The sequence below is a fragment of the Gordonia sp. NPDC003376 genome (assembly GCF_053589235.1).
The window spans coordinates 242,909-300,579 of the sequence record NZ_JBSFRM010000003.1 but is presented as its reverse complement, the minus strand read 5'-3'; the positions used below and the strand labels follow the sequence as shown (position 1 = coordinate 300,579).

The 57,671-nt window shown below is 68.0% G+C and carries 49 protein-coding genes and 1 CRISPR repeat array (2 of these 50 running past the window's edge); of the genes, 25 read left to right on the top strand and 24 right to left on the bottom strand.

Features of this window, described 5'->3' with window-relative positions:
- Window positions 1-605, top strand: the 3' portion of a protein-coding gene (locus ACWDUA_RS05340) for an endonuclease/exonuclease/phosphatase family protein (RefSeq protein ID WP_449749960.1). The gene continues 337 nt to the left of window position 1, outside the view; 605 of the gene's 942 nt are visible here — the last part of the coding sequence; the start codon falls outside the window, past its left edge; it ends in the stop codon at window positions 603-605.
- Between the two features lie 25 nt (window positions 606-630).
- On the opposite strand, the gene ACWDUA_RS05335 is transcribed toward ACWDUA_RS05340, so the two are convergent.
- The 6 genes from ACWDUA_RS05335 to ACWDUA_RS05310 form a co-directional block, all read right to left on the bottom strand.
- On the bottom strand, window positions 631-1,998 hold the full coding sequence (locus ACWDUA_RS05335; protein ID WP_449749959.1) for an FAD-binding oxidoreductase: 1,368 nt from the start codon (window positions 1,996-1,998) through the stop codon (window positions 631-633).
- 30 nt (window positions 1,999-2,028) lie between these two features.
- Complete coding sequence (locus tag ACWDUA_RS05330; protein ID WP_449749958.1) at window positions 2,029-2,886, bottom strand: sulfurtransferase; 858 nt, start codon at window positions 2,884-2,886, stop codon at window positions 2,029-2,031.
- A gap of 71 nt (window positions 2,887-2,957) precedes the next feature.
- Window positions 2,958-4,007 carry a ketopantoate reductase family protein gene (locus ACWDUA_RS05325; protein WP_449749957.1) on the bottom strand — a complete coding sequence of 350 codons (1,050 nt, stop codon included), beginning with the start codon at window positions 4,005-4,007 and terminating at the stop codon, window positions 2,958-2,960.
- Window positions 4,004-5,089, bottom strand: coding sequence for an ABC transporter substrate-binding protein (locus tag ACWDUA_RS05320; protein ID WP_449749956.1), 1,086 nt, complete (start codon window positions 5,087-5,089; stop codon window positions 4,004-4,006). Before ACWDUA_RS05320 ends, ACWDUA_RS05325 begins: the two co-directional genes overlap by 4 nt.
- 25 nt (window positions 5,090-5,114) lie before the next feature.
- On the bottom strand, window positions 5,115-5,858 hold the full coding sequence (locus tag ACWDUA_RS05315) for an ABC transporter ATP-binding protein (protein ID WP_449749955.1): 744 nt from the start codon (window positions 5,856-5,858) through the stop codon (window positions 5,115-5,117).
- 8 nt (window positions 5,859-5,866) lie between these two features.
- The gene (locus ACWDUA_RS05310; protein ID WP_449749954.1) at window positions 5,867-6,739 is read right to left on the bottom strand and encodes an ABC transporter permease; all 873 of its coding nucleotides are present in this window, start codon (window positions 6,737-6,739) and stop codon (window positions 5,867-5,869) included.
- A 134-nt stretch (window positions 6,740-6,873) separates the two neighbouring features.
- On the opposite strand from ACWDUA_RS05310, the gene ACWDUA_RS05305 reads away from it, so the two are divergent.
- From ACWDUA_RS05305 to ACWDUA_RS05275, 7 genes are all read left to right on the top strand, one after another.
- On the top strand, window positions 6,874-7,518 hold the full coding sequence (locus ACWDUA_RS05305; RefSeq protein ID WP_449749953.1) for a CGNR zinc finger domain-containing protein: 645 nt from the start codon (window positions 6,874-6,876) through the stop codon (window positions 7,516-7,518).
- 115 nt (window positions 7,519-7,633) lie between these two features.
- On the top strand, window positions 7,634-8,812 hold the full coding sequence (locus tag ACWDUA_RS05300; protein WP_449749952.1) for an LLM class flavin-dependent oxidoreductase: 1,179 nt from the start codon (window positions 7,634-7,636) through the stop codon (window positions 8,810-8,812).
- Window positions 8,809-10,023 (top strand): acyl-CoA dehydrogenase family protein, encoded by a 1,215-nt coding sequence (locus ACWDUA_RS05295; RefSeq protein WP_449749951.1) that lies wholly within the window; start codon window positions 8,809-8,811, stop codon window positions 10,021-10,023. The genes ACWDUA_RS05300 and ACWDUA_RS05295 overlap by 4 nt, the downstream gene beginning before the upstream one ends.
- The gene (locus ACWDUA_RS05290) at window positions 10,020-11,168 is read left to right on the top strand and encodes an LLM class flavin-dependent oxidoreductase (protein ID WP_449749950.1); all 1,149 of its coding nucleotides are present in this window, start codon (window positions 10,020-10,022) and stop codon (window positions 11,166-11,168) included. The genes ACWDUA_RS05295 and ACWDUA_RS05290 overlap by 4 nt, the downstream gene beginning before the upstream one ends.
- Window positions 11,165-11,926 (top strand): DUF1684 domain-containing protein, encoded by a 762-nt coding sequence (locus ACWDUA_RS05285; protein ID WP_449749949.1) that lies wholly within the window; start codon window positions 11,165-11,167, stop codon window positions 11,924-11,926. Before ACWDUA_RS05290 ends, ACWDUA_RS05285 begins: the two co-directional genes overlap by 4 nt.
- A gap of 64 nt (window positions 11,927-11,990) precedes the next feature.
- Window positions 11,991-12,626 (top strand): biliverdin-producing heme oxygenase, encoded by a 636-nt coding sequence (locus ACWDUA_RS05280; RefSeq protein ID WP_449749948.1) that lies wholly within the window; start codon window positions 11,991-11,993, stop codon window positions 12,624-12,626.
- Between the two features lie 1,038 nt (window positions 12,627-13,664).
- The gene (locus ACWDUA_RS05275; RefSeq protein WP_449749947.1) at window positions 13,665-13,838 is read left to right on the top strand and encodes a hypothetical protein; all 174 of its coding nucleotides are present in this window, start codon (window positions 13,665-13,667) and stop codon (window positions 13,836-13,838) included.
- A gap of 404 nt (window positions 13,839-14,242) precedes the next feature.
- Here the strand turns inward: ACWDUA_RS05275 and ACWDUA_RS05270 are convergent, their stop codons facing one another.
- Window positions 14,243-14,431 (bottom strand): hypothetical protein, encoded by a 189-nt coding sequence (locus tag ACWDUA_RS05270; protein WP_449749946.1) that lies wholly within the window; start codon window positions 14,429-14,431, stop codon window positions 14,243-14,245.
- A gap of 211 nt (window positions 14,432-14,642) precedes the next feature.
- Window positions 14,643-16,076, bottom strand: a complete 1,434-nt coding sequence (glnA, locus tag ACWDUA_RS05265) for a type I glutamate--ammonia ligase (RefSeq protein ID WP_020793444.1) — start codon at window positions 16,074-16,076, stop codon at window positions 14,643-14,645.
- Between the two features lie 398 nt (window positions 16,077-16,474).
- Between glnA and ACWDUA_RS05260 the strand changes: the two genes are divergently transcribed.
- Entirely contained in the window at window positions 16,475-16,972 is a 498-nt protein-coding gene (locus tag ACWDUA_RS05260) for an RDD family protein (protein ID WP_449749945.1), read from the top strand.
- 82 nt (window positions 16,973-17,054) lie between these two features.
- Here the strand turns inward: ACWDUA_RS05260 and ACWDUA_RS05255 are convergent, their stop codons facing one another.
- The 6 genes from ACWDUA_RS05255 to ACWDUA_RS05230 form a co-directional block, all read right to left on the bottom strand.
- The gene (locus tag ACWDUA_RS05255) at window positions 17,055-17,798 is read right to left on the bottom strand and encodes a DUF4191 domain-containing protein (RefSeq protein ID WP_449749944.1); all 744 of its coding nucleotides are present in this window, start codon (window positions 17,796-17,798) and stop codon (window positions 17,055-17,057) included.
- Window positions 17,799-17,880: 82 nt separating this feature from the next.
- Window positions 17,881-18,927, bottom strand: coding sequence for a lipoyl synthase (lipA, locus tag ACWDUA_RS05250; protein ID WP_449749943.1), 1,047 nt, complete (start codon window positions 18,925-18,927; stop codon window positions 17,881-17,883).
- Window positions 18,924-19,676 carry a lipoyl(octanoyl) transferase LipB gene (lipB, locus tag ACWDUA_RS05245; RefSeq protein ID WP_449750045.1) on the bottom strand — a complete coding sequence of 251 codons (753 nt, stop codon included), beginning with the start codon at window positions 19,674-19,676 and terminating at the stop codon, window positions 18,924-18,926. The genes lipA and lipB overlap by 4 nt, the downstream gene beginning before the upstream one ends.
- Before the next feature lie 37 nt (window positions 19,677-19,713).
- The gene (locus ACWDUA_RS05240; protein ID WP_449749942.1) at window positions 19,714-20,601 is read right to left on the bottom strand and encodes a TIGR01777 family oxidoreductase; all 888 of its coding nucleotides are present in this window, start codon (window positions 20,599-20,601) and stop codon (window positions 19,714-19,716) included.
- Window positions 20,602-20,607: 6 nt separating this feature from the next.
- The gene (gene sucB / locus ACWDUA_RS05235; RefSeq protein WP_449749941.1) at window positions 20,608-22,338 is read right to left on the bottom strand and encodes a 2-oxoglutarate dehydrogenase, E2 component, dihydrolipoamide succinyltransferase; all 1,731 of its coding nucleotides are present in this window, start codon (window positions 22,336-22,338) and stop codon (window positions 20,608-20,610) included.
- Between the two features lie 175 nt (window positions 22,339-22,513).
- Window positions 22,514-24,040: a leucyl aminopeptidase gene (locus ACWDUA_RS05230; RefSeq protein ID WP_449749940.1), complete on the bottom strand. Its 1,527-nt coding sequence runs from the start codon at window positions 24,038-24,040 to the stop codon at window positions 22,514-22,516.
- A 935-nt stretch (window positions 24,041-24,975) separates the two neighbouring features.
- Between ACWDUA_RS05230 and gcvT the strand changes: the two genes are divergently transcribed.
- Together gcvT and ACWDUA_RS05220 are read left to right on the top strand one after the other, a co-directional pair.
- Complete coding sequence (gene gcvT, locus ACWDUA_RS05225) at window positions 24,976-26,082, top strand: glycine cleavage system aminomethyltransferase GcvT (RefSeq protein ID WP_449749939.1); 1,107 nt, start codon at window positions 24,976-24,978, stop codon at window positions 26,080-26,082.
- A gap of 61 nt (window positions 26,083-26,143) precedes the next feature.
- Window positions 26,144-27,250, top strand: a complete 1,107-nt coding sequence (locus ACWDUA_RS05220) for a branched-chain amino acid aminotransferase (protein WP_449749938.1) — start codon at window positions 26,144-26,146, stop codon at window positions 27,248-27,250.
- A gap of 333 nt (window positions 27,251-27,583) precedes the next feature.
- Here the strand turns inward: ACWDUA_RS05220 and ACWDUA_RS05215 are convergent, their stop codons facing one another.
- From ACWDUA_RS05215 to ACWDUA_RS05205, 3 genes are read right to left on the bottom strand one after another with little or no spacing between them, the layout of a single operon-like run.
- Window positions 27,584-28,372, bottom strand: a complete 789-nt coding sequence (locus ACWDUA_RS05215) for an adenosylcobinamide-GDP ribazoletransferase (RefSeq protein WP_059039377.1) — start codon at window positions 28,370-28,372, stop codon at window positions 27,584-27,586.
- Between the two features lie 2 nt (window positions 28,373-28,374).
- Window positions 28,375-30,234: a nicotinate-nucleotide--dimethylbenzimidazole phosphoribosyltransferase gene (gene cobT / locus ACWDUA_RS05210; RefSeq protein WP_449749937.1), complete on the bottom strand. Its 1,860-nt coding sequence runs from the start codon at window positions 30,232-30,234 to the stop codon at window positions 28,375-28,377.
- 6 nt (window positions 30,235-30,240) lie between these two features.
- The gene (locus ACWDUA_RS05205; RefSeq protein ID WP_449749936.1) at window positions 30,241-30,924 is read right to left on the bottom strand and encodes a DUF3043 domain-containing protein; all 684 of its coding nucleotides are present in this window, start codon (window positions 30,922-30,924) and stop codon (window positions 30,241-30,243) included.
- 103 nt (window positions 30,925-31,027) lie between these two features.
- On the opposite strand from ACWDUA_RS05205, the gene ACWDUA_RS05200 reads away from it, so the two are divergent.
- The 3 genes from ACWDUA_RS05200 (at window position 31,028) to ACWDUA_RS05190 (ending at window position 33,749) form a co-directional block, all read left to right on the top strand.
- Entirely contained in the window at window positions 31,028-32,092 is a 1,065-nt protein-coding gene (locus ACWDUA_RS05200) for a glycerate kinase family protein (RefSeq protein WP_449749935.1), read from the top strand.
- Window positions 32,093-32,289: 197 nt separating this feature from the next.
- Window positions 32,290-32,649, top strand: a complete 360-nt coding sequence (locus ACWDUA_RS05195; RefSeq protein WP_449749934.1) for a HesB/IscA family protein — start codon at window positions 32,290-32,292, stop codon at window positions 32,647-32,649.
- A gap of 128 nt (window positions 32,650-32,777) precedes the next feature.
- The gene (locus ACWDUA_RS05190) at window positions 32,778-33,749 is read left to right on the top strand and encodes a carbohydrate kinase family protein (protein ID WP_449749933.1); all 972 of its coding nucleotides are present in this window, start codon (window positions 32,778-32,780) and stop codon (window positions 33,747-33,749) included.
- A gap of 99 nt (window positions 33,750-33,848) precedes the next feature.
- On the opposite strand, the gene asnB is transcribed toward ACWDUA_RS05190, so the two are convergent.
- Complete coding sequence (gene asnB / locus ACWDUA_RS05185; RefSeq protein WP_449749932.1) at window positions 33,849-35,774, bottom strand: asparagine synthase (glutamine-hydrolyzing); 1,926 nt, start codon at window positions 35,772-35,774, stop codon at window positions 33,849-33,851.
- Between the two features lie 361 nt (window positions 35,775-36,135).
- On the opposite strand from asnB, the gene ctaC reads away from it, so the two are divergent.
- The 8 genes from ctaC to cas2 all read left to right on the top strand — a co-directional run bounded on the left by ctaC (window position 36,136) and on the right by cas2 (window position 46,903).
- Window positions 36,136-37,260 carry an aa3-type cytochrome oxidase subunit II gene (ctaC, locus tag ACWDUA_RS05180; protein ID WP_449750044.1) on the top strand — a complete coding sequence of 375 codons (1,125 nt, stop codon included), beginning with the start codon at window positions 36,136-36,138 and terminating at the stop codon, window positions 37,258-37,260.
- Window positions 37,257-37,673, top strand: coding sequence for a cytochrome c oxidase subunit 4 (locus ACWDUA_RS05175; protein ID WP_449749931.1), 417 nt, complete (start codon window positions 37,257-37,259; stop codon window positions 37,671-37,673). The genes ctaC and ACWDUA_RS05175 overlap by 4 nt, the downstream gene beginning before the upstream one ends.
- A gap of 826 nt (window positions 37,674-38,499) precedes the next feature.
- Complete coding sequence (cas7g, locus tag ACWDUA_RS05170; RefSeq protein ID WP_449749930.1) at window positions 38,500-39,705, top strand: type I-G CRISPR-associated RAMP protein Csb1/Cas7g; 1,206 nt, start codon at window positions 38,500-38,502, stop codon at window positions 39,703-39,705.
- Window position 39,706: 1 nt separating this feature from the next.
- Window positions 39,707-41,278, top strand: coding sequence for a type I-G CRISPR-associated protein Csb2 (csb2, locus tag ACWDUA_RS05165; RefSeq protein ID WP_449749929.1), 1,572 nt, complete (start codon window positions 39,707-39,709; stop codon window positions 41,276-41,278).
- Window positions 41,275-43,974 carry a type I-G CRISPR-associated helicase/endonuclease Cas3g gene (gene cas3g / locus ACWDUA_RS05160; protein WP_449749928.1) on the top strand — a complete coding sequence of 900 codons (2,700 nt, stop codon included), beginning with the start codon at window positions 41,275-41,277 and terminating at the stop codon, window positions 43,972-43,974. The genes csb2 and cas3g overlap by 4 nt, the downstream gene beginning before the upstream one ends.
- A 131-nt stretch (window positions 43,975-44,105) precedes the next feature.
- On the top strand, window positions 44,106-44,990 hold the full coding sequence (locus tag ACWDUA_RS05155; protein WP_449749927.1) for a hypothetical protein: 885 nt from the start codon (window positions 44,106-44,108) through the stop codon (window positions 44,988-44,990).
- Between the two features lie 9 nt (window positions 44,991-44,999).
- A complete protein-coding gene (cas1, locus tag ACWDUA_RS05150) occupies window positions 45,000-46,607 on the top strand; it encodes a CRISPR-associated endonuclease Cas1 (protein WP_449749926.1) in 1,608 nt (535 codons plus the stop codon).
- Window positions 46,604-46,903: a CRISPR-associated endonuclease Cas2 gene (gene cas2, locus ACWDUA_RS05145; RefSeq protein ID WP_449749925.1), complete on the top strand. Its 300-nt coding sequence runs from the start codon at window positions 46,604-46,606 to the stop codon at window positions 46,901-46,903. Before cas1 ends, cas2 begins: the two co-directional genes overlap by 4 nt.
- A gap of 178 nt (window positions 46,904-47,081) precedes the next feature.
- Window positions 47,082-48,695: a CRISPR direct-repeat array (repeat unit 37 nt; unit sequence CCGTCCGCGACTTCGGTTGCGGACCCTTCGTTGAGGC).
- 129 nt (window positions 48,696-48,824) lie between these two features.
- Here cas2 and ACWDUA_RS05140 read toward each other — a convergent pair.
- Window positions 48,825-49,748, bottom strand: a complete 924-nt coding sequence (locus ACWDUA_RS05140; protein WP_449749924.1) for a LysR family transcriptional regulator — start codon at window positions 49,746-49,748, stop codon at window positions 48,825-48,827.
- A 104-nt stretch (window positions 49,749-49,852) separates the two neighbouring features.
- On the opposite strand from ACWDUA_RS05140, the gene ACWDUA_RS05135 reads away from it, so the two are divergent.
- Entirely contained in the window at window positions 49,853-50,167 is a 315-nt protein-coding gene (locus tag ACWDUA_RS05135; RefSeq protein WP_449749923.1) for a hypothetical protein, read from the top strand.
- A 28-nt stretch (window positions 50,168-50,195) separates the two neighbouring features.
- Here ACWDUA_RS05135 and ACWDUA_RS05130 read toward each other — a convergent pair whose 3' ends face one another.
- From ACWDUA_RS05130 to ctaE, 5 genes are all read right to left on the bottom strand, one after another.
- Window positions 50,196-51,725, bottom strand: a complete 1,530-nt coding sequence (locus tag ACWDUA_RS05130; RefSeq protein ID WP_449749922.1) for a diacylglycerol kinase family protein — start codon at window positions 51,723-51,725, stop codon at window positions 50,196-50,198.
- Between the two features lie 200 nt (window positions 51,726-51,925).
- Window positions 51,926-53,545, bottom strand: coding sequence for a cytochrome bc1 complex cytochrome b subunit (gene qcrB, locus ACWDUA_RS05125; protein ID WP_449749921.1), 1,620 nt, complete (start codon window positions 53,543-53,545; stop codon window positions 51,926-51,928).
- Window positions 53,542-54,717 (bottom strand): cytochrome bc1 complex Rieske iron-sulfur subunit, encoded by a 1,176-nt coding sequence (gene qcrA / locus ACWDUA_RS05120; protein ID WP_449749920.1) that lies wholly within the window; start codon window positions 54,715-54,717, stop codon window positions 53,542-53,544. Before qcrA ends, qcrB begins: the two co-directional genes overlap by 4 nt.
- Window positions 54,714-55,640, bottom strand: a complete 927-nt coding sequence (qcrC, locus tag ACWDUA_RS05115; RefSeq protein WP_449749919.1) for a cytochrome bc1 complex diheme cytochrome c subunit — start codon at window positions 55,638-55,640, stop codon at window positions 54,714-54,716. The genes qcrA and qcrC overlap by 4 nt, the downstream gene beginning before the upstream one ends.
- A gap of 94 nt (window positions 55,641-55,734) precedes the next feature.
- On the bottom strand, window positions 55,735-56,352 hold the full coding sequence (gene ctaE, locus ACWDUA_RS05110; protein ID WP_449749918.1) for an aa3-type cytochrome oxidase subunit III: 618 nt from the start codon (window positions 56,350-56,352) through the stop codon (window positions 55,735-55,737).
- Window positions 56,353-56,618: 266 nt separating this feature from the next.
- Here ctaE and ACWDUA_RS05105 point away from each other — a divergent pair, with 266 nt between their 5' ends.
- Together ACWDUA_RS05105 and trpD are read left to right on the top strand one after the other, a co-directional pair.
- Window positions 56,619-57,059 (top strand): hypothetical protein, encoded by a 441-nt coding sequence (locus ACWDUA_RS05105; RefSeq protein WP_449749917.1) that lies wholly within the window; start codon window positions 56,619-56,621, stop codon window positions 57,057-57,059.
- Window positions 57,060-57,083: 24 nt separating this feature from the next.
- Window positions 57,084-57,671, top strand: the 5' portion of a protein-coding gene (gene trpD / locus ACWDUA_RS05100; protein ID WP_449749916.1) for an anthranilate phosphoribosyltransferase. It continues 480 nt past the right edge of the window; 588 of the gene's 1,068 nt are visible here — the first part of the coding sequence; it begins with the start codon at window positions 57,084-57,086; its stop codon lies beyond the right edge, outside the window.

Sequence of the window (57,671 nt, the reverse complement as noted above, 5' to 3'; positions counted from 1 at the left end):
CCGACGCCGTCGCCGGGGCCGATCTGGTGTCGTTGCAGGAGGTCACGCCCGCGGCGGCCGAACGGATCCGGTCCAGTGCCCTCGCGACGCGGCTCCCGCACGAGTACCTGATCGCCGGGAACGCGGCCACCGGCACCATGTTGCGCAGTCGGCAGCCATTCACCGACACCTCCCGGATACCGAACATGGCACTGGCGAATCTGTCGGCGACCACCGCGCTGCCCGGGGCGGCGGACACGCGGGTGCTCGCCGTGCATCCGGGTGCGCCGCTGCAGGGCTCTGCCGGCGTGTGGACCACCGACATGCAGATCCTGGCCGGGTATCTGGGCGCACTGCCCGACGGACCGGTGATCGTCGCGGGCGACTTCAACGCCACCTGGGACCACGCCCAGTTCCGGGCGATGCTGACCGACGGATTCGCCGACGCGGGACTCCAGTCCGGGTCGGCGTGGGTGCCCACCTATCCGACCGACCGCTGGGGCGGCCGTCCGCTCGTCGCCATCGACCATGTGGTGGTGCGGGGCTTCGTCGCGACCCGGGTGACGACCTTCGCGATTCCGGGGTCCGACCACCGTGGTGTGCTGGTGGACCTGGTGGCCGGCTGACGGTCGGCGCCCGCAGGCCGGACGGTCAGATCGCCCGGCCGGGATTGAGGATGCCGGCCGGGTCGAACGCCCGCTTGATGTCGGTCATGAGGCGTCGTTGGCCCGCGCCGAGTTCACGGTCGAGCCATTGTCGCTTCAACGTGCCCACCCCGTGTTCGCCGGTCAGCGTGCCACCGAGATGCAGTGCCGTGGAGAAGATCTCGTCGGCCGCATCCCATGCCGCCGGTCCGACGGTGTCCGACTCGCAGACGATGATCGGGTGGAGGTTGCCGTCGCCGGCGTGCGCCATGGTCGCGATGGTGACGCCGTGGCGTCCGGCGATCTCCCCGATCCGCTCGACCATCGTGCCCAACGCGGAGACGGGCACCGCGACGTCCTCGATCAGGACACGACCGAGGCGTTCGAGTGCCGGAAGCGCGTTCCGGCGGGCATCCACGAGTGCACCGCCGGCCGCGGGATCGTCGACGACGGTCACCGAGGTGGCGTCGTCGGTCAGCGCGGCCGCACAGACCCGGGCCTCCGCGGCCGCTGCCCACCCGTCCGTCCGGACCATCAGGAGTGCGGCACCCCGGTCCCGCAGGTCGGTGCCCAGCATCGCATCGAGCGCCGAAAGGCAAGTGGCATCGAGCAATTCGAGTGCAGCCGGGGTGACACCGCGGGTCTGCACGCGCTGGGCCGCGCGCGCTGCGGCGTGGGCGGAGGCGTAGGTGGCCACCACGGTGACGGTTTCCGGTGGGATCGGGCGCAGCCGCACGGTGGCCTCGGTGATCACCGCCAGCGTCCCCTCCGAACCGACCAGGAGCGAGGTGAGATCCAGCCCGGTCACGCTCTTGACGGTTCGGGACCCGGTCTCGATGACCTCCCCGCCGGCCAGCACCGCCTGCAGGCCGAGGACCGAGTCGCCGGTGACGCCGTATTTGACGCAGCGCAGACCGCCGGCGTTGGTGGCGATGTTCCCGCCGATGGTGGAGATCGTCACGCTGCCGGGATCCGGGGCGTAGGACAGCCCCACCGCGGCCGCGGCCGCATCCACCTCGGCGGTGAGGACCCCGGCCTGGACACGCGCGAGGCGGTCGGTGGCCGACACCTCGACGATGCGGTTCATCCGTTCGGTGCTCAGCACCACCTCGCCGCGGTGTGCCGTGGCGCCACCGGCCAGCCCGGTCCCCGCGCCGCGCGGCACCACGCGGAGGCCGCGCTCGGCGGCGACGCGGAGCAGCGCCACGACGTGGGCGGTCGACTCGGCGAACACCACCGCGTCCGGGATGCCCGTGGTGGGTGCGCCGGAGCGGTCATGGGCATGTTCCGCGCGGGTCGCCGGATCGGTCGAGGTGACCGCGGTCAGCCCGGCGCCGGCCAGATCGGCGGCCGCGTCGGTGTCGACACTGCTCATCGCAGAAGCCCTTTCACCGCAGAACTCCTCTCACCGCGGTGCCGCACCGGTCGCGGCCGGTCGCGCGGGATCGGCCGACCACTGTGACCACGAACCGGGGTAGAGGGCCGCGGTCCGGCCGGCGATGTGCAGCGCCGCCACCTGGTGTGCGGCGGTCACCCCGGAACCGCAATAGACCACGATCGTCGAGGTGTCGTCGGCGCCATGTGTACTGAAACGCTCGCGGAGCGACCGCTCATCGAGGAACCGCCCGTCGGGTGCCAGGTTGTCGGCGGTCGGGGCGCTGATCGCGCCGGGGATGTGGCCGGCGCGGGGATCGACGGGTTCGACCTCCCCGCGATAGCGTTCGCCGGCGCGGGCGTCGAGGAGCACCGTTGCGGTGTCGTCACCGGATGCGATGCGGATGACGTCGTCGGCGGTGACGGTCGGGAGCGAGTCCGCGGTGAGGACGGCGTGCCCGGGTGCTGGGGCCGGCTCGTCGCCGATCGCCTGCCCGGCGCCGAGGTCTCGCCAGGCGGCCAGTCCGCCGTCGAGGAGGCGGACGTCGTCGAGGCCGGCCCAGCGCAGCAGCCACCAGGCCCGTGCCGCCGACTGATTGCCGTTGTCGTCGTAGATCACCACGGCGGTGTCGTCGTCGATCCCCCAGGCGCGCACCGTGTTCTGGAGTTCGTCGATGTCGGGCAGCGGGTGACGCCCGTCCGTGGTGGTGGCCGGTGCGGCCAGTTCGCCGGACAGGTCCACGTAGTGTGCGCCCGGGATGTGCCCGGCGCGGTACTGCTCGCGCCCGTCGTCCTCGCCGAGCTTCCACCGGACATCGAGCACCGTCGGTGGACGGTCCGTGGCGAGGGCGGCGGACAACGCGCGCGCGTCGATCAGTGTCCGGGTCATGAGTCGAGGATCTGTGTCATGGAGAGTCTTTCTCGCAGTGTGTCTTTCACGAAGGGTCGGTGGCGTGACCGTCAGGCCGGTGCCCGCAGTGCGCCGACGTCGACGATCTCGTGCAGCGGTATCGTGCCCGGTGCGGCGCCGTCGGTCGCCGCACGGGCCAGTGCCGTGGTGACCGCCTCGTTGATCGGGGTGCCGATTCCGTGCAGCCGACCGAGGAGCACGATCTCGCCGTTGAGGTAGTCGGTCTCGACGCTGCCTGCGCCGCGTTGCAGGCTCTGCCAGGTGGATCGCCGGCTCGGTTGTTCGCCGGGGATGGGGCGATGCCCGAAACCCACGATGTCGAGAGTGGATTCGGTCCCGTAGTCGGCGGGGTCGAGGCCGGCCACCGCCAGGACCTGGCGGGCCTCCGCGTCGATCGCACGGGTGAGCGCGGCGCGCTCGTCGTCGGTCGCGTCGAACACGTCCACCGCGTTCCCGAGGTTGCCGAGCAGTTTGGCGGTCTTCCACCGGGTGATGTCGTCGACGAGCTGGGTCCGGATGCCGGCGGCGTCGAGATCGTGGGCGATCGCCGCGTCGAGGGCATCGGCAGCGGTCGGATGCGGGTAGCGGCCCAGCCACAGCAGGCCGATCGGGTCGGCGGCATAGACGGTCACCGCGCCCGGTCGGACGTAGGTCGCCGGAATCCAGATCGATGCGCCGATGACCGTGGCGAAGTACCGCAGGGCGGCCCGTTCGGCGGCGATCCCGTTCTGCAGGGTGACGATCGGGATGACCGCTCCGGCCGGCCGGCCGATGTCCCCCGCGTCTCCCACCGGCCGCGACGCCCACTGGGCCACGGCTGCGTCGACCTGCTGGGCCTTGACCGCGAGGATCAACACATCACCGATACGCAGATCGACGTCCTCCGGTCCGGCCGCCGGGGTCACCGGGATGCGATCCACCCCGTCGGGGGTGGTGAAGGTGAGCGGTGCCGAGGTCAGTGCCACGTGCTGGTCACCGCGGGCGACCAGCACGTGGTCGGTGCCGGTGCGCCGGAATCGTGCGGCGAGGGTGGCGCCGACCGCGCCCGCGCCCACGATGACGTACCGCGACGGTCGCGGCAACGCGTCCGGGGTGCTCATGAGCCGGCCGGAGTGGTCGCGGGCGTGGACTGCAATGCTGCCGTCAGGGCTGCGGCCAGCTGATCCGACCACAGGTCGGTGACGTCGATCTTCTTCGGCAACGCCTTGATCTCGGTGAGCGAGTCGGCGACCTGCTGCTGGCTGTCGATCACGGTCTGCGTCGGCGGGCCGATCTTGGTGGGTCGCTGTGCCTCGCCGTCGGTGAACTGCTGCAGGGCAGAGGACACCGGCTGCTTGGTGGCGGCGGCGAACGCCTCGGCGTACTGCTGCTGGTGTCCGTCGCGGAGGTAGGCGTAGGCGCGGTTGATGCGGGTGAGGAGGTCGACCACCGCGGCCTGCTGCTTCGCGTCGGTGAGCACATCGGTGCTCACACTCCACGGGAAGTTCCCGGACAGGATGTCGCGGCCCGATCCGATGGTCTTCGCGCCGTGCTGGTGGGCGTTGATGATGGTGTTGCCGTAGCTGGCGAATGCGTCGATCGATCCGCCGTTGAGCGCTGCGAGACCGTCATTGGGCAGCAGCGGGCGCGGTTTGATGTCGTTCCAGGTCAGGCCGTTCTGCTTGAGCAGCTCGTTGAGGAAGTAGGCGGCGGTGGTGTTCTTGACGTAGCCGACCTCCTTGCCCTTGAGCTCCTTGATCGAGGTGATCGACGAGTCCGCGGGGACGATCACCTCCTGCAGCAGGGTGGTGCCGGTCTGGACGGCGACCTGCTTGAACTTGACGGTGCCGCCGGCGGCGGCGAAGACCGGCGGGATCTCGCTGGACTGTGCGACGTCGATGGCGCCGGACTGCAGGGCCTGCAGTTGCTGGTCGCCACCGGAGAACACGGAGTACTCGACGTGATACGGCGTGTTGTTCTCACCGGCGATCTTCAGCACGTTCTCGGTTGTGGCCCAGCCGGTCTGGCCGACTCGCAGGGTGACCGAGCCGAGGTCGACGTCACCGCTCGCCGGCGCGGGATTGCCGGCGGAGGAGTCCGCCGATCCGGAATCCGACGAGCAGCCGGCGAGGGCCAGGAGCGACACGGTGGCCAGGGCGAGGACGCCGAGCAGGCCGGCGCGTCGCCGGTGGGATGTGAACATCACGAATCTCCGTTTCAGGGGTGTTTCAGGTGGTGGGGGCGCCGAGCCAGGTGAGGATCTGGCGGCGGGTGGCGACGAAGTCGGGGGCGCCGATGTCGCGGGGGCGGGGAAGATCGAGTCGGACCTCGTGGGCGATGACGCCGCCGTCCATGACCAGGATTCGGTCGGCCAGCAGGAGGGCCTCCTCCACGTCGTGGGTGACCAGGAGGGCGGCACAGCCGTGCCGTTCCCAGAGGTCGACGACGAGGCGTTGTGCCTGTGATCGGGTCAGGGCGTCGAGCGCGCCGAACGGTTCGTCGAGGAGCAGCAGATCGGGTTCGCGGACGAGGGCACGGGCCAGCGACACGCGCTGTGCCTGACCGCCCGACAGGGTCTTGGGCCATACGTCGGCGTGGTCGGTGAGGCCGACCTCGGCGAGGTACCGTTGCGCGAGGGTCCGGTCCGGTGTGCCGGGCAGCCCCAGGACGACGTTGCGCCACACTCGTTTCCACGGCATCAGACGAGGCGACTGGAAGCCGACGGCACGGCGTCGGGGCACGGTCACCTCCCCGGTGATCTCGGTGTCGAGACCGGCGAGGATACGCAGCAGGGTGCTCTTGCCGCAGCCGCTGGCCCCGAGCAGGACCACGAATTCGCCTGCGGCGATGTCGATGTCGAGATCGGCCAGGACGGTGTTGCCGTCGAATGACTTGGTGAGTCCGGCCACGTGCACGGCGGAATCGGTTGCGGTGCCGGCAGTGGTGGTCACGGCGAGGCCTCCTTCGGTCATGGGTGGGCCTACTTTCCGTCGAAGGACGACGACCAGCCGAGCAGCCCGCGGGAGAGCAGCCGCACCAGTTGATCGCAGAGCAGGCCGAGGATCGCGTAGACGACCAGGCACACGACGATGACGTCGGTCTGGAAGAACTGGCGGCCGGTGTCCATCAGGTAGCCGATGCCGCTGGTCGCGTTGATCTGTTCGGCGAAAACCAGTGCCAGCCAGGCGGTTCCGATGGCGTAGCGGAGCCCGATCAGTGAACTGGGCAGCGCCGACGGCAGGATCACGTGCCGGACCAGCCCGACCCGGGACAGTCCGAGTGTCTCGCCGGCCTCGATGAGTCCCTTGTCCGCCGACCGGATGCCGCCGTAGATGTTGAAGTAGAGCGGGAAGCACACGCCGAGTGCGACGAGCGCGATCTTGGGGGCCTCGTCGATGCCGAACCAGATGATGAACAGCGGGATCAGGCCCACCCAGGGGACCATCCGGAGCATGCCGACGGTGGAGTCGAGCAGGTCTTCGCCCAGACGGAACAGCCCGGCGGCGAGCGCCAGGACCACGGCCACAGCGGCACCGATGACGAACCCGAGGCCGGCACGGATCGACGAGGTGACGATCGCGGACGGCAGATCCCCGGACGACCAGAGCGTGGCCGCGCGGTCCCAGACCGCCGCCGGGGAGGCGAGGACGTCGGGATGCAGGACGCCCGTGGACGAGCCGATCTGCCAGAGGGCGAGCACCAGGAGCGGTCCGATGGCCCGTCGGATCGCCCGCGGTATGCGGAGTCCGCGTCGGGCGGTGGTCGGCACGATCGAGACGAGTTCGGGTGAGCCTGTGGGGGAGGGGGTGGGGGTGGCGGACGAAACGCCGCGCGCATCGACGGCTGCGGTCATCGTCTACTCCTGTCGTGGGTGGGATGGCGGTGTTTCCGGTGAAGAGTCGTCCAATCTGCGTCAGTGGTCAAACCCCTGACGCAGCGTGAGCAAAAGTCGCCGCTGCAATACTTTTGGGGATAGCGTCTGCCGCTATGTTGTCCTTGGTTGCACCAGATGACGTCATCGAGACCCTCGATCAGCGGCGTCAGGGATTCCCGTTCCGGTCCGGCAGTGTCGTCCTCGATCTGGTGGCCACGGTGGCCAAACGCGACCTGGCCGACCGTGAACTGCTCACCGGTCCCGACGCGTTGTCGACGTGGTTCCACGTGGCCGGACTCCCGCACCTTTCCCGACCGGTCACCGCGCGGCACGTCGGCGCGGCGCGGCGTCTGCGCGAGGCGCTCAACGAGGTGGTCCGGGCGCGGGTGGCGGGGCGGGACCCCGAGCCCGACGCCGTCGACATCATCAACGCCGCCGCCAAACCCGGCCCGCCGCTGTTCACCCTGGCGCCCGATGCCTTCGGCAGTATCCCACCCGCCGACGTCGGGGCGCAGGCGCTGCTGTCGCTGGTGGCGCGGGAGGCGATCGACCTGTTCACCGGCGATCACGCCGACCGCATCCGGCTGTGTCGCGGGCATGACTGTTCGCTGTACTTCGTGGACCGATCACGGCTCGGGAACCGGGCCTGGTGCTCGATGTCGGTGTGCGGCATGAAGAACAGTTCCGCCCGCTACCGGGCCCGCCGTGACCCGCACGACACCCGTCCGGGCACCTCGGGTGACTCCGTCACCGCCTGAGGTGGTCGGACGTCCATCCCACGGCCACACCAGGACATCACCACCATCGGACACAGTCGTCCGCACCGTCGATCACCCCGAGCGAATCCCCAGAAAGAGAATCCGAGGAAGACCCATGCCCGATCAGTTCAGTCCCGCCATCCCCGCCACCGCCGCCGCCGACGTGCAGTTCATCAGCCTGACGCACCTCAATCCGTCGACCGAACTCGCCCCGATTCCCACCCGTGGGATCGACGTGGACTACTTCCGCCGATACGTCCGGACGCTGGAGGACTACGGCTACGACTACACGCTGCTGCCGTACGGATCGAACACCGCCGACCCGTTCGTGGTCGCCGGCGCGGTGGGGCAGCTGACCGAGCGTCTGCGTCCGATCGTGGCGTTGCGCCCCAACACGACACACCCGCTGGTCGCGGCCCAGAAGCTGGCCACCCTCGATCAGCTCACCGAGGGGCGTGCGCTGGTCCACATCATCTCCGGTGGCAGCGACGCCGAGCAGGCGCGGCAGGGCGACTTCCTGCCCAAGGACGAGCGGTACGAGCGCTCGTCGGAGTACATCGACCTGCTGCGCCGGGCCTGGAGTGAGCCGCATCCCTTCGACTTCGACGGGAAGTACTATCGCTTCACCGATTTCGGTCCCGGCTTCGCGCCCTACGGGGCGACGATCCCGGTGTCGATCGGCGGGTCGTCGGATGCGGCGTTCGACGTCGGCGGGGCGAAGGCCGACATCTTCAGCTTCTGGGGTGAGCCGCTCGCCGACATCGCCGCCCAGATCCGCCGGGTGAACGACATCGCCGCGGCGGCCGGGCGTGCCGACCGGCCGCGGATCTGGGTCACCTTCCGGCCGATCATCGACCGGACCGACGACCTCGCGTGGGTGAAGGCGCGGACCTACGTCGACACCATCGAGCAGACGTATCGGCGTCACGCCGACAAGCGGTTCACCGGCCGCCCGCAGAACGTCGGATCGCAGCGGGCGCTGGACCAGGCACGGCGCCAGGAGGTCTACGACCGCGCGCTGTGGACGCGTACCGCGGCGGCGACCAACGCCGGTGGCGCGTCGACGGCGCTCGTGGGCAGCCCGGAGACGGTGGCCGCGGCGATCCTCGACTACATCGATCTCGGTGCCGACCTGGTGTCGATCCGCGGGTACGACACGTTCAACGACGTCGTCGACTACGGGCGCCATGTCCTCCCGCTGGTCCGGCAGGAACTCGAGCATCGTCGGCAGACCGGTACGCGGGGCACCCTGCAGGCCGAGCACCTCGGTGCCTTCGCCGGGGCCCGGTCATGAGCGTGCCGGCACTCGCGCCCCGATTCGCGACCCCCGACCTCTCCCGCGCCTCGCTGTCCGCGGTGACCGCCGACGTGGCCCGCACCGCGGAGGAATACGACCGTTCCGGCACCGTGCCCACGGCAGGGCTCGCGGTGGCCCATCGGGCCGGACTGCTCACCGCCGCGGTCGGCACCCGGTACGGCGGACCGGGCCTCGGTCCACTCGAGATCGCGACGATCGTGGCCGCGCTCGGTGAGGGTGATCCGTCGGTGGCGCTGATCGTCGCCAACACCCTCATGACCCACCAGGCGCAGGCGGCGGCCGGGCACTGGCCGGTCGCGCTCTACGACGACGTCCTGGCGCGGTCGGTCGACGAACCGACGCTGATCAACTCGATCCGCGCCGAACCGGAGCTGGGTGCGCCTGCTCGCGGCGGACTGCCGGCGACCACCGCGTCGCGTGTTGGTGACGAGTGGGTGATCAACGGACACAAGGCATTTGCCACTGGCGGTGAGGCCCTCGCCCATCACCTGGTCTGGGTGGTCACCGACGAGGAGCCGTATCGGGTGGGGCATGTGATCGTGCCCGCCGACGTGCCGGGGATCGAGTGGCGGTACACGTGGGACCACCTGGGGCTGCGGGCGTCGAACACCCACGACGTCCTCTACCACGACGTCCGGGTACCGCTCGCGAACTTCGTCGAGATCCCGTTCGTGGACGGGCGCTACCGCGATCCGGCCGCGGCACCCGGCATCGGCGGGCTGGCGCATTCGGCGATCTACGTCGGGGTGGCCCGCGCGGCGCGCACCGCGTTGCGGGACTTCGCCCGTGACCGCGTGCCGACCGCACTCGGGCGACCGATCGCCGAGACCGAACGGATCCAGACCGTCGCCGGCGAGGTCGACCTGCAGATCGCCACCGCCGAGACCCTGCTGGCCGGTGCGGTGGCACGCGCGGGCGCCGAGGGCGCCGACACCGAGGTGGCCGCGCAGCTGTCGCTGGTCAAGGTGGCCATCGCCCGCGCGGCGGTGGGCGCGGTCGAGACCGCCGTCGCCGCGCTGGGCAACGCCGCGCTGACCCGACACAATCCGTTCGAGCGCCATCTGCGGGACGTCCTGTGCGTGCGTGTCCATCCGCCGCAGGAGGACACCGCGCTGGTGGCCGCGGGCCGCCGGGTGCTCCTCGGTGGCGGACAGTCCGGTGGGGGACGGTTCGGGGGCGGACGATGACGTCCGTCGGGATCGAGACGCCCGCGGGCACCGCGGAATCCGGCGGCGTCGCCGGTTCGGTCGGTCACGCGCAGCGGACCCCCGGCGCACGGACACAGCGGTTGGCCCTCGGGTTCAACGCGCGAATCTCGTTCCCCTCCGGACAAGCCGCGCAGGGTCTGCGTGATGGTATCGAATTGTTCCGTGTCGCAGAGGAACTCGGGTTCGACACCGGGTGGGTCTACCAGCGCCACTTCGACAACTACCTGGCCAGTCCGCTGACATTCCTGTCGGCGGTCGGCCAGCACACCTCGCGGATCGGATTGGGGACCGCGGTGATCGCCATGCGATACGAGGATCCGATCCTGCTGGCCGAGGCGGCGGCCACCGCCGACCTGCTCACCGACCGACGCCTCAAACCGGCGATCAGTACCGGACAGGGCGACTACGACCGCGTGTTCGGCAACGACGTCCGCGACGGACGTGCCGAGGCCCAGCGGCGGCTCGCCCGATTCCTGGAGGCGGTCGGCGGGGACGTGGTCGGCCACGTCGACAGCGACCGGGCCGGGGTGCCGGTGGGTACCGAACTCCGGGTCCGGCCGCACAGCGAGACACTCCCGGATCGGATCCACTACGGTGCGGGCTCCATCGAGGCCGCCGAGCGCACCGGCCGACAGGGTCTGAAACTGTTGCTGGGAACGATCATCCACGACGACGCGGGTGTCGGGTTCACCGAGTACCACGCCCGTGCGATCGCCGCCTATCACGCGGCCTACACCGGGACCGGCGCCCCCCGGGCCGGGGTGTCGCGGTCGGTGCTGCCGGCGACCACGCCCGAACTGGCCCGCCGCTACCGCGCCTATGACGAGGAACGTCGGAGCCAGGGGCCGGCGGCATCACGACCGTCGGGTGCCCTGCCGCCGACGGGGACGCTGCCGAACGGGCTGACCATGAGCCCGGTCAATCACGGCGAACCGTCGAGGGTGGTCGACGAGCTGCTCGCGGACCCGGGACTGGCGGCGGCCGACGAGCTCGTCGTCTTCCTGCCCCCGGCGTTCGGTCTGCGCGACAACCTCAGATTGCTCACTGATATCGCTGAAACGGTTGCACCACAATTGGGTTGGGAACCGCCAGCCTCGTCCACGATTGGAGATCGACTCGAATGACATCGGCACAGTGGCTGGCCTGGCACACCGAGCGGGAGCAGGCGGCGACCGCTCCGTTCGGCCTGGCCTCGGTGATCGGCACCGTCTGGCTCGACGACCGGGCAGTGTCGGTCGACGGGTTGCGTGGACGGTGGTCGGTGCGCGACGGCGCGGTCCGGGGTGAGCTGTCGGAGGGCGCGGTGGTCCTCGCCGTCGGTGAGGAACATCGGATCGACGAGGTACGTGTCGTCGCCCTCGGTCGGGCCGGGCGGGTGGGAATCCGCGTCTTCGACCCGTCGGCCCCCGACCGGTCCGACGTCCTCGGTATCGACACCTATCCGGAGGATTCGCGCTGGCGGGTGATCGCGGACTTCACCGCCGCACCTGCGGGTGCGGTGATCGGCATCGATCATGCCGATGGGTGGCGCGGGCCGCTGCCGCTCGCGGGTACCGTCGCGTTCGTGCGTCCCGACGACCCGGACGGCGATCCCGTCGAGCTCCGTGCCTTCGCCCTGCCCGACGGTCGCCTGCAGATCTCCTTCGCCGACACCACGAGAGGACCGGAGACCACCGTCTTCCGCTTCCTGGTGGCCGAGGCACCGGAGGGCGGAACGGTGGTGCTCGACTTCAACCGTGCGTTCCTGCCCCCGTCGTCGTTCACCCCGCACTATCTGTGCCCGTTGCCGCCGGCGGACAACCGCCTGCCGTTCGCGATCGATTCGGGCGAGAGGGCGCTGCGGAGGGTGGCCACGGTCGGTGCGCGGGTCCGGTCGCTATGACCACCGTCACGGAGGTTCGCCAAACCTTCCCCGGGATCGGATGAAGTGGTATCACTGGGACGCCATGACTTCTCTCTCCGATCCCTCGACCACGGTCTCCGCACGACTGCGTGAGGCCACCGCGGTCGCGCACGAACAGGCCGAGCACTCGCCGTTCATCGGTGATCTCCTGTCGGGTCGGCTCGACGTCGCGGCGTACGCCCGGCTGACCGGACAGCTGTTCTTCGTCTACCGGGCGCTCGAGGGTGTCGGCGACGCGCTGGCCGGCGATCCGGTGGTCGACGCGGTCCACGACGAGGTCCTGCGTCGCGTCCCGCGTCTGCGGGCCGACCTCGCCGCCCTGGGCGTCGACGCCGACGCCGGGATCCCACTACCCGCGGTCGCCCGATATGTCGCCGCCATCGAGGCCACCCGCGACGACTCCGCGCGCTACGTCGCCCATCACTACACCCGCTACCTCGGCGACCTCAGCGGTGGCCAGGTGGTCGCCCACAGGATGCGGCAGAACTATGGCGTGGGCGATGAGGCTCTGAGCTTCTACGACTTCGACATCGACAAGCTCAAGCGCTACAAGGACGCCTACCGTGACCGCCTCGATGCATTGCCGATCGACGATGCCGCGGTCGAGCGCCTGTTGGCCGAGGCCGTCGACGCATTCGGCCACAACCAGGCCCTGTTCGGCGACCTCGCCGGCGCGTGAGTTCCGGTCGGGCCTGAGTCTCGTCGGTTCCCGGCGCCGTCGGTATCGAACGGCTGTCGGGCATGTGCACCCGTCATCGGGCAGCCGCGGAGATCAGCCCGGCGAGCCCGTCCAGGATCACCTGCGAGCCGAAAATCCAGCTGCTCACGGTAGAAGTCGTCGTCGGGTCCGTTGGCCATGCCGGCCAGCGCGGCACTGAGCGCGGGGAACTGCTCGGCGTCGATCAGCCCCGCCACCACGGCGTCGTACCCGATGTGGGGCTCGGTCACGGGATCTGTTGCCGCCCCGCTCGTGTCGCCGGTGGGGTGGCCGTCGGGTCGCCACGATGATGCTCTCGACCGTCGCCCTGATCCGGCATGTCTTCGACGACGACACCGATCGCGCCAAGGCCGGGCCTGCAACGCCGTCCTCGCCGGTGGCGTGGCGCTCGGCCCGATCATCTCCGGCCTGGTGCTCGAGCACTTCTGGTGGGGATCGGTCTTCCTGATCAACATCCCGGTCATGCTCGTGCTGCCGGCGGGGGCTCCGATCCTGCTGCCGGGCGACACCGCGGATCCGACGCGCAGGGTGGATCTGCTCAGTGCCGCTCTCGCTCTCGGCGCGGTGTTGCCGACGGTCTACGCGATCAAGGAGTTCGTCGCCGACGGATGGTTGTGGGGGGTCATCGGCCGCGCTGGTCGCGGGAATCGTCGTGGGTGTGGTGTTCGGGCGGCGACAGCGTCACCTCGACGACCCGATGGTCGACCTGGGGCTGTTTCGGGACCGGCGGTTCTCGGTATCGGTGTGGACCAACCTGATCTGCATGTTCGCGCTGCTCGGCAACTCGATCCTGGTCACCGGGTACCTTCAGTCGGTGCTCGGCTACGACCCGTTGGTCGCTGCGCTGTGGAGTGTGTTGCCGTCGGTGATGGCCACGGGCCTGCTGGTGGGCGCCGCAGGATATGTCGTGCTGGCCGGCCTCACCGGGCAGCACTCGTTGGTGGTGGTCCTGGTCGCATCCGGGATGCGGCCGCCGGGATCGTCGCGACGACGTCGGTGGTGGCCGACGACGTCATCGGGGTGGCGCCGACCGACCGGGTCGGGGCCACGTCAGGGCTGCTGGAGACTTCGAGCGAACTCGGCGGGGCGGTGGGCATCGCCGTACTCGCAAGCGTGGTCAACATCGTCTACCGGTCGGTGTACCCGACCGGCCTGGGACCGGCCGAGGCGTGACGCGGTCTGGCCGGTGCGGTCCTCTCGTCGGGGTCGTTGCCCGGTGACGAGGCCGCCGACGTCCTCGACGCCGCGCGGCACGCTTTCGTGACCGGGATGACGGTGTCGGCATGGACCGGTGCGGCGGTCCTGGTGTCGATGGCGATCCTGGTGATCTGGGCGACGCTTATGCCCTCGGGTCACGAAACGCGGGCCGATCACACCGAAGCCAATCCGGCGTCGTCGGTCGCCGAAGACGAAATCCGGGGTCCAGGGTCCGGGGCTCGAGAATCCAGGGGCCGGGAATCCGGGCCTCGGGTTTCACGGCGTCAGGTATCGCGGGACGGCGTATCGAGCGCTCGAAAAGGGCGTCGGGCACGGCTCGGAATGTGCCCGAGATCAATTCCCGGGCCGATTCCTGAGGATCAGAGGACCTCGACCTTGGATCCGGTCTGCAGGATCATCTCGTTGCGGTTGTCCGAGCTGTGCACGAACTCGACGAGGCGCTGATCGGTACCGTGCGGCACCTGCTTACGGACCACACCGTGGAATCCGTCGAGGCTGATGCGGTCGCCGGGGGCAAGATCTTCGACAAAGAGCATTCGAGGGGACATGAAAAGCACAATACGTGCTGACCTGTGAGTAGGTGAGGGGACAAGGTCCCGCGTGGCGCCTTTCACAATCTCTTAACCGAAACCGGCGCCCATTTCGCCCCATTCTCGGGAATCGAATCCGCGGGGGAGTGAGAAGTGGAGGTCCGAACAAAGAAGATCGGCCCACCGGAAATCCGGTGGGCCGATCCTCGTCGATCGCGGGTGCGGATCGTCAGCAGTCGTAGTACAGCGAGAACTCGTACGGATGCGGACGGATCTGGACCGGCTCGATCTCGTTCTCACGCTTCAGCGCGATCCAGGTCTCGATCAGGTCCTCGGTGAACACGCCACCGGCGGTGAGGTAGTCGTGGTCCTCCTCGAGGCGGTCGATGACCGCGGCCAGCGAGGTGGGGGCCTGCGGGATGTTCTTGGCCTCCTCCGGCGGGAGCTCGTAGAGGTCCTTGTCGACCGGCTCGTGCGGCTCGATCTTGTTCTTGATGCCGTCGAGGCCGGCCATCATCATCGCCGCGAACGCCAGGTACGGGTTGCCCGAGCTGTCCGGGCAACGGAACTCGAGGCGCTTGGCCTTCGGGTTGTTGCCGGTGATCGGGATACGCACGCAGGCCGACCGGTTGCGCTGGCTGTAGACCAGGTTGATCGGCGCCTCGTAACCGGGCACCAGACGCTTGTAGGAGTTGATGGTCGGGTTGGTGAACGCCAGCAGCGACGGCGCGTGGTGCAGGATGCCGCCGATGTAGTAGCGCGCCAGGTCCGACAGACCCGCGTAGCCGGCTTCGTCGTGGAACAGCGGCTTGCCGTCCTTCCACAGCGACTGGTGGGCGTGCATGCCCGAGCCGTTGTCACCGAAGAGCGGCTTCGGCATGAAGGTGACGGTCTTGCCGTTCTGGTACGCGGTGTTCTTGATGATGTACTTGAACAGCAGCACATCGTCGGCCGCGTGCAGCAGCGTGTTGAACTTGTAGTTGATCTCGGCCTGACCGCCGGTGCCCACCTCGTGGTGACCACGCTCGAGGATGAAGCCCGCGTTGGTCAGGTTGGTCGACATCTCGTCGCGCAGGTCGACGTAATGGTCGTACGGCGCGACCGGGAAGTAGCCACCCTTCGGGCGGACCTTGTAGCCCAGGTTGGGGCTGCCGTCCGGATCGGTCGGGGAGCCGGTGTTCCACCAGCCCGACTCCGACTCGATCTCGTAGAAGGTGCCGTTCATCTGGGAGTCGAAGGACACCGAGTCGAAGATGTAGAACTCGGCCTCGGCACCGAAGAAGCAGGTGTCGGCGATGCCGGTGGAGGCCAGGTAGTCCTCGGCCTTGCGGGCGACGTTACGCGGGTCGCGGCTGTAGGCCTCGCGGGTGAAGGGGTCGTGGACGAAGAAGCTGATGTTCATCGTCTTGGCCTTGCGGAAGGGATCGATCCGCGCGGTCGCCGGGTCGGGCAGCAGCATCATGTCCGACTCGTCGATCGACTGGAAGCCGCGCACCGACGAACCGTCGAACGCCAGGCCTTCCTCGAACACCGACTCGTCGAATGCCGACGCCGGGATCGAGAAGTGCTGCATGACGCCGGGCAGGTCGCAGAAGCGGATGTCGACGTACTCGACACCCTCCTTCTTGATTCCTTCGAGTAGTTCCTCTTTGCTGCTGTACACCGTCCGGTGACTCCTTTTACTGTTGTCGGGGCCCTGCCTCGCACACCCGGGCGTGAGGCCTGACTCTCCTGGCCCGCCGCGCAAACCCCAGCGGATCTCAGCCTGAACCGTATGGACGTGACGTTGCCCGCGCGTCAAGACAGTGTTTCCCCTGTGTTACACGGCTCCAGATCTTCATCACTCTGGGGATGCTGCCCGCCTCGGTGCGTCGGCCTCGCCACCGCATGTCACTATTCCGCATCCGCCCCCACAGCGCGGCAGAAGTGCCGGGACCGGTCACGGCAGTCCGCCTCGCCTGGTCGATTCGCCCCTTCCCGACCCCGCCCGGCCGCCCTCTACCATGGGTGCATGAGTTTGGTGACGGACACGATCGGGTACGGCCCGGGACGGCGGTACCGATGGGGAAGGTGACCGGCTCCTGGCTGTCGGGTCCACAATCCGGACAGAGCCCGGATATCGAGTACCGGGGCGCCGATCTGGGGCTCACCGAGTTCGGGCCCGGTTCCCTCGCGGGCGGATGGACCCGCACGCTCGCGCTGCTGGTCGACTGGCTGATCGGCGGCGGCATCGCGATGCTCTTCGTCGGCTTCGGATCGCCCAACCTGGGTCTCGCCGTGCTCGCCGTCTGGTTCGTCATCGGTGTGTTCACCGTCAGCCTGTTCGGCTTCACCCCCGGCCAGTTCGCGGTCGGACTGCGTGTCGCGCGCGTCGACCACGGCCCGGAGCGGATGGCCGCCGAGGTTGCCGGTGATGTCCCGATGGCCTCGGTCGGCATCGTCCGCGCCGTCGTGCGGCAGCTGCTGATCGTGTTCCTGGTGCCCGCGCTGATGAACGACTACAACGGCCGCGCCCTCCATGACCGCGCCACCCAGACCGCGATGATCCGCACCCGCTGATCGCCGGCGACCACGACACGAACCGGGCCCGTCTTCTGGTGAAGACGGGCCCGGTTCGTGTGTGCAGATCAGCTTGCCGAGTTCAGCTCTTGCGGCGTGCGGTGCGCTGCATGCTGCGCATCTTGGCGCCTGCGGGCATCGGCCCCTTGGGCATACCCGGACCCGGCTGGCGGCCACCGAGCGCCGACAACCGGCCCTCCAGGGTCTCCATGCGTTTGCGGTCGATGTTCGACGGCAGCTTGTTGAGGTGGCGTTCGAGCTTCGACAGCGGCACCTGATCGTCGGCATCGCCGACGATGATCTCGTAGATCGGGGTGTCGCCGACGACGCGGGCGGCCTTCTTCTTCTCCTGGGAGAGCAGGGTCTTGACGCGGGTGGGAGAACCCTCGCCGACCAGGACGATGCCGGGCTTGCCGATCACGCGGTGTACCGCGTCGAGGTGGGCGTTGCCGCTGACCGCCTGCTGGACCCGCCACTGACCGCGCATGTTGGTCAACGCCCACCCGGCTGCTCCGGGCTGGCCCTCGGCCTTGGAATAGACGTTCTTCTGCACCCGCCGCCCGAACAGGATGAACGCCGCGAGCAGACCGAGTACCACACCGATCGGGATGAACAACCAGATCGATCCGATGAACACACCGAGCAGCACGAACACGGCCACGATCAGCGCGAAGACGCCGACCATGTACGGAATCAGACGTTTGTCTTCTTTCCGCTGCATCTGGAACGCCTGCCAGAGTTGCTGGCGACGTTCCTTGGAAGCCTTCTTGCGGGCCTGTTTCGCGGCCTGCTTGGCCTCTTTGCTCGCCGACTGCGCCTTTGCCATGGTTCCTAGGATACGTGCGGCGCCCGGCCTGCCCGAAATCGTGGGCAGACCGGGCGCCGCAGGTGTGGATCCGGTGGGTGACTCAGCGCGCCAGACGGCTGAGCAGACTCGACGCCTCCTGGCTTGCCGATCCCTCGTCTGCGAGGTGGGCGAGTGCCGGGGCGATGTCACGGCCGTGGTGGGCCATCGCCTGGGCGTAGAGACGGCCGGCCCGGTAGGACGAGCGGACCAGCGGTCCGGCCATCACGCCGGCGAAGCCGATCTCCTGGGCGAACTCGGAGTGCTCGACGAATTCCTCGGGCTTGACCCAGCGCTCCACCGGATGGTGCCGCGGCGACGGCCGCAGGTACTGGGTGATGGTCAGGATGTCGCAGCCGGCCTCGTGCAGGTCGACGATCGCCGACTGCACCTCTTCCGGGGTCTCACCCATCCCGAGGATCAGGTTCGACTTGGTGACCAGGCCGAAGTCGCGGGCCTGGGTCAGCACGTCGAGGGACCGCTCGTACCGGAACGCCGGCCGGATGCGCTTGAAGATGCGCGGCACGGTCTCCAGGTTGTGCGCGAGCACCTCGGGTCGCGCGTCGAACACCTCGGCCAGCAGGTCGGGCTTGGCGTGGAAATCCGGGATGAGATTCTCCACGCCGGTACCGGGGTTGAGCCGGTGGATGGCGCGGACGGTCTCGGCATAGAGCCAGGCACCCTCGTCGGGCAGGTCGTCACGGGCCACACCGGTGATCGTCGAGTACCGCAGGCCCATCGCCTGCACGCTCTCGGCGACGCGACGCGGCTCGTCACGGTCGAGCTCGGCGGGTTTGCCGGTGTCGATCTGGCAGAAGTCGCAGCGTCGGGTGCACTGCTCGCCGCCGATCAGGAAGGTGGCCTCACGGTCTTCCCAGCACTCGTAGATGTTGGGGCAGCCGGCCTCCTCGCACACGGTGTGCAGGCCCTCGCGCTTCACCAGACCCTTGAGTTCGGTGTACTCGGGGCCCATCGTGGCGCGGGTCTTGATCCACTTGGGCTTGCGTTCGATCGGTGTCTGCGCGTTGCGCACCTCCAGACGCAGCAGTTTGCGTCCGTCGGGAGCGGTGGTAGGGGTATCGGTGGTGCGGTTTTCGGGCGACACGGTCACTGCTCCGATGCTACGCCCGGGAGGGTGGCGGTCCCGGGCTGGTCGAGTGCGATCTGATGGTCTGCTGCGGCGGGATGATCGAGCGCGGCGGCGACGGCGGCGGCCACCTCGTCGAGGACGTCGTCGACGGTCAGCTCGACGCCGGCTTCTCGGCTCAGCGACGTCACCCCGGCGTCGGCGATCCCGCACGGCACGATCGCGTCGAACCCCGACATGTCGGGGTTCACATTGAGGGCGAAGCCGTGCAGGGTGACCCCGCGGGCCACGCGGATCCCGATCTGTCCGAGCTTGCGTTCGGCCTGCCCGGACGGGTGGACGGTGCCGGGTTCGTCGACGACCCACACCCCGGAGCGGCCCTCGACCCGGGTGGTGGTGACGCCGTGTGCCGCACACACCGCGATCAGGGCGCCCTCGATGCGGCGGACGTACTCGACGACGTCGAGGGGTTCGGCCAGCGCCACGATCGGGTAGCCGACGAGCTGTCCGGGACCGTGCCAGGTGATCCGGCCACCGCGGTCGACGTCGATCACCTCGGCGCCGTTGGTGGGGCGGTCGGCATCCTCGGTGCGCTTGCCCGCGGTGTAGACCGACGGATGTTCGAGGAGCAGCAGCACGTCGTGGTCGAGGGTGCCGTCGGCACGCTCACCGGCCAGTCGGTGCTGCAGGTCGTAGGTGTCGCGGTAGTCGACGACGCCGATGCGGCGGTTCTCGATCGATTCCGACGACCGGCGCAACGACTCCGACCCCATCGACGTCTCGGTGTCGGCCGACTGAGCGGTGACGGTGTCAGCGGGCATTGGCGTACTCCAATGCCTCCGCGATGGTGGGGTGGGTGAAGGTGAAGTCGTTGTCGGTGAGCACACCGGGTGCAACGCGTTGGGAGAACAAAACCATTTCCTCGATCATGTCGCCGCCGACCGCGCGGGCCGCGAACCGCGGGACACTGAGCAGGGTCGGACGGTGCAGTGACCGGCCGAGCGCGTCGACGAACGTGGCGAAGTGGATCGCGGCCGGGGTGCACAGATTGACCGGGCCGGCGATCGCGGAGTCCAGGAGGAACTCGATGGCGCGGACCTCGTCGACCAGCGAGATCCACGAGAAGTACTGGCGGCCGTTGCCGATCGACCCGCCGAGGCCGAGTCGGAACAGTGGCCGCAACCGGCCGAGCAGGCCACCGCGCGGGGAGATCACCGGCGCGGTGCGCAGCAGCACCACGCGGGTGTCGGGACCGGTGTCGTCGGTGGCCGCGGCCTCCCAGTCACTGGTCAGGTCGGCCAGGAATCCGGACCCGGGACCATCGGTCTCGGTGGCCACGCGGGAGCCGGTGTCACCGTAGAAGCCCGTGGCGCTGGCACTGATCAGGGTGGGTACCCCGGCATCGCGGACGGCTTCGGCGAGCACCGTCGTCGGGGTGATCCGGGAGTCCCGCAGTTCCTGCTTGAACCGCCCGGTCCAGCGTTGATCGCCGACCCCGACCCCGCCGAGGGAGACGACGGCGTCCACGCCGTCGAGAGCGTCGACGGGCACCCCGAAGGTCTCCGGATCCCAGCTGTACTCGCCGGGTCCGGAGACCTCACGCCGCACCAGACGGCGAACGGAGTGTCCCGCGGATTCCAACGCGGTCACCAGCGCCGAACCGATCAGCCCCGATGAACCCGCGATGGCTACCTGCATCGTGTCCTAGAGGCCGAGCTCGGCGGCGAAGGCACCAGCCTCGAGGCGCTTCTTGACGGTGGTCAGGAATCGTCCCGCGTCGGCACCGTCGATCAGGCGGTGATCGTAGGTGAGCGGCAGGTACGACATCGACCGCACGGCGATCGACTCGTCGCCCTCTTCATCGGTGATCACGACCGGACGCTTGACGATCGCGCCGGTGCCCAGCATCGCGGCCTGCGGCGGCACCAGGATCGGGGTGTCGAACAGGGCACCCTGGCTACCGATGTTGGTGATGGTGAAGGTGCCACCGGCCAACTCGTCGGGCTTGAGGCCGTTGCTGCGGGCGCGCGCGGCGATGTCGGCGATGGCGCGGGCGAGGCCGGCGATCGACAGGTCGTCGGCGTTGTGGATCACCGGGGAGAGCAGCCCCTGCTCGGTGTCCACGGCGATGCCCAGGTGCACCTTGTCGTAGTAGGTGATCTCCTTGCGGTCCTCGTCGATCGAGGCGTTGACGTTCGGATGCGCCTTGAGCGACTCGACCACGGCCTTGGCGATGAACGGCAGGAAGGTCAGGTTGACGCCCTCGGCCGCCCGGAACGACTCCTTGGCCGCCTTCCGCAGGTGGACGATCCTGGTCATGTCGACCTCGAACACCTGGGTGAGCTGCGCCGACGTCTGCAGCGACTCGCGGGTCTTCTTGGCGGTGATCTGCCGGATCCGGTTGATCTTCTGGGTGGTCCCGACCAGTGCGGCGAGCTCGGGCTTGACCTCGGGGGCCGACGGTGCGGCGGCAGCCGGAGCCGCGGCGGCGGGCGCAGGCGCGGCCGGGGCCTTCTTCGCCTCGGCGGCGGCGAGCACGTCCTGCTTGCGGATACGGCCACCGACGCCGGTGCCCTTGAGGGACGCGAGATCGATGTCGTTCTCGGCGGCCAGCTTCCGCACCAGCGGGGTGACGTACGGGGTGGACTGCAGGTCGGTCGGCTCGGCTGCGGGGGTGGATGCCGCCGGTGCCGGGGCAGCTGGGGTGGCCGGTACCGGGGCAGCGGGGGCGGCCGGTGCCGGGGCAGCGGGGGCGGCCGGTGCCGGTGCAGCCGCGACGGGTTCGGGGGCCGGGGTGGGCTCGGGAGCGGGTGCGGCCGGTGTCGGGGCGGCGACGGCGGAGGCGTCACCGATGACGGCGAGACGGCCGCCGACCTCGACGACGTCGTCCTCCTGGGCGACGATCTCGAGCAGGGTGCCCGCGATCGGCGACGGGATCTCGGTGTCGACCTTGTCGGTGGAGACCTCGACCAGCGGCTCGTCTTCGGCGACGGTGTCGCCGACGGCCTTGAGCCAGGTGGTGACGGTGCCCTCGGTGACCGACTCGCCGAGTTCGGGCATGACGACGTCGGTGCCGGCACCGGCAGGAGCAGCGGCCGGTGCGGCCGCGGCAGGTGCCGCGGCGGCGGGTTCGGGTGCGACGGGTGCCTCGGCGGCGGGCTCCGCAGCGGGTGCGGGGGTCTCGGCGGGCGCCTCACCGGCGTCACCGATCACGCCGAGCTCGCCACCGATCTCGACGACGTCGTCCTCCTGGGCGACGATCTTCACGAGCACGCCCGCCGCGGGGGACGGGATCTCGGTGTCGACCTTGTCGGTGGATACCTCGAGCAGGGGTTCGTCGACCTCTACGGTGTCGCCCTCCTCCTTCAGCCACCGGGTGACTGTCCCCTCGGTGACACTTTCACCTAGGGCGGGCATCTGGACGGAGAAGGCCATTGCTGTTAGCTCCTGAACTCGACGTGTGGGTCTTCGACGTGCGGGTGGGACATGCGGGTGGACGGTGTGTGCGCCGTGGGTCCCGGGGCGTGCGACGGGTTGGCCGCGTGCCCACGGCAAAACCTTACCCGTAGCCGCCCCGGGCGACGTGTTGTGTGGGTGAAAAGCGTCCCGGTCAGCCGTTGGCGGCGATGTCCTCGAGGACGCGGGCGATCGTCCGCACCGGTACGCCCGTACCACCCTTGGGTGTGTAACCCCACGGGCCACCCGAATTGAACGCCGGGCCGGCGATGTCGACGTGGGCCCAGGCGACGCCGTCGGGGACGAACTCCTTCAGGAACAGACCGGCCGAGAGCATGCCGCCCCAGCGGTGATTGGTCACGTTGGCCAGGTCGGCCACCCGCGACTTGAGATCCGACCGGAGCTCGGCCGGGAGCGGCATCGCCCACGCGTTCTCGCCGACCTCCGCCGACAGCGCCGCGACCCGGTCGCGGAAGTCGTCGGTACCCATCACCCCGGGGGTACGGGTGCCCAGCGCCACCATCTGCGCGCCGGTCAGGGTGGCGGTGTCGATCAGGTAGTCCGGCTCGTCCTCGCAAGCCCGCACGATCGCATCGGCCAGTACGAGGCGGCCCTCGGCGTCGGTGTTGAGCACCTCGACGGTGGTGCCGCCGTACTGGGTGAGCACGTCGCCGGGACGTTGCGCAGTGCCCGACGGCATGTTCTCGGCCATCGGGACGGTCGCGGTCACGGTGACCTCGAGCTCCAGCCGCGCGGCCAGGATGGTGGACGCGATGACGGCCGCCGCGCCGCCCATGTCAGAGGTCATCTGGTCCATGTTGGCCGCGGGCTTGATCGAGATGCCGCCGGTGTCGAAGGTGATGCCCTTGCCGACGAGCGCGACCTTCTTGGCCGACTTCTTGCCGACGTGGGTCAGGCGCACCAGCCGCGGCAGCCGCGAGCTGCCCTTGCCGACACCGACGATGCCGCCGTAGCCCTCCTTCTCCAGCGACGCGAAGTCGAGGATCTCCACCTTCAGGCCCGCCGTGGAGCCCAGTGCCCGGGCGCGCTCGGCGAACTCTTCGGGGTAGAGGTGGCTCGGCGGGGTGTTGACGAAGTCGCGGGCGATCGCCACGGCGTCGGCCACGGCCACCGCATGGGCGAGGTCCGCCTTGGCGGCCTTGCCGGCGTCGTCGACCAGAAGGTGGATCGTGGTGGGCGGCAACTTCTTCGGCTCCGACTTGGCCGACCGGAACTCGTCGAAGCGATAGGCGCCGAGGAACAGTCCCTCGACCGCCGGGGTGAGTGCGGCCGCCGCCAGGGTGGTGGCGACGGTGGCGAATCCGTCGAGTTCGCGGGCCACCACGCCGGCGGCCTGCCGGACCTTCTCGGCGTCGTCGAGGGCGGCGTCGTCGCCGAGACCCAGGGCCACCACCACAGACACCCCGAGAGACTCCGGTGCGGCGATCCGGGTGACCTCGCCGTGCGACCCGCTCGCCCCGACCGCGACCAGCGCCGCGGTGATCGCGGCGGCCTGTGCGTCGTCGAGGACGTCGGCGGCCAGCAGCAGGGTGGGTGCGTCGTCGGAGTCCGACGCCGCGGCGATGAGCCCGACGACGAGGGCCTCGTCGTCGGAGTCGAGTGAGGTGGACAGGGTGATCTGGGGTCCGCGCGTGCGATCGGCGCTCTCGTTCTTGCTCACCTTGGCCATCTTATGGGCGTGGCGTTCACGGATGGCGGAGTGTCGCAGACCGGCCATGTGCACGACCGGGGTGGTCGGCGGACCCGACGGTGGGTGGGATGAGCACGGGCGGGCCGGGGGTCGGGTGGGATGAGCACGGGCGGGTGGGTGTCGGGTGGGATGAGCACGGGCGGGTGGGTGTCGGGTGGGATGAGCACGGGCGGGTGGGTGTCGGGTGGGATGAGCACGGGCGGGTGGGTGTCGGGTGGGATGAGCACCGGCGGGCCGGGCTCGGGTGGGAGGAAGCGGCCTGTGATCGTGGGGCGGTGGTGATCGCCGCGGTGGCGGTGGGGGTGCGTGCCGTCGGGGCGCCGGCGACCGGTGTGATCGGTGATCGGTGGCGTGGTGGATTCGGTGCGCACACCGCTCCCGGATGTCGACGCGAGTCGGTTGTCGGCGCCGCGGCGGCGGATCGTCGAGGTGCTGCGTGCCGAGTGCGATCGCCACGACCCGGGCTCCGCCTGGTCCGATGGCGTCACCGAACCCCTGGTGTGCCGACCCTGCCGGTACGGTCCTGCACGATGCCGTTGTGCCGCTGCGCAATCCGACTCCGGTCGTGGCGCATCCCGGGTCGGTGACCCTCACCGCAGCCCTGCACGGCACCGGGGCCGCGGGATCGGTCGCGCCGTCCGGTTCCGGCGACCAGGTGCTCCATGACCACCCCGGTCCGCCCGGGCAGCACACCAACGTCGTCGTCGCGATGCGGGACACGTGGTCACGACCATCGGCGGCAGCGAGGTGCGCGACATCACGGAGCGTGAGTTCACCCTCGGTGGGAGCCGGGGAATCCAGGGATTCGGGGTGTCGGTGCCCTGACCCGACGGCTGCGACCCCGGCTCCGACACGGTGATCGGCTCGCCCGCGGCGCCGGTGGGCGGGCGGGTAGGTTGAGGCCCATGAGTGAGCTTCTCGCCGGCCCCATCGCCGATCGTCATGCCGCCCTCGGAGCGAGTTTCGCCGCCTTCGGCGGTTGGGACATGCCCGTCTCGTATGCCGGTACCGTCGCCGAGCACACCGCCGTGCGGGACGCGGTTGGCATCTTCGACGTGAGCCATCTCGGCAAGGCGCTGGTCGCGGGCCCCGGCGCGGCGGCGTTCATCGACGCCACGCTCACCAACGACCTCGGCAAGATCCGCCCCGGCAAGGCGCAATACACGTTGTGCTGCAACGAGTCCGGTGGCGTCATCGACGATCTGATCGCCTACTTGGTCGGCGACGACGAGGTGTTCCTGGTCCCCAATGCGGCGAACACCGCGACGGTCGTCGCCGCATTGTCGGCGGTGGCTCCCGAGGGTGTCACGATCACCGATCAGCACCGCGAGTACGCCGTCTTCGCGGTGCAGGGCCCCCGGAGCGTCGATGTGCTCGGCGCCGTCGGCCTGCCCACCGAGATGGAGTACATGGCCTTCGCCGACGCCGAGCTCATCGCGGGGGATGCGACGTTCCCGGTCCGGGTGTGCCGTACCGGTTACACCGGTGAGAAAGGCTTCGAGATCCTGCCGCGGTGGGCCGACGCCGGACCGGTGTTCGACGCGCTGCTCGAGCAGGTGACGGCCTTCGGCGGACAGCCGGCAGGCCTCGGCGCCCGCGACACCTTGCGCACCGAGATGGGCTACGCCCTGCACGGTCACGAGCTGTCGACCGAGATCACACCCAACCAGGCCCGAAGCGCCTGGGCGGTCGGCTGGGACAAGCCCGCGTTCTTCGGCCGCGACGCCCTGCTCGCCGAGAAGCAGAGCGGTCCGGTGCGCCGTCTCTACGGGCTGCGCGCCACCGGCCGTGGTGTCCCGCGTGCCGACTGCGAGGTCCGCACCACCGACGGTATGACCGTCGGCATCTGCACGTCGGGAACCTTCTCGCCGACCCTCAGGCAGGGAATCGCGTTGGCGTTCATCGACACCGCGTCCGGGGTCAAGAAGGGATCGCAGGTGGTGATCGACGTCCGCGGGCGTGCGCTGCCGTGTGAGGTGGTGCTGCCGCCGTTCGTCGAGTCGCACGTGTGACACCGTGGGAATAGTGCGACGTCGGAGAAGAGGCCGATCGGACCGGCGGTAGGATCAGCTCATGACCTTGCAGTTCACCCGCACCGAGCACCCCCATCCGGTGTCGGAATCGCAGCGTGCCGAGATCCTCGCCGCGCCCGGTTTCGGCAAGCATTTCACCGACAACATGGTGCTGGTGGACTACGACGTAGCGCGTGGATGGCACAACGCGCAGGTCACCCCGTATGGCCCGATCGCACTCGATCCGTCGGCGATGGTCCTGCACTACGGCCAGGAGGTCTTCGAAGGGCTCAAGGCCTACCGTCAGGCCGACGGCTCGATCTCCGCGTTCCGTCCCGAGGCCAACGGTCTGCGGATGCAGCGTTCGGCCGAGCGGCTGGCCATGCCGGGCCTGCCGGTCGAGGACTTCCTCAATTCCCTCAAGGCCCTGCTGGCCGCCGACAACGCGTGGGTGCCGGAGGCGGGCGGCGAGTCGTCGCTGTACCTGCGGCCGTTCATGTTCGCCTCGCAGGCCGGGCTCGGCGTCAACGCGCCGTCGTCGGAGTACCGCTACTCGGTGATCGCCTCGCCCGCGGGCGCCTACTTCTCCGGTGGCATCAAGCCGGTCAGCGTCTGGCTGTGCACCGAGTACGTGCGCGCGGTCCCCGGCGGCACCGGGTTCGCCAAGTGTGGCGGTAACTACGCCGCGTCCTTCCTCGCACAGGCGCAGGCCACCGAGAAGGGGTGCGACCAGGTGGTCTGGCTCGACGCGCTCGAGCGCCGCTACATCGAGGAGATGGGCGGCATGAACCTGTTCTTCGTGTTCGGTTCGGGTGCCGACGCCCGATTGGTGACCCCCGAACTCACCGGTTCGCTCCTGCCGGGTATCACCCGCGAGTCGCTGCTGACCCTGGCCACCGACGCCGGATTCGCGGTCGAGGAGCGCAAGATCAGCACCGAGGAGCTCCGCAAGGGCGTGGCCTCCGGCGACATCACCGAGGTGTTCGCCTGCGGCACTGCCGCGGTGATCACCCCGGTCGGTCAGGTGAAGAGCGACACCGAGGACTACGCCATCGGTGACGGCACCCCGGGCGAGGTCACCCTCGCGCTACGCGACACCCTCACCGGCATCCAGCGCGGCAAGTTCGCCGACACCCACGGCTGGATGACCGAGCTGTACCGGCCGTAGTCACAAGCGATCTCGCCACTCGCGCGATCTCACACCCAACGGTGACCGGGCCCCGTGCCCGGTCACCGTCTTGTCTCCGCGGTGGTCACCTCGAGAGGTTCGGTCGCGGAGATCTCGACACGACTTGTCGCTGCGCTCCTCGTCGGCTCGATCACCGAAGGGTGCCATGTCGTTTGGGGTGTCGGCCGGTGTCGACGTTGTGGGTTCGGATGAGATGGTCGGAGGGTGCCATGTCGTTTGGGGTGTCGGCCGGTGTCGACGTTGTCGGCTCGGACGAGATGGTCGGAGGGTGCCATGTCGTTTCGGGTGTCGGCCGGTGTCGACGTCGTCGGCTCAGACGAGCACACCGATCACGGCGATCGCCGTTCCGAGTTCGATCGCGGCGCCGATCACGTCGCCGGTGATCCCCCCCATCCGTCGCGCGCAATGACGGGTGAACAGCCACGTCGCCGCGATGACGACGACGGTCACCGCCACGGCCCGGATCGTGCCGGCGGTGTCGAACCAGTCGTTCGCGCCGAGGCCGCCGACAAGTCCGGCGGCGAGCGCGGCCGTCACCGTCCACACCGCCACCGATGCCTTCTGGGTGCCGACGACGAGTGCGCCGAATCCGTCGGTGTGGGCGGGGGAGAGGGTCCACCGGGCCGCGACCACCGCGGCGACGCGGCCCAGTGCGACGGCCAGACCCAGTTCCGGCCATCGGTGTGCGCCGGCGAGCGCGGCGAATCCCAGGGCGTCGACGGCGAGGATCGCGGCGACGGTCGCCGCACCGAACGGCCCGACGCTGCCCGACCGCATCACCTCGGTGACCCGTTCGGGTGGGCCGTAACAGCCCAGACCGTCGGCGGTGTCGGCGACCCCGTCGACATGCATCCCGCGGGTGCCCACCGCGAGCAGGATCACCACCAGCACGCCGGCCAGCGCACCGGGCAGATTCGTCGCAGACAGTCCCCATGCGGCCAGTGCCGCAACGGTTCCCAGAAATGCGCCGACAACGGGTACGGCCGCCATCACCCGGCCGCCGAGGGCCCGGTCGAACTCCCCGTCGGTGAGCCGGCGGGGGATCGGGACAACGGTCAACCAGGAAAGCGCGACGGCCACCGGACGCGGCGAGACGGCCATGATCAGGCGGGCGCCTCGGCGGGTTCGTCGTCGGGGGCGGGCTTCTCGCTGACCCCGGCCTCACCGAAGGTCGACATCGACGTCAGCACGTCCACCGCACTCATCACCGCAGGCAACGCGGCCAGCGCGCCGGTGCCCTCACCGAGCCGCATCGAGAACTCGACGACGGGTTCGAGGTCGAGGTACTCCAGGGCGATCGAATGGGCCGGCTCGGCCGACCGATGTCCGGCCAGCCACCAGCGGGTGGCGCCCGGCGCGAGTTCGGCGGCGATCAGCGCGGCCGCGGTGACCACCACGCCGTCGAGGATCGCCGGGGTCTTACGAACGGCGGCCTGGGCGAGATAGCCGGCCATCGCCGCGAGATCGGCACCACCGACCGCGGCCAGCAGGCGCATCGGATCGTTGCGATGCGGGCGGGCGCGACGCATGCCGTCACGGATCGCGGCGGTCTTGCGCATCCAGCCGAGATCGTCGATACCGGTGCCGCGGCCGACCACCTCGACCGGTTCGCGGCGTGCGAGGGTGCCGACGATGACGGCCGACGGCGTGGTGTTGCCGATCCCGAGGTCGCCGGGGATCAGCAGGTCGGCGCCGGCGTCGATCAGGTCGTCGGCGATGGCCCGGCCGGCCGCGATGGCCTGCCGCGCCTCGTCGAGGGTGAGGGCGTCGGTGACGCGCAGGTCTCCGCTGCCGCGACGCACCTTGTAGGAACCGAACTGCGGTGGGGTGTCGGCGTCGACGGCCATGTCCACCACACGCACCCGCGCACCCGCGCGGGCGGCGAGCACGTTGACCGCTGCTCCACCCTCGGCGATGTTGGCGACCATCTGCACGGTGACCTCCGGCGGAAACGCCGAGACACCGGAGCGGGCGACGCCGTGGTCACCGGCGAACACCACGACGGTCGGCGCGGTGATCGGACGCGGCGGGCACACACCCTGGCAGGCCGAGATCCACACGCCGAGCTCTTCGAGCCGGCCCAGGGAGCCGGCCGGCTTGGTCAGGGTGAGCTGACGGGCACGGGCCTCGTCGGCGATCGCCTCGTCGGGGGGATCGATCGGACCGAACACCTCGGCGTCGGTGGGATCGGGACGTGGCCGGTCACCGGGGCCGTCGGCCTCGACGCGGACCACGCCGGTCGGCATGTCGACCGGCGCAGACGGTGTGGCCACCGGGACCGGAATCGGGGCGGCGGGTACCGAGGGAGCGGCAGACCCAGGGGAGACGGTTTGTGCGGCAACCGGTTCGGTGCTGCCCGTCGGTGTCACGGAGGAGCCGGTGGCCATGCGGTCCCCGGTGGTCGACGGCCGCGGCGTCACGACCGCGGCGTCGGACAGGTCGATCACGCGCCCGGCCACCACCAGCAGGACCCGGTCGCAGACCGCGGCGACCGCCGCGTTGAGCACCCCGAGCTGATCCTGGAACAGCCGACCCGCGGGCGTCGGCGGTACCGGCGCGAGCCCCACCTCGGGGCTGATCAGCACCAGGTCGCCATCGAAACCGCCGATCGCCGAACACAACTCGGCGTTCTCGCCGGCTCGGTCGACGGTCTCGGCCGACCACGCGCCGGTGGCGTCGAGACGTGCCGCCAGCCAGTTGCCCAGATCGTCGACGAGCGTCGCCGTATCCCTGTGTGCGCGAAGCTCGTCGGCGAGTGCGGTGGTCTCCACAGTCGTGTACCGGTCACCGCGGCGCGCGCGATGCCGCTCGACCCGTGCCGTCCACTCGGCGTCGGTGGTCAGCGTCGGACCGGTGGCCAGGTACCTCACCGAATCGTGCTCGCGCAGAAGGTCTTCGCCGTGATCGGACTTACCCGATCGTACCCCGCCGAGGATCAGTGTCCGATGCCCGCGTGTGGTCATCGCCGATCAGACTTCGTCGCCTGCGGCGACCTGCGGGGCCGGGGCGCGCATCCTGCGCAGCTGCATGGCCCGCGTGAAGGCATACCAGCCGAGCTTGAGCCCGGTGTCGGTGGTGTCCGGGAAACGCTCGCGCACACGGGTGTTCACGAGACGGCCGAGGATCACACCGTCGATCGCCATGAGCACCACGAAGGCCAGCAGCAGGAACGTCGAGTACGCCGCGATCGACGGCAGGAACATCACGACGATCAACACGATCGCGAACGGCATGAACAGCCCGGCGAAGTTACGGCGCGAGTCGACGATGTCACGCGCGTAGCGGCGTACCTCGCCCTTGTCGCGCGGCATGAGGTACTTCTCCTCGCCGGCCATCATCCGCTCCCGCTGCTCGAGCCGCTGTGAGCGGCGATCGGCGGTGAGCCTGCGCTTGTCCTCCTTGGACATCGAGCTCTTGAGTTCTTTCTTGCGGGCGCGGGCCTCGGCGCGCGTGGTCGGCGGAGGGGTCACCGGACCACGCTTGCGGCCCTCCGACTGGCGGCGCGACGGGGTCGGACGCCCCTTTCCGGGGGTATAGGCGCTGCCCCGCCCGGACTCGTCGGTGGTGTCGGCAGCGTCCTCGATCGACGCGTCGGTGGACGTCTCACCCGCGGCGTCGGCCGGGGATTCGTCCTTCTTCCATGGCAGCTTCACACCTTCGAGCCTAGGCGATTCCGCGCTGCCGTCCCGCGCCGACCTCCCTATACTTTGCCCGCATGGCGTCCCCCGGAGTTCACACCGTTGCGCAGGAGCGGCGATGCGCATCCTGATCGCACCGGATTCGTTCGGCAACACCCTGACCGCGGTCGAGGCGGCCGAGGCGATCGCGGCCGGGTGGTCGGCGTCGCGTCCTGACGACGAGGTGGTGCACGCACCGCAGTCCGACGGTGGACCGGGATTCGTCGACGTCCTCGGCAGCCGGTTCGGACAGTTGCGCACCGAGACCGTGTCCGGCCCGCTCGGCGCCTCGGTCACCGCCCAGTGGTTGCTCGACGATCGCGATCCCGGCCACCTCGTCGGCTATGTCGAATGTGCGCAGGCGTGCGGATTGCATCAGCTCGGCGGCGGACCCACCGCGCGGACCGCCCAGACCGCCGACACCACCGGCGTCGGGATGCTCGTCGACGCCGCGCTGCGCGCCGGGGTCGCCGCGGTGGTCGTCGGGCTCGGCGGCAGCGCCACCAACGACGGCGGTCGCGGCCTGATCGAGGCGCTCGGCGGACCCGAACTCGCCCTCGAGCGCTGTTCGGGCATCGACGTGGTCGCCGCATCCGACGTGGAGAACCCGCTGCTCGGCCCCCTCGGCGCGATCGCTGTCTTCGGTCCGCAGAAGGGTGCCGACGACGCCGCGCTGGTCCGGCTCGAACACCGGATGGTCGAGTGGAACCGGGTGCTCACCGAGCTCGCCGGTCGCGACATCAGCGCGGAGACCGGGGCCGGGGCGGCCGGTGGACTCGGCGCGGCCCTGCTGGCGCTCGGGGGCCGCCGGGTGTCGGGGGCGACGGTCGTCGCCGAGGCCACCGGGCGCGACGCCGACATCGCCGCGGCCGATCTGGTGATCACCGGGGAGGGCAAGTTCGATTCGCAGACCCTGCGCGGCAAGGTGGTGTCGGCGCTGACCGCCACCGCGCAGGCGTCGCGGGTGCCGGTGCTGGTGGTGGCGGGTCAGGTCACACTGGGCGCCGACGAGATCGCCGCAGCCGGGATCGCCGCAGCCCACTCCATCGTCGAGTACGCCGGATCGGTGCAGGTCGCGATGGACGACGCCGGACCCCAGCTGACCGGACTGATGCGTCGGGTCGCCGCGGCCTGGGGTGCCTGACCGTCGCGGCGAATCCACCGAAGTGACCCATCGCGGCGGCGGGAATAGGTCGGCACGCGGTACGGTTGAACCAACGGCACCACGTCCACGGGTCGACGACCCAGCGGATGTCTGTCCTCCGGGGCCCACCCCGGAACCGATCACTCGCCGACATCATCGAGTCGGCGTGGCGACGACGATCACCCTGAGGAGCATCGATGACCGTGCAGAACGAATCCGGCACCGCGACCACCACCGGTGTCAACCTGAGCGACGCCGCCGCCGGCAAGGCCAAGGCCCTGCTCGATCAGGAAGGCCGTGACGACCTGGCGCTGCGGATCGCGGTTCAGCCCGGTGGCTGTGCGGGTCTGCGCTACCAGCTGTTCTTCGACGACCGCACCCTCGACGGTGACCTCACCGACGACTTCGGCGGGGTCACCCTCGCCGTGGACCGGATGAGTGCCCCGTACGTGCAGGGTGCCACCATCGACTTCGTCGACACCATCGAGAAGCAGGGTTTCACCATCGACAACCCCAACGCGACCGGCAGCTGCGCCTGCGGCGACTCGTTCAACTGATCGATCCCGCACCGGACATCCCACCGACCGCACCCCGCTCCGCCGGGGTGCGGTCGGTGGCGTTTGGACACCCTCAGTAACGTGAGGCACCACTGCATGTCGACCGACTGAAGGGCGTAGGACACCTCGTGACCATCTTTGTGTGTGGCTCGATCGCGACCGATCATCTGATGACCTTCCCGGGCAAGTTCTCCGAACAGCTCCTGGGCGATCATCTCGAACACATCTCGCTGAGCTTCCTCGTCGAGGATCTCGTGGTCCGGCGCGGCGGGGTCGGCGGCAACATCGCCTACGCGATGGGGGAGCTGGGTGGCTCGCCGGTGCTGGTGGGCGCGGTCGGCGCCGACTTCCACGACTACCGGCAGTGGCTGGAGTCCCACGGCGTCGACTGCCGTTCGGTCCGGATCTCCGAGACCAGGCAGACCGCCCGCTTCATGTGCACCACCGACGAGACCATGGCGCAGCTCGCGTCGTTCTACGCCGGCGCGATGAGCGAGGCCCGCGAGATCGCCCTCGGCGACGTCATCGGCACCGCGGGTACCCCGGAGCTGGTGCTGATCGGCGCCGACGACCCGGCGGGCATGGTGGCCCACACCGACGAGTGCCGGGCGCTGGGCATCCCCTTCGCCGCCGACCCCTCCCAGCAGCTGGCCCGCCTCGACGGCGAGACGGCGCGGTCACTGATCGACGGCGCGACCTACCTGTTCACCAACGAGTACGAGTGGGGTCTGCTGCGCGAGAAGACCGGGCTGTCGGAGGAGCGGATCGGCGAGATGGTCGGCACCCGGATCACCACCCTCGGTGCCGGTGGCGTCGAGATCATCGAGCGGGGCGGCGAACGCATCCACGTCGCGGTGGTGCCCGAGACCGCGCAGGTCGACCCGACCGGTGTCGGCGACGGCTTCCGGGCCGGCTTCCTCACCGCCCTGAGCAAGGGCCTCGGCTACGAGCGGGCCGCCCAGCTCGGCTCGATGGTGGCCGTGCTCGTGCTCGAGACCGTCTCCACCCAGGACTGGACCTGGGATCATGCCGCGGCCCTGTCGCGGATCGAGGGTGCCTATGGTGCCGACGCCGCCCAGGAGATCGGCGCCATCTTCTGACCCTCGAGACGCACGCCCCTGACACACGAAAAGGGCCGAACCCGATGCGGGTTCGGCCCTCTGTCTGGTGTGCGCTCTGTCGTGTGTACCCGGAGCAGGTCAGAGTTTGACCGGGTAGGTGTGGTCGGTGATCTGCGGAACCAGGGTCTTCTCCACGAAGATCGCGTGCCACACCATGAAGATCAGTACCGTCCAGAGCCGGCGGCTGTTGTCGATGACGCCGTCGCGATGCTCGTCGAGCATCGCCAGCACCACGGACTTGTCGAAGAGATGGTCGGTCTGCGATGCCGTGATCGTCTGGTGTGCCCAGTCGTACATCTGCGAGCCGGCCAGCCAGTGGCGGATGGGCACCGGGAAGCCGAGCTTGCGGCGGTGCAGCACATGCGGCGGCACGATCTGTTCGAGCGCCTTGCGTAGCGCGAACTTGGTGGTGCCGTGCGCGATCTTCTCCTCGTAGGGGAGACGCTCGGCGACGGCGAACACCTCCGGGTCGAGGAACGGCACGCGCAGTTCGAGCGAGTTGGCCATGGTGGTCTTGTCGGCCTTGACCAGGATGTCCCCGCGCAACCAGGTGAACAGGTCGAGATGCTGCATCCGGGCCACCGGGTCCCAGCCCTCGCTCATCGCATAGATCGGAGCGGTGACGTCGGTGTGGGTCCACTCGGGCCGGTAGTCGCGCAGCACCGCCTGCAGGCGCGCGTCATCGAAGCTGCGGGCGTTGCCGTAGTAGCGCTCCTCCAGGGTCAGCGACCCACGATGCAGCAGACTCTTGCCGCGGGTGCCCTCGGGGATGCGGTCGGAGACCTTGCCGGCCAGCCGGCGCATGATCGTCGGCATCTTGTCGAACGCCGACAGCGACAGCGGCTCCTTGTAGATGGTGTAGCCGCCGAACAGTTCGTCGGCGCCCTCACCCGACAGCACCACCTTGACGTGCTTGCGGGCCTCGGCGGCGACGAAGTACAGCGGGACCAGTGCCGGGTCGGCGACCGGGTCGTCGAGATACCAGACGATCTGGGGGATGGCGTCGATGAACTCGCTTTCCGAGACCACCTTGACGATGTGGCGCGCACCGATCGCCTCCGCCGACTCGACGGCGACGTCGATCTCCGAGTAGCCCTCGCGCTCGAAGCCGGTGGTGAAGGTGATCAGGTCCGGGTTGTGGCGGATCGCGAGCGCGGCGATGGCGGTGGAGTCGATGCCGCCGGACAGGAACGACCCGACGGTGACGTCGGCGCGCATGTGCTTGGCGACCGAGTCCGAGAGCACCTCGGCGATCTCGTCGTAGCGGCGCTGCCGGGTGGCGTCGGTGACCGGCACGACGCCGAACTGCGGGGTGAAGTATCGGGTGACCTTCGGGGCCTGGCCGGGTGTGAGGGTCGCGTGGCAGCCGGACTCGAGGCGGCGGATCGACGCATGCGCGGTCTCCGGCTCGGGGACGTACTGCAACTCGGCGTAGTGCTCGAGGGCCCGCAGGTCCAGTTCGGTTCCCAGTTGCAGCCGGTCGAGCAATTCGAGCAGGCTCTTCTTCTCGCTGCCGAAGGCGGTGCCGCCGGGGCCGGTCGCGAGGAACATCGGCTTGATGCCGAAGGGGTCGCGGGCCAGGAACAGGGTGCGGTGCTTGGTGTCCCAGAGGGCGAAGGCGAACATGCCGCGCAGCCGGCGCACCGCGTCGGGACCCCAGTGATGGAAGGCGGCGACGATCGCCTCGCCGTCACCCTCGGTGCGGAAGACCGCTCCCTCGTCGGCGGCGAGCTCGGCGCGGATCTCGACGTAGTTGTAGATCTCTCCGTTGAACACCAGCGCATAGCGGTCGGGGTTCTCCGGCGGACCCCAGCGCAACGGCTGGTGCGAGTGCTCGATGTCGATGATCGACAACCGGTTGAAGCCCAGCACGAGGTCGGCGTCGTTCCAGGTGCCCGGCTCGTCGGGGCCGCGGTGCCGCATGCAGTGCGAGGCCTTCGAGAGCAGGTCGACGGCGCTGCCCGCCGAGCCGTCGGACGTCAGCAGACCGAGCAAACCACACACCAGTAAAGGCCTCTTTCGACTCGAGTTCCCCAGATCCGGGACGAGGCGTCCCGGCCGGTCTCCGAGTATGCCGTATCGGGGCCCACGGAGCGTGGTCGCCTCGGGTGTCCCGAGTCGCGAACTGGGCGTCTGCGTGGGCTTTCGGAGTTTTCGACGCGCGGATGCACCCCAACCGAAAAAGTTCCCGTGAGTTGGTCTACGCTGCGTAGTACACAGGCGCGGCCACGGTGCGAATCGTGGTGCCCGGTCCCGGGCAACGTCTTACGACAGTGGTCGGCAGGACGATCGCGCCGGAGCAGGTCATGTGGCGTGCGACTCGGCCGACGGAGACGTCGTGCCGAGCGAGCAGGAAGGCGTGAAATTGGCACACGGTGGACGGCCCCCGGCCCGACGTGCTTCGTCCGCGTCGCGGACGGCAAAACGGATCGGCATCGCCGGGATCCTCGCCGTCGGCGCTCTGTTGATGACGGGGTGTAGCGGCGACGAGATCGTGCGATTCGGTTGGCCGGTCGGCATCACTCCGGAAGCCGAAGTGATGCGGAAGCTGTGGACCTGGTCGGTCATCGCGGCCCTCATCATGGGCATCCTGGTGTGGGCCCTGATCTTCTGGACCATCACTTTCCACCGGCACAAAGAAGGCAAAGAGGAGTTCCCTCGCCAGACCGCCTACAACGTGCCGCTCGAGCTCACCTACACGGCGATCCCGTTCGTCATCATCGCGGTGCTCTTCTACTTCACGGTGATCGTGCAGAACCAGGTCGAGAAGAAGACCGACGATCCCAAGGTCGTCGTGGACGTCACCGCCTTCCAGTGGAACTGGAAGTTCGGCTACCGAGAAGTGAATTTCGGTGGGGGCGATCAGTCCACCAGCTTCTTCGAGCGCAGCGGCAGCCCGTTCGACCTGCAGCTGCAGGAGACCAACGAACATGGCGAAGAGCTTCCCGGCCCCGCCAACGGTCGCGACGACGACATCCGCGACTACCTGAAGTTCAACTCGATCGAGACCCTCGGCACCTCCACCGAGATCCCGATCCTGGTGCTGCCGACCGAGCGCCGTATCCAGTTCGATCTGGCAGCCGCGGACGTCATCCACTCCTTCTGGGTTCCGGAGTTCCTGTTCAAGCGTGACGTGCTGCCCTTCCCGGAGCAGAACCACACAGACAACGTCTTCCAGATCGAGAAGATCGACACCGAGGGTGCCTTCGTCGGCCGTTGCGCAGAGATGTGCGGTACCTACCACTCGATGATGAACTTCGAGGTGCGCGCGGTGTCGGGCGACGACTTCGACGCCTACATCAAGTACCGCCAGGCGAACCCGAAGGCCACCAATGCCGAGGCGCTGCAGGCGATCTGCCAGCAGCCCGAGTCGGTGGTGACCGTTCCGTTCGACACCCGCCGCAAGAGCGATGGCACCGCCACCGCCACCGGTGACCCGAACAACACCCGCATCGCCAACTGCACGATCAAGAGCGGAGCCGCATCGTGAAGGTCGAAGCCCGACTTTTCGAACTCCTGACGGCGTTCTTCTTCCTCGCCGGCGTGATCTACACGCTGTGTACCGCATTCACCAGCCGCGGCGTGGAGTGGGTCGGCGTGGTCGGCATGTTCTTCAGTGCCGGTCTGACCCTGATCGCCGGCACGTATTTCCGGTTCGTGTCCCGCCGGGTGGAGATCCGCCCCGAGGACTACGAAGAGGCCGAGATCGAGGACGGCGCAGGCGAGCTGGGCTTCTTCAGCCCGCACTCCTGGTGGCCGATCCTGATCGCCGCGTCCGCTGCGATGTTCGCGATCGGTTTCGCGACCGGCAACCTCTGGTTCTGCATCTTCTGCGCCGCCTGCATCATGGGTAGCGCCGCAGGCATGGTCTTCGAATACCACGTCGGACCCGAGAAGCACTGAGTCTGGTTCCCGACCGCCGACAGGCCGCATCCCCAGTAGGGGATGCGGCCTGTTGCGTTGTCGGGGAAGTGATTGCGGTGTACCGGTGGCGAGGTGTGCGGGCACGGTGATCGAGCCGACGAGGAGCGCAGCGCCGGGGCGTGTGGTGCACGGTGGTCGAGCTGAATTGGAGCTGTAGCGATCGGGACGTGCGGTTCACGGTGATCGAGCGCGGGGGTGTGATGCACGGTGATTGAGCCGACGAGGAGCGCAGCGACGGGGGCGGGTGATGCACGGTGATTGAGCTGCGTGGGTGCGGTGCACGGTGACGGGGCATGCAGTTCACGCTGATTGAGCCGACGACGAGCGCGGCGATCGGGGCGTGTGGTTACCCGGTGGCCGATCTGACGTGGCGCGCGGTACACGGTGATTGAGCCGACGAGGAGCGCAGCGACGAGGCGTGTCGAAATCTCCGCAGGACGAGCATCCCGACGTCACCACGGTCGACGTCGGTTCATTCCGTACGTGTCACCTGAGGTCTTGGTCGGCGGCGCTAAGCTGAGGGCGCTCGATCCGTATTCACGGTCTTCGTTGAGGCATGGTCGTTAAGTTTCGTCTCAGAAGCCGAGCACGGTCTCCAGCGGGCCATGGCTCTGCTGGACCTTCGGTCGGGGTTGATGACTCGGCAGGTCATCGGCCCCGTTTGAGCTCCGTCCGCCTAGATGGTTGTTAACTTACGGCTTAGGGTTCATTCGTGTGGATGATCGACGTTGAGAGGGAGTCGACGTAGCGTCTTCTGTATCGGCGAACCCTACTGATCGCCACCGACAACAAGGACGGATCTGCCATGACGCAGCTCGATCTGGATATGCTGACCGCCGCATGCCGGCCCGGTGGTGCCGCGGCTCTCACATCGGTCACCGATCTGACCCCGGCCGAGGGGGAGCACGGCGGTGTCGCACCTGCCCGATTCGTCGACCAGCGGAACGCGACGTACGCCTACGAGACGAGGTTCGTCGACGACGAGACCGCGAAGGTCGTGCTCATCGATTCGAAGGCGTCCCAACTCAATCGCGTGGAGGTCGAGATCGAGAAAGCGATCGATGACGGCATCGACCCGCTCTCACTCACGCCTCGCATTGCGGTCACCTACGGCGGCGGTCATCGGGAGTTCGACTACACCTTGCCGCACCGGCTCTACGACGGTCACATCCGAGCAGGCAGTGTCGATGGCGCCCCAGTGACACAGCATCCCGACTACCTGGCGGCCCGAAACGCCACGACAGCCGACGTCCGCCCCATCCTGGAACTGGCGCCCACTGCACTTGTGTTCGGCGGATGGGACTCCACCAGAAAGTCCCGCCAAGGGCGCTATCGAAGCGGTCTCGTCGGCGAGGTCATCGGTGTTCTCGCCGATCAGGGCCCGGATGGCACCACTCCGCCCCGCCGAGGTGGGGCACGCGTGGACCCGATCGCCGCCAGCGTTCGACTCACCGGTCCCCAGCTGAAGCAACTGCTCGACGATCAGCGCGATGAACTCTCGACGAAGAACGTGGAGAAGATCGAGAAGGACATCAAGTCATCGCGCAGTGGACGGACATCTGCCGCACCTCTCGGTCTCGGCGCGATCCCGCCGTCACTCGCCGGGCTCGGGCTGGTCGCATGCCGTCGGATCATCCGCTCACATGTCATCACGTTCAGTGCCCTACGCCAGCTTCGATTCGGTGCAGGCCCCGACGGGGACGCCGCATGCCGCGCCCTGCTGGTTGCCTACGCACTCGCAGGTCTGGCGCGGGCCGATGCCGAGCTCGATCTCCGTGCCAACTGCAACCTTCGTGAGGCCGGACCGACGTCGGTCACCATCGATGCCCGGCACGGTAAGACCATCGACCTCGAGCCACTCGCCATCGCGGACGCCGACGCGTTGCTGAATGCCTCGATCGAGAATGCCCGGTCACTCGCAGGTATCCGTTGGGAAGGTCAGGTCTTCGAGGTCACCGGCAACGACCTGATCATCAACAACGCCGATGCCGATACCGACGCCGAGGACTGACATGAGCGTCATCGGTATCCGGGCCAGATTCCCGCTCGGGATCTATCGCGGGCACCGGCCGGATCGACAGGCCGACCTCTTGCCCTCCCCGCTTCGGCTGCACGCTGCACTGGTGGCCGCGGCCGGCAACGGTTGCACCGCGGCGTCAGGGCAAGGTGCACTGAGCCGTGATGGAGACGCCTCTCGCGCGCTGGAATGGCTCGAAGACAACCCACCCGACTACATCGAGCTCCCACGCTGGGAGATGAACGCCGATCAGACCAACGGCGCGTTCGCCTTTCGTGATGAAGGCGTGGTGGAGAACGCCACAACCGCACCGACACGGCGCAAGGCGCGGCGTTTCGTGACCGACTCGACGGCGCTGGCCGGGCCCATCGGGTGGGGATGGGCGCAGGTTCCCGACGACATCCAGACGACGCTGGACGCCCTGTGCGCCGACGTTCCATGCCTGGGCGAGGCGGACTCTCCGGTGGTGCTGGAGGTCGGGACGATCGAACCAACTCATCGGCGGGCGCAGAAACAGGGCCCGTTCAACTCGGTCGCGATTCGGCTGCCGGTGGCGGCACCCGGTAGGACGGCTGAACTCGACGTCGATTACGTTCGCGCGCAACCGATCAAGCCGCCGAGCGTCTCGGCGGACAAGTGGAAGGCATCGGAGCTTCCTGCTCCGCCGTCGCTGTCGCATGATCTGAAGGCCGTTCTGGGCTACGACGAGATCACGCCGACCATCGAGGTCAACGCACCCTGGGTTCACATCGTCCACTTTCCGACCAACCGGGATGTCGGGCCTGACGACCGGGTTGCATGGTCGGTCACCATGCACCGTGCGTTGACGGCGCTGCTCGGCGACGATGCGTCGCCGCTGGTCACCGGCCGTTACACGACCGGTGCCCCACGCCCGACGAATCGCATTGCAATTCAGCCGCTTCCGGAGAGCATCGTGTCGGCCTCGGCACACCCGCATCTCGGTGCGGGAATGGCCCTTCTGCTCCCCGAGGGTGGCCTGGAACCCATCGCGACGGTCTTGGCGTCGCTGACACGGCTGTACCGTGGCGTTCACGGTGGAATCCGACTCGGTGCTCCGACGATCCACGACGCCGCATCCTTCTGGCACGCGCCCGACGAGTTGTCGACACGACTGTGGACCGCGATTCCGGCGGTTCTTCCCGAAACACGCCGACAACCGAGTCGCGGGGAACGATCGTGGACGTTGGGGGACTCGGCACTGCTGTCGGTGGGCTTCACATACCGAGACCACCTGGGAGCCGTTGCTGTTCAAGATCGCAACGCCCCTGCGGGGGAGCGCTATTCAGCACTCATCGCGGCGGTCGAGCGGGGCGGAGTGCAGGCGTTGAGCACACATCGAATCGCTGACTCGGATACGGGGAAGTACGTCCACAAGCTGCCGAAGGGTCTGGTTGCACAGCCGTACCGATTGGTGCTCGGTCCGGGGGCTCTGGTCAGTGACACCGCGATCGTCGCGATCGGCCAGAGTCGCCATCTGGGCGGAGGTCTGCTCTGTCCGTTCGATGTTCCACACGATGCGGCCGCGGCGATGGGATACCGATCATGACCGGTCTGAGCGTCGGGGATTTCGAGATGTACTTCCGTGAAATGAACGGTCACCCACCGTTCCGCTGGCAGATACGGCTCTGCCGATACATCGTCGACCATGGTGGATGGCCCGAGCACATCACCGCACCGACCGGGTCGGGAAAGTCCGCGGTCATCGACGTCCATCTGTTCGTGAACGCACTCGCCGGATGGGGGAGCGGTCCGCGTGTCCCGCGTCGCCTTGCCGCAGTGGTCAATCGGCGCGCGATCGTCGACTCGCATCATGATCGTGCACACCACCTTCGCGACCAGTTGCAGGCGGCATCGGAGGGGTCGGTCGCAGCACGGGTTCGGGAAGGCCTCACACGGCTCGGGTCTCACCCCGAGTCCGGTCCGTTCATCTTGTCGCGCCTGCGCGGCGGACTTGCCGGCTCTCCGCGCACCCAGCGATCAGAAGTGCAGTGGTTCGATGACCCGGCCGCCTGTGCGGTCATCTGCGCGACACCGGACATGTGGGGAAGCCGGCTTCTGTTCCGAGGGTATGGGACCTCGCGGAACGCACGGTCTCGGGAAGCCGGGCTCCTGGGCTTGGATTCGGTGATGGTGCTCGACGAAGCACATCTGAATCGGCAGTTGCTCTTCGCGGCCCGGCGATGTGCGCAGTTGACGAACGCTGAGCGACTCGGCGTACCGCGATTGCAGATCGTTGCCACCACGGCGACGCCACATGAGGTGGACGACACCACGGCGGTCGGCGTCGACGGCCCCGATGACCTCGACGCCGACCACGTGCTCGCCCGGCGGCTCGAACGTCCGAAACCGCTGTCGCTGATGCCGACCTCGGACTGGCCGGCGGGCAAGCGTCCCAGCAAGACGTATGCTCGGTTCATCACCGAGCAGGTGGTCCGCCAGGTGGAGACGGTCGGAGATCTTGAGACCGTCGGCTGTGTGGTGAACACGGTCGTCACGGCGGGCGAGGTCTACTCACAGCTCCGGGGAATCTACGGCGCCGCGGTACTGCTGTGGATCGGGCCGTTGCGTCCGCTGGACCTGGCAGTGATGAAGGATCGGCATCCCGATGCATTCACGGTCTCTGGAGACTCGGAGATCCGGGTCATCGTGGCAACACAGACACTCGAAGTGGGTATCGATGTGGATCTGGCATCGCTGGTCACCGAACTCGCACCCGGAACCTCTCTCGCCCAACGTGCCGGGCGTGTGAACCGGCTCGGGAACCGTGATCAGGGGGAATGCGTTGTGGTGGTGCCCGAGACCGAACCCACCACACGGCATGGCCCGTACACGGCCGACGAACTCGCCTCGAGTTACCGGTGGCTCCAGAGCTTGGCCAGTCATGCGATCGGTCTCGCGCCCGCTGCGATCTCGGTGTCCCCGCCGCCCGAAGCGGCGCATCCCCGGGCCGTCCTGTCACGGCCGGAGGCGGGGGAGGTCGAGGTCCTCACGACGACGTCGGAGGATCTGGTGGCCGACATCGAACTCGCGCGGTGGCTGCGCGACGATCTGGAAACCGAGCCGGCCACCGTGGGAGTCGTCCGACGGGGTCCGCTCCCGGTTGACGACGCCACCGCGTCCGCGCTGCTGCAGGCGACACCGGTGATAGCCGACGAGGTGTATCCCGTTTCGATCGCCACCGCCGGCGCCGTCATCGAGCTGATCAGGGGCACCGCCCGTCACCGTCGGGTGTTCGTGGTCCGTGAAGGAGTGCTGCGCCGCCTTGATATCGACGATGCTGATCGGGTCATTCCCGGAGACACACTGATTGTCGACGCCGAACATCCGATTGTTCGGGATGGGCTCATCGCCGTCGACAACGCGGATGGACAGGCAGCGACCATCTGGGGCGACGCGCTTCGGGTACTGATCGGTGACGATCCATCCGATGCCGCCATCCTCAAGCAGGTCACTCGAGCACTGTGGGACAACGACACCGACGAAACCGAGACAGAGGACACGGCACAAGCGTTGGCGGTAAGGGAGATTCAGTACGCACTCCCCGACTTGCCCGCAGAACTACAAGTGGAGACGCCGGCGGTACCGGAGGTGGCTTCTGAGATCTTGGCCTGGGCCGTCGTGCGATCTGTTGATTCAGCTGCGCAGCAGGAGGATGCACTTCAGACCTGGACGGGTCGCGGAAAGGTGGTGCTCTCCAGTCATCAGGAAGCGGTGGCTCGGCGTGCGCGTGAGATTGCCAGTCGCCTTGGGCTGTCGGAAGCTCTGCAGCGGGTCGTGTACGAAGCAGGTCTTCACCACGATGATGGCAAGCTCCACCCTGAGTTCCAACGCGTACTCGGCGCGGAACGAGGGACGGAGCCACTGGCGAAGAGTGGCGACAACTATGCCGAGGTACCGCGATGGCGCCGACGTCGCAGCGCTCTGCCGGTCGGGTGGCGGCACGAACAGTTGTCGGCGGTGTACGCGGCGGATGCCTTTGCGCACGATCCTGAGCGGGACCTCATCGTCAGACTCGTGGGAACGAGTCACGGACGTGGTCGGTCGAACTTCACGCATGCGGCGGCGGATGTCCGCAGCGGATTCGCGGACGATCTGGCAGGCCTGGCCGAGGTCCTCTTCGATGAGGGTGGCTGGGATGAGCTTGTTGAAGTGACTGAAAGATGTTGGGGTGCATGGGAATGTGCCTACCTCGAAGCTGTTCTGCGAGCTGCGGACTGCACGGTGTCGATGGAGGGATCATGACCGAGATCATTCTTGCCGGCCCCTATACGAGTGCGTTGACCCACTTCGCCGGATTCGGATTGACGTCGATCCTCGAGGAGGCCCGGTGCCATGGTCTTCGGCTCCGATGGTCCGAGGACCCCGAACCACGGATGTCGATCAGAGGCCCGGACGACATGGCCGGATCATTTGGTGAGGTCGTCCGCGATCATGCGCGACGACACGCAGAGGTTCGATCCTGGGTCCAGCAGGTGGCCACGGTCCAGCGGGGCAAGAAGTCGGTGGAGGTGGGCCTGTTCAGCCCACGAATCGCTGCCCCCGAGAGCGCTCATGCCTGGGAGGAACTCTACGCGAAGCGGCGGGCGGCACTGGATGATCCGATCAATCAGTCGTGGCTCGATGCCAGGATGCTGCAGGCGCTGGGCGAGCCGGCATATTGGCAGTTCGGTACCAAGAATGCCCAGTACGACGAAGGGGCGTCGCGATGGGAGATGAAGACCCGTAACCGGGGCGAGGACTTCGTGCGCAATAGGCTGGCGCACTTGGCACAGGTCGTCGAATCACGCGAACCCGACGTCATCGAGAAGGCATTCACCGACGCGGCCGTAGACGACAGTGCGCGTAAGCCGGACTCGCGCACCGGAACGGGTCTGGTCCCGCCAGGTCCGGTCGATGACGCTGTTGCATGGTGTGCGCTCTGGGGGATCAGTGCCTTTCGTCTGTATCCCCGGCTGACGGAGGTGGCGATCACTCCCGGGGCGTGGCCCACCGATCGAGTGCACCCAGGATTGATGGCGCTGCCGATGCACACCACGTTGCAGACTCCGGCCAAGTTGCGCAGGGTCCTTCGGTCGCAGGACTTTTCGACCGCTGCGTTTGGTGCTGCGGCAGGACCCGACGGAATCACAGTCGTGCGCGCACGAGAAAGGCTGGTGAGGCAGGGAATTCGAGGGATCGTGAAGTTTCCCATCCGCAAGGCCGGAAGCTCCAGCGCTCCTGAACGCCAGGTCCTTTCGGGTACGTTCGAGCCGTTCTAGCAGATTGCCATGACCGAGGAACAATCGGTGTTACCGATCAGTTTGGTGGCGCACACCGTCTTCTGTGAGCGGCGTGCATGGATCGAAGCGGTGGGTGAGCAGGTCCACAGCGCCCAAATGGAGGCCGGCAGCGCAGCTCATGAACGTGTCGATCGGCCGGCTGACAATCTGAGGGAAAGCCGGTCGGTCGACGTGGTTCACAATCAGATGGGTCTCGTGGGCAAATGTGATGTGGTGAAAGGAGAATCGGACCATGTCGTCTTGATCGAGTACAAGGCGACACCGGTAAGGCGGGTTCCTGAAGTCACCCGGGCCACTGTGATGCAACTGGTGTTGCAACAGATGTGTCTGGAGGCGAGCGGCGTAACGGTGGACGAGAAACGCGTCTACTTCACGAATCACCGCAGGTCAGTCGTGGTGGAGACCGTCGATGCCGACCGGGGCGAAGCGCTGGAATGGGTGCGGCGTACCCGCAACGTCATCGAGTCGCCCACGGCGCCCTTGCCGTTGGTAGATGATCCACGTTGCCGCTCGTGTTCCCATGTGGGGGTATGCCTTCCCGACGAACGACGGGTGATGCAGGGTGAGGTCAGACGTATTGCGGTGAGCAACCCCGGTGGCGACATCCTCCATCTGACGACGCCAGGTAGTCGGGCATCGATCAGGTCTGGGCGGATCGTGGTCCACAAGGCGAAGGAGGAAACTCACTCGGTTCCACTGGAACGCGTCGTCGGACTGGTGATTCACGGCAACGTCGACGTGTCGTCGGCGTTGATCCGCGAGATCCTATGGCGCGGCTACACGATCGTGTGGTGTTCAGGCAACGGACGTGTGGTCGGCCATGCCCGTTCGACAAAGTCGCCCAACGCCGTTGCCCGTGTCCGCCAGCACGTGCTGAGCGAGTCAGGTCATCTGGACCTCGCTCGAGAGCTCATCGCATGCAAGGTCGCCAACCAGGCGACGCAGTTGCGACGCAACGCGCGTATCGCGGTACATAGCGAGGTGGCCGAGATGAGGAAGATTGCGCGGAGGGTGTCGACCGCGCACTCGGTTCCCGAGATCCTGGGTCTTGAAGGCGAGGCTGCCGCCATCTATTTCGGACGACTTCAGCAGTGCCTGGCCTCCGACGCAGACACCGGCTTCGCCGCCGGATGGAGTGGTCGCACCGGGCGACATGCGGGCGATCCGGTCAACGTGGCTCTCAACTACGCCTACAGTCTCTTGCTTGCCGACTGTATCCGGGCGCTGCACGCTTGCGGCCTCGATCCGCACGCTGGCTTCGTGCATAGTCCAGTCCGCAACAAGCCGGCATTGGCGCTCGATCTCATGGAGCAGTTCCGACCTGTCGTCGCTGACTCGGCAGTACTGGCGGCCATCAACACAGGGAAGCTCACCACAGCGGATTTCAGTACGGAAGTGAGTGGCCTGCCACGGCTGACACCGACCGGGCGGCGGGCGGTGACCAGCGAGTATCGACGGCGTGTCGCCCAGCAGTTCACACATCCGAGGTACGGGTACAAGGTCACATGGCAGAGGGCGTTCGAGGTTCAGGCGAGGATGATTCTCGGGATTCTCGACGGAACTGACGACACCTATGTGGGGATTCGGACACGTTGAGTCAGAATCTCTTTCGCCTCCTTGTCGCCTACGATGTCGTCGACGATCTGCGCCGGACGAGACTCGCGAAGCTGTTGGAGTCATATGGGGACCGAATTCAGTACAGCGTCTTCCTGATTGATCTCACCGCTGCACAGGAGGTCCGACTGCGGAAGTCTGCAATCGCGAAGATCGACATCAGCGTCGACTCGATAGTGTTCTGCCGTCTCGGAGATGCGGCTGGTGCAGCACAGGACAGACTCGAGTTCGTCGGAAAGCGCAGACCGATGACCGACGACCTCGGCTTTGTCCTGTGACATGCGAGCATCAGTCACGGCGTCCCGTCGACGGCCATGTCTCGCGGTCAGTTCCCCCTGGTTGGAACGTCGTACGGCGCGCAAACCGTGAGGACGATGCCGATTTGGGTGCGTCGTGGGGACGGTCCTCGCGCAGCTCGGGATACGTGCAGGTCAGCTACCGTGTATTCTGGGGTCTCCGTCCGCGACTTCGGTTGCGGACCCTTCGTTGAGGCCGAACTCACTGATCCGATGCTCGACCCGGAGTCGGCGCCCGTCCGCGACTTCGGTTGCGGACCCTTCGTTGAGGCAAGTACCGGGCGCAGCCGAACCTCACCCTTGAGGTTGTCCGTCCGCGACTTCGGTTGCGGACCCTTCGTTGAGGCGACGACAGCGCCTCGACTGGCTCGCGCCTACCGTCGGCCCGTCCGCGACTTCGGTTGCGGACCCTTCGTTGAGGCGGAAGCGATCGGCGCCAGCGGGGACCGTGTTGTAGGCCCGTCCGCGACTTCGGTTGCGGACCCTTCGTTGAGGCATACCCGATGGAAGTCAACCCCAATCGACGAACATGTGTCCGTCCGCGACTTCGGTTGCGGACCCTTCGTTGAGGCGCAATGTTTGATGATGGTGCAACCACTGATGATGTGCCGTCCGCGACTTCGGTTGCGGACCCTTCGTTGAGGCGGTAAGGGCATCGGTCGCACCCGCGGCCGGTGCCCTCACCCGTCCGCGACTTCGGTTGCGGACCCTTCGTTGAGGCCCAAAACATGATCTAGCACGCCTGTCATGGTGTCGGACCGTCCGCGACTTCGGTTGCGGACCCTTCGTTGAGGCATGGGCGTCATCCAAGAGTCGCAGTAGCCCCCCCGCCGTCCGCGACTTCGGTTGCGGACCCTTCGTTGAGGCATGCACGAGGGCCTGTCGATCAGTGAGATCGCGGCTCGTGCCGTCCGCGACTTCGGTTGCGGACCCTTCGTTGAGGCATGCACCACTTCGAGGTCCGCGCTCACGAGTACGAGCGCAGCCGTCCGCGACTTCGGTTGCGGACCCTTCGTTGAGGCGGCTCTGACAACGTCGAGGTCACCGCGGCGACCGGTTCGCCCGTCCGCGACTTCGGTTGCGGACCCTTCGTTGAGGCGGATGCACCGCCGTCCGCGTCTCCGACTCCGACGCCGTCCGCGACTTCGGTTGCGGACCCTTCGTTGAGGCGTCAAGGGCCCCGAGGGTGCGCCGATGGATGAGCGGCCCCGCCGTCCGCGACTTCGGTTGCGGACCCTTCGTTGAGGCGGCGGTGAAGGCTGCGTTGGAGCGGGCGAAGGTGGAGCGGCCGTCCGCGACTTCGGTTGCGGACCCTTCGTTGAGGCGCAGACAGACGCGAAGAAGGGCGACGGGATCCCGACCGTCCGCGACTTCGGTTGCGGACCCTTCGTTGAGGCAACAACACACCACGCCACTGCAGGTCGGGCCTTGTTTCGGGCCGTCCGCGACTTCGGTTGCGGACCCTTCGTTGAGGCGGCATCGTCACAAGCCAAAACCTTTGGCGCCCTTACCGTCCGCGACTTCGGTTGCGGACCCTTCGTTGAGGCCTCACCGTCTCGTCGATCCTGCTGGCGATCACCTGGTTCGCCGTCCGCGACTTCGGTTGCGGACCCTTCGTTGAGGCCGAGAACCCACCGCGCAGCGACCCGTAACGGTTGCGCCGTCCGCGACTTCGGTTGCGGACCCTTCGTTGAGGCTCGGGAGTCTGACGAGGATCATTCCATCCGCGGTAGCCGGCCGTCCGCGACTTCGGTTGCGGACTCTCCGTTGAGGGCTGTCAACGGCCAGTTCGTTGGCGATGCCGGGAATCCAGCCCTCACGTGTCACCCGTCCCGGGAATCGACGAGTTGACGTCAGTCAGTCAGGCAGGCAGGTGACAAGTGAACCCAGGGTGAGTGGTCCACTATTGCACGGGTTCGGCCAGCACGCGTGCCGTGACTGCGTCGCGGAGCAACGTGCTGATCGAGGCGAGATGACGTTTGGCGCGTTCGCTGCGTGGATGACCACGGAGCACGATCCGGCGTGTGCCCAGTCCCTGAACGTCGACGATCTCCACGGACTCGTGGGTGATCCACCGCAGGGCCAGATCGGGGAAGACCGCCATGCCCTCGCCCGCGGCGACGAGAGCGAGTCCGGTTTCGGTGGTGTGGAATTCGTGAACGGCCGATTGTTCGAAGCCGAGGGTCGCCCGAAGCCTCGACGCTGCTCGGGAACTCGCGGCCGGTGGTTGTTCGCCGAGCCACGGCAGGTGGGCCCGCTCGAGATCGGAGACGTCGGTGAACAGCGTCCCGGCCGGGATCGCGAGTCTCCACGGATCGTCGAGGAGGGGGATCTCCACCATTCCCTTGGGCAGTTGCGCGCTCTCTTCGCCGGTGTCGAGCTCGAACACGGCGGCGTCGAGGTCGCCCGATCGAAGCGCTTTCATCAACGCGGTGGGATACGCCTCCACGACGTGGAATCGAACTCCGGGCAGGCTCTGCCGCCATTCGGGAAGAGTAGGCGCGACGACCACCGACAGAAAGCTCTGGAAGCCGCCGATACGGAGTGGGCCGGTGAGTTCTTCGTCACCGTGCTCGAGCCGCGAGCGGACGGCGGCCAAGGTGCGCTCGATCTCCTGTGCGGCCTCGGCGAGGGCGAGGCCCTCGGGGGTGAGCGACGATCCGCTGGGCGTCCGGGTCATCAAGGGATGACCTGTTTCTCGCGCTAGGCGGGTGATCTGCTGGGAGACCGCCGACGGGGTCACGTGGAGTTCGTCCGCCGCGGCCAGCACACCACCGGTGCGTGCGACGGCCAGGAGATAGCGGAGTCGGCTCGGATCGATGTGCATTCACATATGCTAAACATCCCGTGTAGCGAATTTCAATTGACCTAAACATCATTCCTGCCGGAAGCTTGGCGCAGTCAATTCGACGAGAAAAGGAATGCCGTTCAATGCTCGCGCCAGTGCTCGGATGGGTCGGAACCCTCGGAACCTTCGCTGTGTACCTCATGATGTCGCGCGGACGCCTGGATGCGAACTCGGTGACATATGCGGCGGTCAACGCACTGTGTGGGTTGGCGGCCGGCGTGGCCGCCGGTCTCTACGGAGCATGGCCGAGTGCCGCGGCCAATCTCGCCTGGGCCGCGGTCGGCGCGTACACACTGGTCGTCTGCCTCCGGCAGAAGTCGCGCTCTGCTCCCGCAGAGATCATCGAATACTCCACGGGTGCAGCAAGATTGGACTACCGCGTGGCGCGCGCGGACTAGTCGTCGGCACGGGTGCGGGTCCGACCGCTCAGGAGCCCACGATGCCCGAACCGACGATGCTGGAGCCATAGACCCGCAGCGTTCGGTAGGCGACCGTCACCCGGGCGTGGCGATAGGAATTCCCGATCTCGCCGTCATGGGACATGACGACCGGTTCGGTGGACTCGAAGGAGAACTCGGGCACCTGCAGTTCGCGATAGCAGTGTGACCGCTGCAATCGTCCGGTCAGCAGTCCAAAGGCGATCCGCGCGAACGCGAAACGCTTGCCCGCCACCAGAAACCGGATGTCGAGGAGTCCGTCGTCGAGGCGTGACCGACGCACCGGGGTGAAGCCGGACGACCCGTACATCGAGTTGCCGAGGAGGAACAGCGACACGTCTAGTTCTTCCCCGTTCACGGTGATCCGGCGTGGACGCTGATGTCGTAGAACATGCAGTAGCGCAGCCGCACTCGCGACCGTCCGGCCGGTGCGATGCGCGAGGCGGTCGCGGGCACGGACGAAATGCGGGTAGGCACCCAGGCTCGCGGTGTTGAGCACGAGCTGGTCGTCGTCGAGCCGGGCGACGTCGACACGAGTGGTGCGCCCGCCCCGTATCGCGGCGACGGTGGCACCGACGTCGGGCGTGCCGATGTCGCGGGCGAAATGATTGAACGTTCCGCCCGCGAACACCGCGAGGGGGATGTCGCGCTCGAGCGCCACGGCGGCCACGGTGGCCACGGTGCCGTCACCGCCGATCACGCCGAGGACCCGCGCGTCGGCCGTCGACCGCACACACTGCGCGACATCGTCGTCGAGGTCCAGCGTGATGATCTGCGCGGCGGGGAACTCATCGGCGACCGTGGTGGCCAGATCGGCCCCGCGCCCGCCGCCGGACTTCGGGTTCACCAGCACCGTGAGGCCGTCGCCGTCGGTGATCTGCGGAGCATCCTCGACGGTGGGCGCGGGGATGGAGATACGCCGGCGGGTGATCGGTGGCGCGATCTGACCGCCGAGGGTGCCGATGGCGGCGCCGATACCCAATCCGAGCAGCACGTCACCGGGATAGTGGGCACCGGTGGCGACCCGGGACAGCCCGACCAGCCCGGCCAGCGCCGACAACGCGAGACCGGCGGGGGCATTCTCGATGGCCATACCGGTGGCGAACGCGGCGGCGCTCGCAGAATGCCCCGATGGCAACGAGTTCGAGGTGGGCAGGCGTCGACCGCGGCGCGGCAGCGGAACGACGGTCGCGACAGGTCGGGGTCGGCGCCGGACGCGTTTGGCGACCTGGTTGGTCACCAGGCTCGTGACCGCGAGCGAGGCCAGTCCCCGGACCGCACCGCGCTGTATCGCGGGGCGGCCGCTCAGCCCACCCGCCACCGCGATCGCCATCCACAGCTTGCCGTGATCGGCGGCCCGGGTGAGCGGCGGCATGGTCGCATCGAGCAGCTCACTCGGGGAGAGCGCGATGGCGTCGAAGACGGCGGCGTCGAGAGAGCCGAGACCGCGGGTCACCTGACGTGTGCGCCGGCTGATTTCGGATTGCCACGGGAGGACTCGAAGGGGGCCGCCATACATGGGAGCCACGCTACCGCGTCATCGATGGCTCCCCTTCGATCGCCAACGGCCTCGTTCGGTCTGCTGTGTGTCTTCAGGGCCACGGGGTAGGGGAGTGGTCGACCTCGGTCCTGACGATCATCACCGGCGCCACACAACGAGAGAGGCCCCGTCACCTGTGCGGTGACGGGGCCTCTCGTGGAGAACCTACGGACTGCGGGTCAGTCGAGCGGGTTGCCGCCCTTTTCCTGCAGTTCGCGCAAGGCCTTGTGCTCGGCGAGCTCGTTGGCATGCTCGTTCGCGATGTGCGCGGCCTGTTCCTCGGTCGGGTCGGCCAGCAGGATCGACCCGGTGCCGGGAGCACCGGCCGAACCCAGCTTGTTCATCCGCTTCGGGATGGCGGCACCCTCGTAGGGCAGCGGGATCGGGTGACCATGGCTGTCGACCGGGCCGAGCGGCTGGTGCAGCTCGATGTACTCGCCCTGCGGCAGGCGCTTGATGATGCCGGTCTCGATGCCGTGCGCCAGGACCGCGCGGTCGCTGCGCTGCAGCGCCAGCGCCCAGCGGTAGGTGATGAAGTACACCAGCGGCGGGAGCACGATCATGCCGATTCGGCCGACCCACGTGGTCGCGTTCAGCGAGACGTGGAACTTCAGCGCGATGATGTCGTTCATGCACATCAGCGTCAGCAGGATGTAGAAGCTGAACGCCATCGCGCCGATCGCGGTACGCACCGGGGTGTCACGCGGACGCTGCAGCAGGTTGTGGTGGGCGTCGTCGCCGGTGAGGCGCTTCTCGATCCACGGGTAGGCGAACATGACCGCGAACATGATCCCGATGATCACGACACACCAGAACACCGCAGGGATCGTGTAGTGACCCAGGTAGAGCTCCCAGGCCGGCATCAGACGCACCAGACCGTCGGTCCACATCATGTAGATGTCGGGCTGCGAGCCCGCGGAGACCTGTCCCGGGTTGTACGGACCGAGCACCCACACCGGGTTGATCTGGAAGACACCCGCCATGATCGCCAGGATGCCGGTGACCACTGCGAACATCGCGCCGCCCTTGGCGGCGAAGACCGGCATGATGCGCACGCCGACGACGTTCTTCTCGGTACGGCCGGGGCCGGGGAACTGGGTGTGCTTCTGGTACCAGACCAGCGCGAGGTGCGCACCGATCAGGGCCAGGATGATGCCCGGGAACAGCAGGATGTGCAGCACGTACATGCGCGGGATGATGATCTCGCCCGGGAACTGGCCACCGAACAGTGCCCAGTGAATCCAGGTGCCGACCAGCGGGATGCCCAGGACGATGCCGCTCATCGCGGCGCGGACACCGGTACCCGACAGCAGGTCGTCCGGCAGCGAGTACCCGAAGAAGCCCTCGAACATCGCCAGGAGCAGCAGCAGGCAGCCGATGATCCAGTTGGCCTCACGCGGACGACGGAATGCGCCCGTGAAGAAGATGCGGGCCATGTGGATGATGATCGACGCCGCGAACAGCAGGGCCGCCCAGTGGTGGATCTGACGGACGAACAGGCCACCGCGCACCTCGAACGAGATGTTCAGCGTGGTCTCGTACGCACGGGTCATCATCACGCCGTTGAGCGGCTCGTAGGAGCCGTGGTAGATGACCTCGCTCATCGACGGATCGAAGAACAGCGTCAGGTACACACCCGAGATCAGCAGGATGATGAAGCTGTAGAGGGCCACCTCACCCAACAGGAAGGACCAGTGGGTGGGAAAGACCTTGTTGATCTGACGGCGCATGCCCGAGGCGAGGTGGTACCGGGAGTCCACCTCTTCGGCCTGCGTCGCGAGACGGTCTGCGAGGGTCATGACTTGCGCTCCCAGAATGCCGGTCCGACGGGTTCGATGAAGTTGCCACGGTTGATCGCGGCGTTGGCGACCAGGTACCCCTGATCATTCACCGCGATCGGCAGCTGCGCCAGGGCTCGGGCCGCAGGACCGAAGACCGGCTTGGCCGAGTCGAGGGCGTTGAACTGCGACTGGTGGCACGGGCAGAGGATGCGGTTGGTGCGCTGCTCGTAGAGCGACGTCGGGCATCCGAGGTGGCTGCAGACCTTGGTGTAGGCGAAGTAGTCACCGTAGTTGAAGCTCTCCTGGCCCTTGCGCTTGACGACGACATCGGCGTCGGCGGTGCGCAGGCGGATCAGCATGACCGGGTTGCTGACGTAGCGCAGACCCCAGATCAGCTTGTGGCGGGACTCTTCGGTCTCACCCAGGCCGTCCGACACGCGCCACGGGAACACGGTCTCCATGGCGCCGGCGTCGAGATCCTCCGGACGGACCAGCGCCACGCGCATCGGGTCGCCCACGTCGCGACGCAGGAACACGGTTTCGTTGGGGTCGACCTTCGAGTTGTACATCGGCGCCCAACCCGAGTTCCACAGGGGAGCGTCGTTGCGCTCGGCCCAGGGGTTCTTGATGAAGCCGCCGATGCTGGCGACCAGGCCGGTGAAGGCCAGGGCGCCGAACGCGAACAGACCACTGCCGATGATCATCTTGCGACGACCCAGGGTGGAGGTGGTGCCGGTGTCGACGAGCTCGGCCACGATCGTGGCCTTGTCGACGTCACTGGAACCGGGACCGTCGTGACGGTCCTGCACCGAGATCTCCGACGGCAGGAACTTCTTGGTGATCAGGACCAGTGCGACACCGATCGAGAGCACCGACAGACCGAAGGTGATGCCCAACAGCGGGGTGTTGAGCGTGTACTTCCAGTAGTCCGGCTGGTCGGGCATCACGAATTCCCAGTGATTCCACCCGAAGATGATGAAGCAGGCCAGGGCGGAGATACCGGAGATGGTCAACCAGATCGCGATCTGGCGCTCGGCACGCTTCTCGACCCGGGTACCGGGTTCGGGGTAGCGCTCGCCGCGGTGGATGATCTCCACCCCGTCGAGGTTGGTGCCGAGCTTGACCAGCTCGTCGTTGCTCATCTGGTCGATCTCGTCCTTGGTCGGGACGTCCTTGTCGTTGGCGCTCATGCTCGAGATCCCATCCACATCGCGCCGGCGACGATCGCGACCACGCCGACGAACCACATCACCATGCCCTCGGACACCGGGCCGAAGCCACCGATTCCCAGACCGCCCTGCGGCTTGGACTCGGTGACGTACTTGACGAAGCCGATGATGTCCTTCTTCTCGTCCTCCGACAGCTGACGGTTGGAGAACTTGGGCATGTTCTGCGGGCCGGTCAGCATCGCGGTGTAGATCTGCTGCTCCTTGACACCGTCAAGGGTCGGCGCGTACTTACCGCCCGAGAGCGCACCACCACGACCGGTGAAGTTGTGGCAGGAGGCGCAGTTGAGGCGGAACAGCTCGCCGCCGCGGCCGAGGTTGTCGCCACGCAGCGACTCCTGGGCCACCACGCGCACGCCGTTCTCGGTCTTGATCGACCCGTCCGGATTGTGCTCGTAGATCACGGTCGGACCGCCACCCATGGCCTGGATGTAGGCACCGAGCTGATCGATCTGGGCGGTGGTGAACTTCGGAGGCTTGCGCTGTGCCTGGGCCTCACCGCGCGCTGCGGGCATACGGCCGGTCGAGACCTGGAAGTACACCGCGGCGTCACCGACGCCGAGCAGCGACGGACCACGGTCGGGAACGCCCTGGAGGTTCGCGCCGTGGCACGTCACGCAGGAGGTCTCGTAGAGCTTCTTGCCGCTCTGGACGAGGCTGGCATCTGCGGAGTCGGCGGTGGCGACCTGCGGCTTCGGGGTCAACAAGGACGCCAGCACGCCGGCCATCATGAGGCCGGCGAGGAGCAGGATCGCGCCGCTGGCGCGGCGGCGGAGCTTGCGTCGAGACTTCGCCTTCCGGGCGGTGCCGGTCGACGGCGACGAGTGGACCGGATCGACCGCGTCGGCTGCATCGCTATCCGACGAGCGCGGTGGAGATGAACTCATCTGTATCTCTCTACTAGCGGACGGACTGTGTGTGGTTTTGCGGGTCACCCCGCGTGAGGATTTCCATCCTCAGGGTTCGGCCGGAAGACCGAACTCAACGGATGAAGTAGATCGTCACGAACAGGGCGATCCACACGATGTCGACGAAGTGCCAGTAGTAGGACACGACGATGGCGGCGGTTGCCTGGGCAGGGGTGAATTTGGAGAGCTTGGTGCGGATCAGCAGGTAGATGAAGGCCACGAGGCCGCCGATCACGTGCAGACCGTGGAAACCGGTCGCCATGTAGAACACCGAGCCGTATGCACTCGACGAGAGCGTGGTGCCCTCGTGCACGAGGTGGTAGTACTCGTACGCCTGGCCGCTGACGAAGAAGGCACCCATCAGGAAGGTCAGGACGTACCACCGTCGCAGACCGAAGACGTCGCCGCGCTCCGCGGCGAACACGCCCATCTGACAGGTGACCGACGACAGGATCAGGACCGTGGTCACGGGGATGGCGAGGGCGAGATTGAGCTCGGTGGGCTCCGGCGGCCAGCCATCCACGGGATTGGCATTGGCGCGCGCGACGAAATACATCGCGAACAGGCCTGCGAAGAACATGAGCTCACTGGACAGCCACACAATCGTGCCGACACTCACCATGTTGGGGCGGTTCAGTGAGTGCACGCGCGCAGTGATGGCTGTTCCCGAGGTACCTACAGCGCTAGTCACAGGTTGAAGTATGACGGTTCGTAGTACGCGGTGACCACTTGGGTCCGAGATTGATGGGAACTTTTTCTCTTCCCGCTGGTCGCGGGTGGTGGCGGGGGTCGGTCGGCGTGTCCCGAACACGACGCGGACCCCGTCTCCGCGACCCCTCGTTCTCATGGTTGGCTCAGGGAATGGCGCTATCGGAAGGCCGACCGGGAAGCGGTGGGCAGATGTCGGGTCCACGGGACCTCAACGGCAGACCCGTGTCGCGGACACGGTGGCAGCGGATGACCGCCCGGCTCGGCCGGGCCGGCGAGGGGGGCCTGGCCGCCGACGACCCCTCGCTGGTGCACGTCGTCGGCTCGCTGGACGACGCGGCGTCGAGTTCGGCATTGCTCACGGAATCGGCGTGGGAACCCGACCACCAGGTCGTGTTGCGACATCTGCTGGTGCTGCCGACGGATCGTGTGGCCGACGCCGTCGCGGTGGCCGGTCTCGACGGGTACGCCGCGATCGCCGCCTCCGGCACCGACCGGGACTGGGTGGCGGCGGCGACGGTGATCGGTGGACCCGCACCGGAGGAGTCCGAACTCGTCGTCCTCGGACGGGTGCAGCTGATCGACGCGATGCACCTGTCACAGGAGCGATCACGGATGGCGAGCCTGGGATCGCGGCACGGCGGCGTGGCACTGGGGTGGCAGGTATGGCAGCGCGCGTCCTCGACCTGACGACCGGCCATTAAGGTGCTTGGTGTGAGCAACGCGCAGACGTATACGTGGCCGCAGATCCTCGGCCGGGTCACCGATGGCATCGACCTGACGGTCGAGGAGGCCACCTGGGCGATGAACGAGATCATGACCGACAGCGCGACCGGGGCACAGATCGCCGCGTTCGGTGTCGGCGTGAAGATGAAGGGTGCCGCGCCGGCCGAACTGCGCGGCCTGGCGGCGGCGATGCTCGATCATGCCGTCCCGGTCGCGGTGCGGCGGCCGGCGGTGGACGTGGTGGGCACGGGCGGCGACCGGTCGCACACCGTCAACATCTCCACGATGACCTCGGTCGTGATCGCCTCGGTCGGTGTGGCCGTGGTCAAGCACGGCAACCGCGCGGCGTCGTCGAAGAGTGGCGGCGCCGACGTGCTGGAGGCGTTGGGCGTCGAGATCGGACTCGGGGCCGACGCCGTGGCCCGCTGCGTGGAGGAAGTGGGCATCGGATTCTGCTTCGCCCCGGTGTTCCACCCGGCGTTCCGGTTCACCGGCCCCCCTCGCAAGCAGATCGGCATCCCGACCGTCTTCAACGTGCTCGGCCCCCTGACCAACCCCGCCCGCCCCGCGCGCGGC

Bases quoted from the DNA above. Each gene is read 5' to 3' on its own strand.
- ACWDUA_RS05335 (WP_449749959.1), bottom strand. From the start codon at position 1,998: ATGAGCAGTGTCGACACCGACGCGGCCGCCGATCTGGCCGGCGCCGGG.
- ACWDUA_RS05330 (WP_449749958.1), bottom strand. From the start codon at position 2,886: ATGACCCGGACACTGATCGACGCGCGCGCGTTGTCCGCCGCCCTCGCC.
- ACWDUA_RS05325 (WP_449749957.1), bottom strand. From the start codon at position 4,007: ATGAGCACCCCGGACGCGTTGCCGCGACCGTCGCGGTACGTCATCGTG.
- ACWDUA_RS05320 (WP_449749956.1), bottom strand. From the start codon at position 5,089: ATGTTCACATCCCACCGGCGACGCGCCGGCCTGCTCGGCGTCCTCGCC.
- ACWDUA_RS05315 (WP_449749955.1), bottom strand. From the start codon at position 5,858: ATGACCGAAGGAGGCCTCGCCGTGACCACCACTGCCGGCACCGCAACC.
- ACWDUA_RS05310 (WP_449749954.1), bottom strand. From the start codon at position 6,739: ATGACCGCAGCCGTCGATGCGCGCGGCGTTTCGTCCGCCACCCCCACC.
- ACWDUA_RS05305 (WP_449749953.1), top strand. From the start codon at position 6,874: ATGTTGTCCTTGGTTGCACCAGATGACGTCATCGAGACCCTCGATCAG.
- ACWDUA_RS05300 (WP_449749952.1), top strand. From the start codon at position 7,634: ATGCCCGATCAGTTCAGTCCCGCCATCCCCGCCACCGCCGCCGCCGAC.
- ACWDUA_RS05295 (WP_449749951.1), top strand. From the start codon at position 8,809: ATGAGCGTGCCGGCACTCGCGCCCCGATTCGCGACCCCCGACCTCTCC.
- ACWDUA_RS05290 (WP_449749950.1), top strand. From the start codon at position 10,020: ATGACGTCCGTCGGGATCGAGACGCCCGCGGGCACCGCGGAATCCGGC.
- ACWDUA_RS05285 (WP_449749949.1), top strand. From the start codon at position 11,165: ATGACATCGGCACAGTGGCTGGCCTGGCACACCGAGCGGGAGCAGGCG.
- ACWDUA_RS05280 (WP_449749948.1), top strand. From the start codon at position 11,991: ATGACTTCTCTCTCCGATCCCTCGACCACGGTCTCCGCACGACTGCGT.
- ACWDUA_RS05270 (WP_449749946.1), bottom strand. From the start codon at position 14,431: ATGTCCCCTCGAATGCTCTTTGTCGAAGATCTTGCCCCCGGCGACCGC.
- ACWDUA_RS05260 (WP_449749945.1), top strand. From the start codon at position 16,475: ATGGGGAAGGTGACCGGCTCCTGGCTGTCGGGTCCACAATCCGGACAG.
- ACWDUA_RS05255 (WP_449749944.1), bottom strand. From the start codon at position 17,798: ATGGCAAAGGCGCAGTCGGCGAGCAAAGAGGCCAAGCAGGCCGCGAAA.
- lipB (WP_449750045.1), bottom strand. From the start codon at position 19,676: ATGGGGTCGGAGTCGTTGCGCCGGTCGTCGGAATCGATCGAGAACCGC.
- ACWDUA_RS05240 (WP_449749942.1), bottom strand. From the start codon at position 20,601: ATGCAGGTAGCCATCGCGGGTTCATCGGGGCTGATCGGTTCGGCGCTG.
- sucB (WP_449749941.1), bottom strand. From the start codon at position 22,338: ATGGCCTTCTCCGTCCAGATGCCCGCCCTAGGTGAAAGTGTCACCGAG.
- gcvT (WP_449749939.1), top strand. From the start codon at position 24,976: ATGAGTGAGCTTCTCGCCGGCCCCATCGCCGATCGTCATGCCGCCCTC.
- ACWDUA_RS05220 (WP_449749938.1), top strand. From the start codon at position 26,144: ATGACCTTGCAGTTCACCCGCACCGAGCACCCCCATCCGGTGTCGGAA.
- ACWDUA_RS05215 (WP_059039377.1), bottom strand. From the start codon at position 28,372: ATGGCCGTCTCGCCGCGTCCGGTGGCCGTCGCGCTTTCCTGGTTGACC.
- cobT (WP_449749937.1), bottom strand. From the start codon at position 30,234: ATGACCACACGCGGGCATCGGACACTGATCCTCGGCGGGGTACGATCG.
- ACWDUA_RS05200 (WP_449749935.1), top strand. From the start codon at position 31,028: ATGCGCATCCTGATCGCACCGGATTCGTTCGGCAACACCCTGACCGCG.
- ACWDUA_RS05195 (WP_449749934.1), top strand. From the start codon at position 32,290: ATGACCGTGCAGAACGAATCCGGCACCGCGACCACCACCGGTGTCAAC.
- cas7g (WP_449749930.1), top strand. From the start codon at position 38,500: ATGACGCAGCTCGATCTGGATATGCTGACCGCCGCATGCCGGCCCGGT.
- csb2 (WP_449749929.1), top strand. From the start codon at position 39,707: ATGAGCGTCATCGGTATCCGGGCCAGATTCCCGCTCGGGATCTATCGC.
- cas3g (WP_449749928.1), top strand. From the start codon at position 41,275: ATGACCGGTCTGAGCGTCGGGGATTTCGAGATGTACTTCCGTGAAATG.
- ACWDUA_RS05155 (WP_449749927.1), top strand. From the start codon at position 44,106: ATGTCGATCAGAGGCCCGGACGACATGGCCGGATCATTTGGTGAGGTC.
- cas1 (WP_449749926.1), top strand. From the start codon at position 45,000: ATGACCGAGGAACAATCGGTGTTACCGATCAGTTTGGTGGCGCACACC.
- ACWDUA_RS05140 (WP_449749924.1), bottom strand. From the start codon at position 49,748: ATGCACATCGATCCGAGCCGACTCCGCTATCTCCTGGCCGTCGCACGC.
- ACWDUA_RS05135 (WP_449749923.1), top strand. From the start codon at position 49,853: ATGCTCGCGCCAGTGCTCGGATGGGTCGGAACCCTCGGAACCTTCGCT.
- ACWDUA_RS05130 (WP_449749922.1), bottom strand. From the start codon at position 51,725: ATGTATGGCGGCCCCCTTCGAGTCCTCCCGTGGCAATCCGAAATCAGC.
- qcrB (WP_449749921.1), bottom strand. From the start codon at position 53,545: ATGACCCTCGCAGACCGTCTCGCGACGCAGGCCGAAGAGGTGGACTCC.
- qcrA (WP_449749920.1), bottom strand. From the start codon at position 54,717: ATGAGCGCCAACGACAAGGACGTCCCGACCAAGGACGAGATCGACCAG.
- qcrC (WP_449749919.1), bottom strand. From the start codon at position 55,640: ATGAGTTCATCTCCACCGCGCTCGTCGGATAGCGATGCAGCCGACGCG.
- ACWDUA_RS05105 (WP_449749917.1), top strand. From the start codon at position 56,619: ATGACCGCCCGGCTCGGCCGGGCCGGCGAGGGGGGCCTGGCCGCCGAC.